Raw genomic sequence first — 57,671 nt, 5'->3', positions numbered from 1 at the left:
ATGCGATCCCAACGACAATCTTCGGACCGCGTTTTGATTTGTGTTCCTGTTTATGCGGTGCAGTATCGGCAGAATATTTAGGTGTATTTTTTCTATTAGAACCTTCTGGGTCCAACGTCGGAACGTCATTTGGATCAAATGTTGGCATGGACCCGATGATCTCATCATCATCGTATGCGGATGGTTCCGGTGTTTTGATTGTTTCATTCGTATGCTCCTGATCTGACAAGATGTTTTTATACTTCTTGAAATCATCGCTTGTCAAGGCTTTACTGTCTACAAGGACCTTTCTGTGTTTTCTGTGTTCATTTTCTGACATGATTGGCTTCTTCCTTTATTTATGTATTATTTTATTTATACGCAATATTTCGGCATTTGTATTATATCAATAACCCCTTATATTTCAAAATTTGAGCAGTTATCGATATTATGTGAAATGAATTTTTTCATTTGAATTCTTTCGCCCACAAAAAAAGCCTCCTACAGGAGGCTTTTGATCAGAACAAGCCGACGATCTTGCCGTTTTCATCAATATCCATATCCAAAGCGGATGGATGCTTCGGCAGACCTGGCATCGTCAGCACCTTGCCGGTCAGCGCCACGATAAAGCCGGCACCCAGGCTCGGACGCAGTTCACGCACCGTGATGCGGAAGCCCTGCGGCCGTCCCATGATCTTTCCGTTGTCGGTCAACGACATCTGTGTCTTCGCCATGCAGATCGGCAGTTTATCCCAGCCCATCTGATTGAACGTCTCGATCTGTGCCTTAGCCTCATCGGTAAAATCAACGCCGTCGGCACCATATACCTTGGAAGCGATGGTTTCGATCTTTTGTTCGATGGGTTCATTCACATCGTACAACGGCGCATAATGATTTTCCTGATCGCACAGGGCCATGACCTGATCGGCCAGATCCAGGGCACCTTCGCCGCCTTTGGCCCAGACTTGCGACAGCGACATCGGATGACCGTTTTCCTTGCACCAGTTTTCTAATGCTGCAATTTCTTTCTCGGTATCGGTTGCGAACTGGTTGATCGCGATCACATACGGCAGACCAAACTGCTGGATGGTGTCGATATGCTTCGCTAAATTGCCGCAGCCCGCTAACATCGCATCGACGTTTTCTTCCTTCAGATCCTCAAACGCTACACCGCCGTGCTGTTTCAACGCCCGGATCGTCGCCACGATGACGACCGCGTTCGGATGCAGACCGGCCAGCCGGCATTTGATATCGAGGAACTTCTCGGCACCCAGATCGGCACCGAAGCCTGCCTCTGTGACCGTATAATCTGCCAGTTTCAGACAAGCACGCGTCGCAATGACCGAGTTGCAGCCATGCGCGATATTCGCAAATGGACCGCCGTGGATCAGCACTGGATTATGTTCCAGTGTCTGCACGATATTCGGCAGGATGGCATCTTTCATGACCATGGCCATGGCACCCTGAATGCCCAGATCACGGACATAGACCGGATCGCCGTCGTAGGTATATGCCACCAACATATTTGCGAAACGTTCTTTAAGATCCATCAGATCATCGGCCAGACATAAAGCGGCCATGATCTCGCTGGCCACGGTGATGTTGAAGCCGTCTTTGCGCTCTACACCGTTGACTTTCGCACCCTGGCCGATGGTAATGTTCCGTAAGGTGCGGTCATTCATATCCATGCAGCGTTTGAATGTGACATTTTCCGGATCGATATGCAGCGGATTTCCCTGATAAATGGAATTGTCCAGGGCAGCACACACTAAGTTGTTCGTCGTCGTGATCGCATGCATGTCACCGGTAAAATGCAGGTTGATGTCTTCCATCGGCACCACCTGGGCATAACCGCCTCCGGTGGCTCCGCCCTTCAGACCGAATACCGGTCCTAAGCTCGGTTCCCGCAGTGCCATCATGGTCTTCTGACCGCGCAGATTCAGCGCATCCCCTAAGCCAACGGTCGTTGTACTTTTCCCTTCGCCGGCTTTGGTCGGGTTGATCGCGGTAACCAGGATCAATTTGCCGTCCGGGCGGTCCTGCAGCTGTTTCAAATAATCAAAAGAAAGCTTTGCTTTATATTTTCCATAAGGCTCCAGGCAATCGGCCGGAATACCGACTTTTGCGGCTACATCCGCAATCGGTTCCATGGGTGTTTCCTGAGCGATCTCTATATCTTTTTTTACTGTCATTTGTCCATGTCCTTTCTGCCGATATCATGACGATAGAATAAATCCGAACATTTTACTTTGGCGACTTCCTGATATGTTTTTTTGAACGCTTCCTCCAACGTATCGGCTAAGGTCGTGATCATCAGCACACGGCCGCCGTTGGTCACCAGCTGACCCTGTTCATTTGTTTTGGTGCCCATATGAAAGACCAGTCCGTCTACCTGATCCAGATTTTCGATCACAGCGCCTTTTGTAGAAGATGCCGGATAATTGGTGCTGGCCAGGACCACACCGTGGCTGACCTGATTGGTCCATTCCAGTTCAACCGGGCGATCTTCCATCACATCCAGCATCGCCTGAACGAAATCGCTCTTTAAGCGCGGCAGGATCACTTCGGCTTCCGGATCACCGAAACGGGCATTGAATTCGATGGTCTTTACACCGTCTTTGGTTTCCATCAAACCGCCATACAGAAAGCCGGTAAATGGAATGCCTTCATCGACCAGTGCCTGTGCCATCGGCAGAATGATGCGGTCCAGCGCTTCCTGACGCAGAGCCGGGGTGATCTTTTTGACCGGACTGTATGAACCCATACCGCCGGTGTTCGCACCGGTATCTCCGTCTCCCACCGGTTTGTGATCCTGTGCCACTTCCAGCGGAATGACCCGATCGCCATGGACCAGACTGATCAAAGAAAATTCAAATCCAACCAGGCACTCTTCGATGACCACCCGGTTGTTATCGATCGCAAATGCGATATCCAGTGCCTTTTTGGCTTCATCCAGCGTCTGTGCAACAGTTACACCTTTGCCAGCTTTCAGACCGTCTTCTTTGATGACGATCGGTGCCCCTTGTTTCTGTACATACGCCCAGGCATCTGCCTCATTATCAAAGGTCTGATACGCTGCCGTCGGGATGTTATATTTTTTCATGATCCGTTTCGCAAAGTCTTTACTGGATTCGACCTGCGTCGCTGCCTTGGTCGGGCCGAAAATCTTCAGTCCGGCCGCCTGGAACGCATCCACGATGCCCAGTGCGAGCGTCGCTTCCGGACCGACCACGGTTAAATCGACCTGACGCTCCTTTGCCAATTTGACCAGTCCGTCAATATCATCATCGGCTACATCGACACATTCCCCGAGCGCCGCCATGCCCGGATTGCCCGGGGCCATCAATAATTCCGTACACAATGGAGAACGGTGGCAAGCCCAAGCCAGGGCATGTTCCCGTCCGCCTTTTCCGACAACTAAGATCTTCATATCGTTCTCCTTTATAATTTATAGAATTGATCTACGCTCAACACAAAAATGGTTGCGCCGCCGACGGTAATTTCCATCGGAAAAGATGTGAAGACGCCCATATCGTACCCAGCCGTGCTTTGCACAACTTCCTTGCGGCGCGAAGAATGTGCACCTAAGATCTTGATGACCGGTCCGACTTCATCTTCTTCACAGCCAATGATCAACGTTGTATTGCCGGCGCGCAGAAAGCCGCCGCTGCTGGAAAGCTTGGTTACATAGAAATGTTTCTTGACCAGTGCCTTGACACAAGCCGAGGCATCATCATTGGAAACAATAGCGAGTACGAGTTTCATGTTCATTCACCTCTTGTGTAAATATTATAACAAAAAGTGGTTGAGTTTCTGCAAATATTGTATAATTTGCCTAAGAGACTATGCGTATGAAAAGAAAAGCGAAAAGAAAGAGGAAACTAGCCAGCAAGAGATTTCGCCACCGTTTGATTGCAGCAGCCATTGCGCTGCTCCTTTTATGCGGGATCGTCCGGCTTATTTATTTGATCGTACAGCCGATCGTGCTGAACGATACGACCGTTGAAGTAGAGGTCGATCAAAATTATGATCCCAAAAGCAATCTGAAATATGTCTTTCTCGGCGATGAAAGTCAGGTGACCGTCGCCGGTCAGGTCAACACGAAAAAAGCCGGTGATTATACGATCACCTATCAATATCATGATAAAGAAAAAACGGCCACAGTTCATGTTTATGATGACGTCAAGCCAAAATTGACCGTTCAGAACTATACGACCGATACAGTAGAAGAGGTCAAAGCCAAACGTTTTGTTCAGTCGGTAAAAGACAATTCGAAAGTGACAACGACTGCCGATATCGAAAATGATGCGAATCAAACCGGCACTTACAAAGTGACCGTCACAGCAAAGGATGCCTATGGCAATCAGACCACGAAAACATGCAAACTGATCCGGAAAAAAGACAAGAAAGCACCGACCATCAGCAATGTGCGGACCACGACGCTGTTATCCGGCGAAAAGCTGGATACTTCAGATGTAAAGGTCAAAGACAACTACGACGATGATCCGGATCTCAAGCTCGATGATTCGGATGTCAATTATAAAAAGGCCGGCAAATATACCGCGGTATATACGGCGACCGACCGTTCCGGAAACACATCCAAAAAGAAACAGAAAGTCCGGATCGTCACCGATGATACAGAGAAATATGATAAGATCGTCTATCTGACCTTTGATGACGGCCCGTCTGCCAATACCAGCAAGATCTTGAAGATCCTGAAAAAATACGATGCCAAAGCAACGTTCTTTGTCACCGGCACCGGTGAAGAATATAACGATGAGATCCGCAAGGCATATGAACAGGGCAACAGCATTGGCCTGCATACGTACAGCCATGATTATTCCATCTACAGCACCGAGAAAACCTATTTGGCCGATTTAAAAAAGATTTCTAAACTGGTGGAGGAAGAGACAGGAGAAAAATCGACCATCATGCGTTTCCCGGGCGGCTCCAGCAATACGATCAATGAAAACTATACGTCCGACGGCCAAAATATCATGCCGACATTGATCGAGGATGTCGAAAATATGGGCTATGAATACTACGACTGGAACGTCGATTCACAGGATGCCAGCGGCAACAATGTCTCCGTCAGCGTGATCGTCTCCAACGCGACCAGCAGCGATGAAAGCTATGTTAATATTCTGATGCATGATTCGGGGTCGAAAAGCACGACGGTAGAAGCCCTGCCGAAGATCATTAAATATTATAAAAAGAAAGGTTATGTTTTTTTACCGATCACTAAAGGCAGTTATGTGGTCCATCATCAAGGCGTCGTCGATGAGGCATCCGATGATACCGGGACCACCGATACAAGTACGGATACAGGCACTGATGAAGAGACAGCGGCTGCACAATAACAGGAGCATGCTCCTGTTTTTTTTGCATGAAAAAAGGCAGATGTTTCCACCTGCCGTCATGATCTATTCTTCGACATATTTTGCGTAGAAATCCAACAGTTTCTGCAAAACTTCGATGCTGGCCTGTGCCTGATCTTCGTTCATGACTTTGATCTTATCGTAGTTTTCCAGCAGGATGGAGCGCGAAACATTAAAATCTTCTGACAATTTTGCGACCCACTCTTCACTGTTTTCGATCTGTGTTCCGGTAATGACGCCTTCACTGATGATCGCGCCTTTCACATTGCCGATATGAACCGGTACGGTCCATTTTACCACACCTGCATGGCACGCAAAGGTCTGCACTTCATTGGATTCAACGGCGCTCTTGACATATTCTGCCTCAACCTCATCGCATAGTGCGACCGCCTTGGTGCTGGTCTTAAAACATTTACAAAAATAGTTTCGTTCCTGCGCGCCGTCATAAGTCGCATTATCCGCATTCACAAAGTAGCTGCGCAGACCGCTGACCTGCTCATAAGCATTCATCGCTTTCTGGATGGCTTCCATCGCTTTCATAGTTATCACCTCAAAAAATTCTTCCTGATATTATTGAAACACTAAATGTAAGCCTTTACAACCTTTTTTGACGGATTTTTTTACTGGCATCCTGTGCCGCAACGGCGCCGTCACTGACCGCTGTCGCAATTTGCCGCAGATCCTTGGCTACGATATCCCCGGCGGCGTAAATGCCCGGCACACTGGTCATCCGCTGCTCATTGACACGCACAAAGCCATTCGTATCCAGAATACCTAAATTGACCAAGGCGCTGCTCATCGGATTTTGGCCTTCGTATGGGAAAATGCCTTTGACATCCAGCGTATGCAGATCTCCGGTTTCTGTATCCTCGATCACCAGACCGGCCACTTTATGATCCGCGCTCAGAACTTCCTTCGGCCGATGGTGCAGGATCAATTTGACTTTCTCATCGTGCAGGACGCCCTGCAGACCTTCATCCGCTGTAACTTCCTTCTCCTGCGTCACGATATAAATATGATCGGCAAACTGTGTCAGGAACTCGGTTTCCTCCAGCGCGGTATTGCCGCTGCCGATCACGGCTACGTCTTTGCCGCGGAAGAAAGCCCCATCGCAGACAGCACAGAAGCTGACGCCATGGCCGACATTCTGCGCCTCACCTGGAATGCCCATCATTTTTTCCCGTGTTCCGGTCGCTACGATGATCGCTTTCGCCTGGATCACCGTGCCGTCTGCCAAGGTCACGGTCCGGTCTTTGGAGATGTCGGTCACTTCACCGTATTCATAGGCAGCGCCGAAAGCAGTCGCCTGTTCAAGCATCTTGGCCGCCAGATCTGCCCCGTTGACTTCGCCGGTCCCCGGATAATTCGCAATTTTATGTGTCTTCAGCAGCTTGCCGCCGGGCGCGCCGCTTTCGATCATTACGGTTTTCAAGCCGGCTCTGGAACCGTACAAGGCGGCACTCATGCCTGCCGGTCCGGCGCCGATAATTACCAAATCGTATTGTCGCTCCATGTTCGGTCCTCCTTTATCAAATCAACCAACTGGCTTAAATCAGAGATCTGCGCACACGGATGCAAAGCAGCCATCTGTGTATCCTGGCCGTAGGCAACAGAGAAAGCCGCCATGTTTTTGGCGGTTTCGATATCGCCTGCCGTATCTCCGATATAAACACAATCGTCATGATTAGTATGCAGAAGATCGCACGCTTTTATCAAGCCGGATGCACTCGGTTTGGGAGCCGGGAGATCCTGAACGCCTAAAACGACCTCAAAATACTCATTCAGTCCGGTCACTTCCAGACCGCGGCATACAGCATCGTGCCGCTTATTGGATACCACCGCCATCGGAATGTGCATATCTTTCAAAGCCTTAACCGTTTCCGAAGCATGCGGCATTGGTTTGACTTGATCATAATGCGCAAACATGATCGATTCATACTCTTCTACCAATTGATCCGGATCTTCATCCGACAGAAACCGGCGGAAAGATTCTTCCAGCGTCGGACCTAAAACTGTTTCCAGTTCTGCTTCCGTCAGCTGCCGGTCCGGCTGGTGATCACGCATCACTTTGGTGAAGGTATCAAAGATCAACGGTTTCGAATCGATCAGGACCCCGTCCAGATCAAAGATCACGGTCGGTTTCTGGCGGCGATGGAAAAGGCCGGCCAAACCGCAGATCCCCACGATCACAAAAACGACCGAGATGACCTGCGCCATGCGCAGACTGCCCGCCATCAATGAATCCGTACGCATGCCTTCGACAATAAACCGGCTGATGCCGTACCAGATCAGATACATCCAGCCGGCATCGCCGCGCCGGCGGTACAGATGTCTGCGGAAGATAAAATAAATAAACAAAAAGCCGCACAGATCCAATACACTTTCATATAAGAACGTCGGCTGCCGATAGGCACCGTCGATGTACATCCGCTCTTTGATGAACTGCGGAAAATGTGCATAATAACTTTCCGGCACGATCCCGCCGTAGGCTTCCTGGTTCATAAAGTTTCCCCAGCGTCCGAAGGCCTGGGCCAGAAGGACATTGGGCATGATCGCATCGAACATACGCAGACAGGAAATTTTGCGTTTCTTAAAATAAACGATGCTGAAGAGCAGGCCGGCGATCAGGCCGCCGTGAATGGCCAGCCCGCCATGCCAGATCGCAACAATTTCATTGGGATTCTGGGAATAATACGGCCATTGAAAAATGACATAGTAGATCCGTGCGCCGATGATGCCTGTCAAAAGCATCGGCAGCAGGTAGTCTTCCAGGATACTATGTTCATATCCCCATTTTTTCATCGTTCGCTGGGCCAGCGCATACGCACAGAGGGCACCGGTCAGGATCAGCACCGCATACCATGCGATATGAAAAGAGCCGAGCGAGAGAATGTATCTCGAGTCAGGACTCATCGTTTTCATCTCCTTCTTCGGCTTCTTTGTTTTTGGCGATCTGATTCAGGACCCGGTCTTCGAATTCCTTGGCTGAATCACTTCCCGCCAACATCAACATATAGTTTGAAACAGCGCTTTCGATGATCACGCCCATCGGACGGCCGGCACTGACCGGGATCCGCATTTTCAGGATCCGTTCACCGAACATCTCTGTATATTCTTTTTCTTCAATGCCCACACGGTCATATTCCATCGAATCATTGAATGGCTCCAGCACAATATGCAGCTGAATTTCTACTTCGCTGGCGTAGGCGCCGACACCGAACATCTTACTAATATTAATGACACCGACACCGCGCAGTTCCATAAAACCTTCAAGCAGTTTGGTCGTACGGCCGACCAGCGAGTTATGAATGTGGTAGCAGTCGACCCGGTCATCGGCAACCAATTGGTGGCCGCGTTTGATCAGTTCCAAAGCGATCTCGCTTTTTCCCATACCGGACCGGCCGGTGATCAACACACCGATGCCAAAAATACGCATCAATTCGCCATGGATAATGATGGATTCTGCCAGCTCTTCATCAAGAAAGTTCGTGACATTGACGATGACCCTCGCCGTGTTGACATTCGACTTGAATACCGGGAAGTTTTTCCGCTGGGCGATGTCGATCAAAGTGGACGGGCACTGGCAGCCATGACAAATGACGATGGCCGGGGTTTCTTTGGCCGTCAAAAACTCAAATGAACGCCGCTGACTGACTTCGTCCATTTCTTTTTCAATATAGCCGATTTCTTTCTCACCGAGGATCACCAGACGTTCTGTCTGAGTATCCGGAAAATACCCTGCCAATTCCAGGCCCGGACGATTCGTGTCGGGCATGACCAGCGGCCGTTCCAGACTAGATGCATCGCCCGCAACTTGTTCCCATTTAAATTTTTCTGCCAGATCTTTTACGCAAACTTTTGACATTTTATTTACCCCGTTCCAATAAAGGCTTTAAATACTGCCCTGTATAACTGTTTTCACATTGACTGACGGTCTCCGGCGTTCCTGTGACGACCACCGTTCCGCCTTCATCGCCGCCTTCCGGTCCTAAATCGATCAGCCAGTCGGCACATTTGATCACGTCCAGATTGTGTTCAATGACGATCACGGTATCGCCGTGGTCCACCAGACGCTGCAGGACGCTGATCAGCTTGTTGACATCATCGCTGTGCAGACCGGTGGTCGGTTCATCCAAAACGAACAATGTTTTGCCGGTCGGCTTTTTCTGCAGCTGGCTGGCCAGCTTGATCCGCTGGGCTTCGCCGCCGGACAAGGTCGTGGCCGGCTGTCCCAATTTAATATACGACAGTCCGACATCATTCAGCGTTTGTAACTTATGCCGGATCTTGGAGATGTTCGAAAAGAAGTCCAGTGCTTCTTCCACGGTCATATCCAGCACTTCGGCAATGTTTTTGCCTTTGTAGCGGACTTGCAGCGTTTCTTCGTTGTAACGCGTACCGCCGCATTGGTCGCAGGTCACATAGACATCCGGCAAGAACTGCATGGATATACGCAGGATGCCGTCGCCCTGGCAGGCTTCGCAGCGTCCGCCTTTGACATTGAACGAGAACCGTCCTTTGTCATACCCTAACATCCGCGCTTCTTTGGTCTGGGCATACAACGCCCGGATGTCATCGAAGACGCCGGTGTAGGTCGCCGGGTTGGAGCGCGGGGTGCGGCCGATCGGATCCTGGCTGATCTCGACGATCTTGTCGATGTTTTCCATGCCTTTGATGGCTTTGCATCGGCCTGGTGTTACATGGGCCCGGCCCAGTTTGTGCTGGATGCCGCGGGTCAAAACTTCCGTGACCAATGAGGATTTACCGGAACCGGATACACCGGTGACGACGGTAAAGGTGCCGAGCTTGAAGTCGACCGTGACTTTTTTCAAGTTATTCTGCGTAGCCTGGACAACACGTAATTTCTTGCCGTTGCCGCGGCGCCGTTTTGTCGGTACTTCGATGCGTTTTCGGCCGCTTAAATAAGCACCCGTCAACGAATTTGGATTGGCCATGATCTCTTCCGGTGTGCCAACAGCAACGATCTCGCCGCCGTGAATACCGGCACCCGGTCCGACATCAACGATATAATCGCTGGCGCGCATGGTATCTTCATCGTGTTCCACGACGATCAAGGTATTGCCCAGATCACGCATTTCTTTTAAAGCATCGATCAGGCGGTCATTGTCCCGCTGATGCAGACCGATGCTCGGTTCATCTAGGACATACATGACGCCGGTCAGTTTGGAACCGATCTGTGTCGCCAAACGGATGCGCTGGGCTTCGCCGCCGGACAGCGTTCCGGCCAGACGGTCCAGCGATAAATAGCCCAGACCGACATGATCCAGAAATTCCAGGCGATTGCTGATTTCGCGGACGATCAGGTTGGCAATCTTCGCATCGGTTGGATCAAGATCCAAGTTTTTCATGAATGCGCGGGCTTCTTTGATGCTCATCTGTGTCCATTCATAGATGTTCTTGCCGCCGACCTGCACGCTTAAAACTTGTTCGTTCAGACGGGCCCCATGGCAGGTCGGACATTCCTGATCCGAGATGAACGAGCCGTACCATTCACGGGAAAAGGCGGAGCCGGTTTCCTGATAACGGCGTTCGATCATCGGGCAGACCCCTTCGATGTATTCGTTTTTCTGCTGGACGATGCCGGAACGTGAATGCAAGGTATACGCGATCGGTACATCGGAGCCATATAATATTTTATCCAATTGATCGGCCGGCAGATCCTCGATCGGCGTATCCATATCAATATGATAGAAATCAATCAGATTTTTCATCCGCTGCCATTCGAGGTTTTCCGTATTGACAATGTTCTTATAATAACGGATCCCGCCCTGGTTGATAGAAAGACTGCGGTCCGGCATGAGTAAATTCAAGTCCACTTTCTGGGTGATGCCCAAGCCTTTGCAGGTCGGGCAGGCGCCGTAGGGCGCGTTGAATGAAAATAGTTTCGGTTCCAGTTTCGGGACCGAGAAGCCGCAGATCTTGCAGGCATAGTTGCTGGAAAACAGCGTTTCCTGCTCTTTGGTCAGCAGCACGGCCAGTCCGTCGCTCAAATTTAAAGCCGTTTCCAGAGAATCATGGAAACGCGAGCGGTTATCCTTCTTGACGATGCGGTCGACGACCACATCGATGTTGTGTTTTTTGTTTTTTTCCAAAGGGCCGACTTCTTCCAAATATTGGATCTCTCCGTCAATGCGGGCACGCACATACCCTTCTTTGATCAATTTTTCGATCAAGTCTTTGTGCATGCCTTTTTTGCCGCTGACGATCGGGCTTAGGATCGTGCACCGGGTCCCGTCGGGCAGTTCCATGATCTTATCGATCATTTCTTTAATGGTGCTGCCGGTGATCGGAATATGATGATGCGGGCAGTACGGCACGCCGATGCGGGCATACAAAAGCCGCAGATAATCGTAGATCTCCGTTGCGGTCCCTACCGTACTGCGGGGATTGTTTGATGTGGTTTTCTGATCGATCGCAATGGCTGGTGATAAACCATCGATCTGGTCGACATCCGGTTTTTCGCTGTTGCCAAGAAACTGACGGGCGTAAGCGGATAAAGATTCCATGTAGCGGCGCTGTCCTTCGGCGTAAATCGTATCAAATGCCAGTGAAGATTTTCCCGAACCGGAGGCTCCGGTCATAATGACAAACTTGTCCTTCGGGATCTTTACGTTGACATTTTTCAGATTGTTTTCGCGGGCACCTTTGATGACAATATATTTTTGACTCAATTCTGACCTCTCCTATATATAGACAAAAAGGGGACTGAGCGTCCCTTACTTCTTTGTATCGAATACATTTTATCATGATTTCTGCAGATAGAAAATATATTGCCTAAAAACATGTGAAATTTTGAATAAATCCATATTTTTTTGATCCACTTGTTTTTTATTTCAAATTCTTTAACAAAAAATTTACAAATACGATAATTTTAATGGTTTTAAATGTTGATGTGCTACATTTTGTTGAATTTATTTTAGCCTTCCTTTATTATTAACTTAAAGGCAGGTATTGAATATGAGTGAAGACAAATTCAGCGATTCCGGTTTCGACGAAACAAACGCCGAAAATACACAACCGGAAAACACGGCAGCGGATGCCGCTTCAGAAGCGGTGAACACGCAGCCGGAACAAGAAACAACAACTGCACCGGAAACTGAAACTGGATCCGCCCCGCAGACAGAAGAACATCATGGTCCGCAGCTGGAATTCAATACGGAAACTCCGCAAGAATCTCAGCCGGCTGCACCAGAACCGCAGCCGGAACAGCACACCGGTCCGCAGACAGAATTTAATTCTGGGACCCCGGTGCCGCCAGGCCCGGTACCGCCGCAGCCATCCGGACAGCCGCAGCCGCCGCAGAACAACCAGCCGCAGAAGAAGGCCTATTATAAAAAGACTTGGTTCAAGGTCCTAGCAATTATATTAATTGTTGTCTTTGGTTTTGCGGCAGGTACCGGAAGTGATTCGGCAGCCGAAGATTATAATGATGAATACAGTGATGAAGACAGCTCTTATGATGATGAGAATATCGATGATATTTCATCGATCTCGGCGGTCTACAATGGTTCTAGGAAAGCTGGCACGGTCATCAATAATAAATCTGACATCATTGTCACGGCCCATTACAACGATGGATCCGTGGCTTCGGTAAAAGGCTGGAAAGTACGCAAGAAACAAAAACTGGAAAAAGGCAAAACCAGCTATGTCATTATTGAATATGCCAATCAGACAACGACCTTATCGATCAAGTGTTCCGATTCCAATACTTCCAGTTCATCCAACGATGCGGCCAAAGACGCATATGCAACAGTGAATTACGATGATCTGATCAACGACGAATCCGGTCATATGAGCGATAAGATCACATTCCGCGGACAGATCGTCACGTGTGAAGATTCTGATGATGGTATCAATATGATCATTGCGACGCAGCAGGATTCTGCCGGCAACTGGAACCAGCATCTGATTTATTGCTACTATGCTTACGATGATGACGATTCACACTTTGCGCAAGGCGACATTATAACGATTTACGGTACATACTATGGCAATGAGACCGCGACAAGCGGTGACGGTCAATCATTGACAGTGCCTACTATCCTCTGCAGAATTGTTGAAAAATCTTAGTTCTTATGCGGATGCAAATGCATCCGCTTTTTTCTTGCCTGCTTCCCATAAAAAAGGAGCATTATTGATGCTCCTGAATTTGTATCAATCGATCAACAACAGCGCGGGCGCTGGCTTTGAGAATGATCTCGCCCTTTTCTTTTGTCGCGCCTTTGGGATCCCCGCCGATTCCGATAGGGGTGCCGTCCTCCGTGACCCAGTCTTCGGCGATCCAGCCGATGCCATCCTGCAGTGCATGGTTGGCAGCATGACCGGCCTGCGCTCGTTCTAATTTCACAGAAGACGCATCAATAGCCATTGCCATGGATGTTTCCATCTCACCGCCATGGAAATCAAATGTATTGTCCGGAGAAATGGTTGCCTGCACTTCGGGATCATCAAACGCACCGGCATTCCAAACATAAAGGTTTGTGCCGTATTCACTGCGGATCTGGCGTGAAACGACCTGCGCCATTGCGGTGTTGCCGCCATGGCAGACCAGCAGAACGACATTTTGAAAACCGTGGTGAGCCAGGCTTTCGCACATATCATACAACACATGGTAATAAGTCTCTGCCCGGAAAGTGACCGTACCGCAAAAATTTTTATGTTCCGTGCTCAGTCCGATCGGCATCGCCGGCATGACGAGCAGCGGATAATCCGATGCCCGCTGTGCAAGCTCTTTTTCAATATAATCGGGCAAAGCATTCGCGATCATCCAATCTGTTCCCAAGGGGGCCTGGTTTCCATGTTGCTCCAAGGCGCCCAAGGGTAACAGAACAACAACATGTTCTCGGTCGGCTTCACGCATTTCCTGCGTGGTCAGCCGATGATAGCGCATCATTTAGCACGCACTCTCCGGTTTATAAAAATTTACATCTGTACGAGCCGATGCCAGGCGTACTAAGATGAAGTATCCAATACCGTAGTTGGCAGCGATCTTGATCAGGTTGAACGGAATCGTCGCAAACAAGATAAAGCTGCGCAGATCGGTAATGCTTGGGTTGACCGAAGCGACCATCTTCACGATCGAATCAACCGGCATGCCCATTGCTCGTGCATACAGCGGCAACGTGATATATGCGTTGACGAAGCAGGCAAATCCTGTACGGATCAGCATACCGAAGAACAAGGAAGCCACCACGGCTTTTTTGGTTTTGCCCATGGCTTTGTAGATCAGCCAGGTCGGAATGATGAACAGCGCGATCGCAATTAAGTTTGCCAGTTCACCGATGCCGAAGCTGTAAGAACCGACGGTAGCGATCTTAACGACAATTTTGATCACTTCAACACATGCTGCGGACAGCGGCCCCATCGTAAATAATGCGATGATGCTCGGTACATCACTGAAGTCAATTTTGTAGAAAGTCGGCATGAACGGCAGTGAGAATCCCAATGACATCAGCACACCGGCCAGTCCGCCTAAGATCGCGGTCAATACAAGTTTTTTTACGCTCCATTTTTTCATAATAAGCACTCTCCTCTTTTCTTCCTCAAGAGTAAGTTCTTTAGAAACGAAAAAACTCAGGCATCGAGGCCTGAGTTTGATTCCAAAAATACGAAAAAATCTCGTTTTTTGTCTTCTACCATCCAGACTATACTGTCGGTATCGGAATTTCACCGATTCAGTCGCCTTAGCGAGTCGCGGACTGTCACCGCCGGTAGGGAATTTCACCCTGCCCCGAAGAACTTATTCATTGATCACTCGTATACTAGCACATATTTCCAGCCCATGCAACAAATATGACTCTATTTGTGAAAAAAATCCCAAGTATTTTTACGATACCGCTTACATCTTTTCTGTTTGTATATTGTATTGATCGCTGATCAATATTTCTTATAACGATCGTAACGATTCTCACAAACAGATCACAAATAGGAATCACTCGGAAATTCATCAATTATCGTTCATGTTTTCATATACAATGCGTAAAATGTCGTTAATCTAATGTTAATGTGACATTATTTATGTTATTTACATTATATTTTTTGAACAATACAATACATTTTGTTATATAATGTTGTCTGCAGCATAATAGCACTTTTAAAACAAACCGCAGGAACGACGAGGGATATAAATGAAGGGAGCAAGCGATTTGTCTATCTGCCTTTGGCAATAGTTTCAATGTCGTTCTGAATAGTAATATGAAAACCACGATGCAAAAAGATTTCACAACCTTAGCGGCTGCTATTACAGTTATTGGTGCAGCTCCGGCGATCAAAGCAATGGCCGCTCCGGTCTTGGCTGAAGAGTCCGCTGCTCCGAAAGCCATACAAACGACCGTAACGGAACAGAACACTTCGACAACACTGGAAAACGATCTGGAAACTGCTTCAGTCAATGAAGCGGCTGCTCAGTCCAACATGAATACCGCAGCTGCCGATTTAACGACCGCTGAAAACACGGAAGCCTCCGTAAATCAAGCGTACAAAGACACAGCCGCTGAAAAAGAAGATCTGAAGAATTCTATCGACAACGATCTGGAAAACTTGAAAGAGCAAAAAGATGCCAAATCAGACGAACTTCAGGAACAGATCACAGAGACAACCAAAGAAAAAGACCAGCTGAACAGCGAACTGGAAACGAAACAATCTGATCTGGGAACAAAGAATCAGGCTGTTCAAGGCGCGGAAGATGCATTGACAGAGGCAATAAATACAAAAGATGCAAATGAGAAAAAAGTATCCGAAGCAAAAGACGCTGTAACCAAAGCACAGGAAGTTTTGAAAAATGCACAAACTGCTTACGATGAAGCAAACGAAAAAGTGAAGAAACTGACTGATGATTACAATACGAAAACTTCTTCTCTGGAACAAGCAAAAAATGACTTGGCTGCAAAGCAGTCTCAATTAGAAACACTGAAGAATGAATTGAGCAAGGCGCAGGCTGATCTGCAGGAAAAAGAAGCAAACTTAGCAGCGATGACAAATCAAGATGCTATTAATCAGGCTAATTCGGATTTGGAAGCAGCTAAAGCAAAAGTCAACGACCTGCAAAGTCAAATTAATACACTAAATACGAATATCAACAACCAGAAGACAACTGTTGATCAGCTGCAGGCTCAGGCAGACGCCTATGACACCACTGCACTGGATCAGGCACAAGCTGATTTACAGGAAGCGCAGGCAAAGTACGATGACGTAGCGGCCGCTTACGATCAGGCACAATATGATTACAATCAGGCGCAGGCAAAATTTGAGATTGCTAGCGCAAATTTCTATGCGCTGATGTCTGGGTATAAGCCTGGTATGGATCTTCCCGACGGTGCAGAAGAAGCGCTTGATAAACTTGAAGCCTGCGGCATGGATATGACCTTGAAAGAAACAACTCTTACGGGTACTGAAAGCAAAAAGAAAAGCGCGGAAGAGAATTTGAATACAGCGAAAGCAAATTACGAGACAGTTTGGGATGAACACAAACCTTATAGGAATCTTCTGTATAAACTACAGACAGAAAAGGGCTTCTTAGCGAATTTGAAAAAGCAGTTGTCAGATCTGAACGCGAAGCTGCCGGCTGCTCAAGCTGATGAGAAGGCAAAACAGGAAATTGTGGATGCCTACAACAACTTTGATGCTGAAGCAGCTCAAGCTGAAATCGATGCTCTGAAAAAAACAATTTCTCACAAGCAAAATGCGATCAGCACGCTGAACAATGAAATCAATCAAAAACAATCTGAAATTGCTACATTAACTTCTGCTATCGAATCAGTAAATGCGGATCTTGAGACCGCAAAAGCAGATGCCGCATCTTCAAAGAACAATTTATCCGCAAAACAAACTGCATTAAATCAGGCTCAGACATCATTAACTGAAAATGAGAACGCTTATAAGAAAGCGAGTGAAGATTTCCAAAAAGCGCAGGAAGCACTGACCAGCGCTCAAGATGCTGCTGATGCCGTGAATGCGGAAGTTTCCCGTTTGCAGGAACAACTTCAGAACACGGAACAGAAACTGACAAAATTGACAAATGCGAAGAATACAGTCGATTTTGAAAAGACCGCTGTTGCCAATGCGATTGCCGCATGGACATCCGTCAAAGCTGGATCGGATGATTCGATCGTCGCTTCGATCGATGAATTAAATCCGATTTCTGTTAATGTTGAAAAATATAAAGCTCTGCGTGCAAAAGAAAATGACCTGAAGGCCGCTTATGAAGCTGCAAAGGAAAACACCAATAAGAAGCGCAAGACCTTGATCGCCGCAAAAGCCGCATATGAAAATGCTGTAGCTGCACGGATCAAAGCCGAAAAGGCAATCGAAGATTACATTGCGGGTCTGACAAAGAATAGCGACAAAGCGATCGTTATCAAAATGAACAACAATGCCAACAGCGTACAAACCGGCACTGAGACCAACTACATCGTATATGTAGCAGGCATGGTTCTGACCGGCGCCCTGGCAGTTGCTTTCTTAAATAAACATCGTAAAGAATCCGAAGAATAATTTTCTACAAAAGAGGGCCTTCCCTCTTTTTTTTTTGATTCTAATCAATAATGTTCTTTGAAACGCTATATAGAACGATTATAAATCAAACGATATCAACATAGTTATTTTATTTTGATCATATTAACGAAAATTCATCCACGCTTTATTATTATTCAGACGAAAAGCAGTTGAAATGAAAGAAAAATTGAAATCTTCCGGCACCACACTTATCACCGATTTTGTATGGTATGTCATATTAATTTCATTAATTGTATTATTTTTAATATATTTTTTAATGCAATATGACACAATTTGTTATATAATATTGTTCGCAGCTTAATAGCACATTTAAAACAAACCGCAGGAACGACGAGGGATATAAATGAGGAAGAAGGGAGCAGGCGGTTTGTCTATCGCCTTTGGCAATAGTTTCAATGTCGTTCTGAATAGTAAATATGAAAATCACTGTACAAAAAGATGTCGCAACTTTAGCTGCTGCCGCTCTTACGGTCACAAGTACGGCGCCAGCTATGGCGGCCATGGCCGCTCCGGTCATGGCGGAGGAAGCCTCTGCCCCGAAAGCCAATCAAACAACAGTAACGGAACAGAGCACTTCTTCAAAATTAGAAAACGACCTGGAAACAGCTTCGGTCAATGAAGCGGCTGCTCAGTCCAACATGAATACCGCAGCCGCCGATTTAACAACTGCTGAAAACACGGAAGCTACCGCAAATCAAGCGTACACAGACGCTGCTAATGATAGAACAACTCTTGAAAATTCTATCAATACTGATCTAGAAGATTTGAAAGCACAAAAAGATGCAAAAGTAAATGAACTTCAAACACAGATCAACCAGGCGACAACAGAAAAAGACCAGCTGGACAGCGATCTAAAAACGAAGAAGGCAGATCTGGAAACCAAGAAGCAGGCCGTCAAGGATGCTGAAAAGGCTCTAGATGATGCAAAAGCGAAAAAAGAAGAAGCAACACCGGAAAAGATTGCCGAAGCACAGGATGCAGTCACAAAGGCAAAAGCAGATCTTGATAAAGCGCAGACCGCTTACGATGAAGCGAACGCAAAAGTAGAGAAACTATCTGCCGACTACAACACAAAGACTTCTTCTCTGACACAGGCTCAGAATGATCTGGCATCGAAGCAGTCTCAGTTGTCAACGCTGAACAGTGAATTAAGCACAGCTCAAGCTGATCTGCAGACCAAGCAATCGACTTTATCGACGATGACGGATGAAGACGCAATCGCAAAAGCAAATTCTGATTTAACTGCAGCACAAAATAAAGTTACCAGCCTGCAAAATCAGATCTCTACATTAAATACCGATATTGCCAGCCAACAGGCAACTGTCGATCAGCTGCAGGCACAGGCAGACGCTTATGATACCAGTGCACTGGATCAGGCGAAAACCGATTTGCAGAACGCACAAACGCAGTATGATAACGCATCCGCTGCTTACAATCAGGCACAGACAGATCTGACCAACGCTCAGGCTGAATACGACAGCTATACTGCACAGCTGAACGAAGCTCAGACAAATCTGGATAACGCTAAATCAGAAGAACAGGCTGCTGAAACCGCTTTGAATGACGCTCAAGCCAAGAAAGAGGATCTGGAAAACCAGATCAGTTCATTGAAAGCGGAACTGGATTCTCTGCAGACAGTGGGAACCGTTGATGAAGAAGCTGTTAAACAGGGTTCGTTAGGATTCTTCAAATCTGTCAATGACCAGAAAGCCATCGAGATCATTCAGAAAGGTATCGATGACGGATACATCGTATTGGGCGATGAAAAAGACACATCGACTTTGGAACATATGAAGGATTCGATTGCACTGATCAAACGCTGCAATGCTTTGCGTGAAGCTAATGGTTTAAATGCATTAAATATTTCAAATGCAATGATGGCAATTTCTGAAGTACAGGCTTCTGCAAGCAAGGATATTATTGATCATTCTGCACTGTATGGTGTCGCTGAAAACCTTGCATGGGGTTATGAAAATACCGATGTTATGGGCGACGGCGGACCGTTTGACGGCTGGTATACCATTGAAAAAGAAAACGCTGAAACACAAAACGGCGAAGAAACAGGTCATTACCGTAATATTATGGACGGTTACGAAACAACAACAGGATTTGCTGTTGGTGAAAACTCTTCAGAGTACGACACGGTTTTTAGCCAGACGTTTGATTACGATAGTGAATACACAGCTGGTGACATGAGTGTTGCTGATTATGAATCGCAATTCATGGATTACTATAACAAGGTTATGGGATTGACCAGTCCGGATCAGGATAAGATCGATGCGATCAATGAGAAACTGGCTGAACTGAACGAACAGCTGACAACAGCTGACAGCGATGTAACAGATGCTCAGGATGTTTACAACAGCAAGCATTCAGCTGTAGAAGAAATGACCAAAAAAGTCAATGAACTGCAGAAAACAGTCGATGAAAGTAACACCAATGTCAAAGAAAAACAGGAAGCTCTAAATTTAGCTGAAACTAAAAAGAATAATGCGCAAGAAGCCTTGAACGCTGCCCAGACCGCTTATGATCAAGCAGTCAAAGAAAACAAAGACTATACGGATCTGCTGAATCAGCTGGAAACAGAAAAAGCATCTTTGGATGAAATGAATCAAAAGATGTCCGCTTTGAATGAGCAGCTGACCGCAGCTCAGGCGGACGAAAAAGCAAAGCAGGAAGTTGTGGATGCCTACAACAACTTTGATGCCGAAGCAGCTCAGAAAGAAATTGATGCTCTGAAGAAAACAATTTCTGACAAGCAAAATGCAATCAGCACGCTGAACAATGAAATCAATCAGAAACAGTCGGATATCGATACACTGACTTCCGATGTTACAGCCACAAAAACTGCTTTGGATGAAGCAAGTACTAATGCTGAAGCTTTGAAGAACGATTTAAATTCGAAGAAAGCCGCTTTGACAAAAGCTCAGACACAATTAGCTGCTTATGAGAACGCGGATGAAAATGTTGAATCGGCTCAGGAAGCACTGACAAACGCTCAATCTGCTGTTGATGCCGTGAATACAGAAATTTCCAGTTTGCAGGAAAAACTGCAGACTGCTGAGAATAATTTGGCAAGCCTGAAAGCCGCAAAGAGCACAGCCGATTCTGAACTGGCCGCTGTTGTCAATGCCATCACCACATGGACATCAATCAAGTCTGGATCGAATGATTCGATCGTCGCTTCGATCGATGAATTGAATCCGATTTCTGTTAATGTTGAAAAATATAAAGCTCTGCGTGCAAAAGAAAATGACCTGAAGGCCGCTTATGAAGCTGCAAAGGAAAACACCAATAAGAAGCGCAAGACCTTGATTGCCGCAAAAGCCGCATACGAAAATGCCGTAGCTGCACGGATCAAAGCCGAAAAGGCAATTGAAGATTACATTGCCGGCCTGACGAAGAATACCGACAAAGCAATCGTTATCAAAGTGAAAGACACGAAAGCTGCACAAGCAGAAAACAGTAAAGAAAGCGCTAAGAGCGTTCAAACCGGCACCGAAACCGACTACATCGTTTATGTGGCAGGTACGATGCTGACAGGAGCCCTGGCAGCCGCTTTCTTAAACAAACATCGTAAAGAAGCAAATAAATAATTCTTCTATAAGAAGAGGGCAGCCGCCCTCTTTTTTCATGCTTTAAAAGTTTATGGATCTATCATTCTCTTCTATAAATCGTATGTTTCATCACCATTCAAATCATTTTTTATTTCGATAAAAAAAAGACTCATGAGCTATACGCTCATAGGTCATTTTTATTGAAAATAATACCAATTCTTCTCTGTAACGACCGCATCCATGTATACGTCGTGCGCATCCATTTCGATCTCATCACAGATCCGCTTTTCGTAACACAGGCAGAGCTTTTTCATGTGTTTTCCCTGCAGAAAGCGGTCATAATACCCGGCTCCGTGTCCCAGACGCTGACCATGTGTACCTGCCGCCACGCACGGAATCAAACCAAGATCGAAATCGACGTCGCTCGGTTCATCATGAATCGGTTCGAGGATATGCATGGTGCCTTCCTGCAGATCGTTCCAAGAACGAATCTGCACCGCGATCATTTCATTTTTGGAGATGCATTTGGGCACAAAGACTTTTTTATTCTGCCAAGCCGTTTCGATGATCGTTCTCGTTGAAGGTTCCAGATCCATATTGACATAGACAAAAATCGAACGAGCTTCCTGAAACCAATCCGAAGCCAGAATTTGTGCCGTCATCCGACGGTCGGCTTCCAGGCAATACGTTTCATTCAATATTGGCAGCTGCCGGCGCAGTGTACGTTTCTCTATCAAAACAGATTCTTCTGATACGGAACCTTCAAATGATCATATGCTTTGGCCGTAACGATCCGGCCGCGCGGGGTGCGGTTGATAAAGCCGATCTGCAGCAGATAGGGCTCGTAGACATCCTCGATCGTGCCTGGTTCCTCGCCGATGCTTGAAGCAATGGCTTCCAGGCCGACCGGTCCGCCCTTGAATCGTTCAATGATACCGCGCAGATATTTGTGATCGACATGATCCAGTCCAAGTGAATCCACTTGCAGGCGGTCCAAAGCGTCCTTGGCAACATCCTGAGAAATCAGCCCTTCGTTGTACACGTCCGCAAAATCACGCACACGCCGGAACAAGCGATTCGCAATACGCGGCGTGCCGCGGGAACGGCGGGCGATCTCTGCGATCGCATCCGGTTCGATATCCGTATCCATGACGCGCGCAGTACGGGCAACGATTTGTTCCAGTTCAGGCAGCTGATAATATTCCAGCTGCGAAACGATGCCGAAACGATCGCGCAGCGGCGCGCTTAGATCTCCTGCCCGGGTCGTCGCTCCCACCAAGGTAAATGGCGGCAGGTCCAGGCGGATACTATGGGTCGTAGCACGGTCTTTGCCGACAACGATATCCAAACAATAATCTTCCATCGCCGGATAGAGCACTTCCTCTACTTGTTTCGGCAGACGGTGGATCTCATCGATAAAGAGCACATCGCCCGGCTCCAAGGTCGAAAGGATCGAAGCCAGATCGCCGCTCTTCTCAATAGAAGGGCCGCTCGTCGTTTTCAGATTACCGCCCATTTCATGCGCCAAAATATACGCCAATGTCGTTTTTCCTAAGCCCGGCGGGCCATACAGCAGGACATGGTCCAAAGCTTCACTGCGCTGCTTGGCTGCGTTGATAAAAACGCGCAGATTCTCCTTCAGCGTTTCCTGACCGATGTATTCATCCAATGTATATGGGCGCAGGGTCATTTCCAAACGATCATTTTCCTGCGCATTTGCGTCCATTGTTCTGTCGTCCAATGTATTCCCTCATTTCTATTTTGCCAGCTGGCGCAAAGCCATCTGTACCATTTCCGGCGTGCTTAGATCCGTACGCGGTGCCAGTTCCTTACGGATAGCGCCAAGCTGGGAAGATTTATAGCCCAAAGAAAGCAATGCCTCCTCAGTTTCATCCCAGACCGGATTATCGATTTTCTTCTCCTGTGCATCAACGGAAACAAATTTACCTTTCAGATCCAATACGATCTGGCCGGCTGTTTTCGCGCCGATACCAGGCAATGATTTTAACCGCTTGATATCATCGTTCTCGATCGCTTCGATCAGCTGTCGGCCTGGACAGACAGCCAGAATATTCTGTGCCGAACGCGGGCCGATGCCTTTGACATCGATCAAGCGCATAAAGACTTCGTAGTCCTCTTCTTTTGTAAATCCATATAAAAGAATCGCATCTTCCCGAACGTGCTCATAAGTATACACAAATAGTTCATCGCCTTGTTTCCGGGTCTGCGCATCGCTCATGTAAATTTCATAACCGACCCCATTGACATCCAACACAATGGATTTCTCCCGGATCAGACGAACGATTCCTTCTAAAAACGCAATCATGATCTCACTCCTATATACGTACGAACCAATTATAGCACATAAAAACGCATCGGCTTTCTGCCGATGCGCAAAGGTTTTTATCTTTCTTTTTTCATACATACGATACCGCCGAAGGCTGCCAGTGCGATGATCATCCAAAAAGCCGTAAATCCATTTACGGAAGTCTGTACACCGCTTTTCTGCTGAGAAACGGCTGCTGCCGTCTGCACAGCTTTTTCAGCCGGCTGTGATTCTGATTCATCGTTCAATGGTGTTGTTTCTTCTTCCTGCGGTACTTCTTTTTCGTAGTGTACGTATGGTACTTCAAAATATTCACGGAATGATTCGTTCCATTCTGTCGTATATTTCAATGAAGCTAATTTATTGGTCGGATAGTCTCCGGTCTCGTCTGCCGTCAGCAGCAGCCGATAGGACAGGCGCAGCGGATCCGACACTTTTACTGGGACATTGATCTGCAGCACGAACATTTCTTCTGAACGGTCATAGGTCAGTACGTATTGATACATCTGTTCGCCGTCTTTTTCGATCAGACTGCCGAATGCCCAGACATCGCTGCCAAGTGATATTGGTGTCAGCGTCTGACTGCCGATCTTCAGCGTGAACGGGCAGGTACCAGCTGTTTCGACCAAATCAAAGTCGTCTCCGATATAGTCGGTCAGTTCTGCTTCTTCGAATAAATATTCGATATTGTAGTTGATGTCGTCGAAACTTTCACCTATGGTCGTTCCCCAGTTGTCGATATCCGAATCGGTCGAAGTACGGCCGTAAATATGTGCGTTAAAATCGTTCTGGATCTGTTCAAGGAAATCCATCGGCTTATTCCTAAGATATTGATTCCAGTTGTAATTCTCGCCGTCCGTTCCGTCATGACTTGTCGAGAACGCCATAATTTTATATCCGCGTTCATAGCTTTCTTTCAATGCTTCATAGGTCATGAGCAGCGAAATGTCGTTGCCGTTCACATAGTTGTCCCCGGCGGTCTGTGTAATGGCCCATTCAGTATCCATCAAATACTGAAAATAACTTTCGGTAATACCCGCCAGCTCTGCCGGCATACCGCCTGGATAAATATTGTTCCAAAAATTGCTCCACGACGCTCCTTCATTTCCCCAACGCATAAAACAGTTGGTGTTGAAATCATCACGGCTCTGGATCGCTCCGGACTGCCAATCACTAAGCAGATCGGCCCAGCTGCTGTAACTTGAACCAAACTCCAAACTGGCCAAAGTATAGTGGCCATTGTTCTTGCTGACAGGTGCCATCTCATAAGTTTGGCCGTTGATCGTGATCGGTCCGGAATAAATATATGATTCAAAATCGGACAGCAAAATCAGATTTTTATTTTGGTCCGGTGTCTGGGTATCGGCCGCCAGCATACGGTTGGCCAGACGGACGGCTGTCTCGGTATTGCTTCCGCCTATGTAATACTCTGAGTCGCTATTAAATTTATACATGATCGCTTCCAGTAAACTGTCGTATGTGTCTGCATTTACATTGACCAGACCAGTAACGACATCACCCAGGCCCTGTGACAGAGAATACGCATCGTGTGCCCAGCCGTCAAATACCACAACGCCTAAATTGATCGAATAATTGCCCGTTTCGACTTTCGCCATAAAACTATCAAGCAAAGCTTTGGATTGGGCTTCGATGTTATCGACATCAGAATATGCGCTTTTATCCATGACCAGTACGACATCGGCACGATACGTTTCGCCAGAAGGTATTTCCAAGGTCACTTCGGTTTCTTTGTTTTCATCAAGATCCGTTGCTGTCTTGGATTTATCGGTATTATTTTCATCGATGACCAGTGTACCGTCTTCTTCCACGGTCCCTGCTTCTTCCTGGACCGGATCGGTTTCTTCTGTTTGCGAGGAAGTCTCTGTAGTACTCGTTTCTTCCTGAACAGTATCCGTTTCTGTTGATTGCACAGATGTTTCCACAGTGCTCGTCACTTCCTGAACGCTATCTGTTTCTTCTGCCTGTATGGATGTCTGCGCAAGCCACAAACAAAAAAATACGCCCAAGAAAACAGCTAATATAGTAAACGGTTTCTTATAGTATTGTTGCATTTCTTCACCTCCCCTCTTTCTTTGCATTTATCATAATATATTATTACATTTTTTGACACCTATATGACTTATATTTTATTTTTATAACAAATATATTTTATTTTTTATATTTATATGTTTTTAATAAACATATAAAAGCTCCTTTTCGGAGCTTTCGTTTCTACAACGCTTGTTCCATGAGGAAATCCATCGCATTGACGATCTGTATGCCGCTCTTGGTCATCTGCGGTTTGCATTTCCAGGCAATGATGACCTTTCGGTCATCCCGGTCCAGACGGCGCAGCACGGCGGTCTTCTTCTGGATATTACGCTCATTGATCTCATCTTCGACCATGACATACAATGTCTCGTTGTTCTTCTTAGCAATAAAATGAATATTCTGCATGCCGTTCTTGCCGACGCAGACATCATACTGCCGACGAATGAATTCAAAATAGATCTTATTGATCAAAACAGTCTGACGATTGACATCGTTTGACATGCCGAACAGATAATTCCGGAAGCAGACATCGATCAGGAAGTATTTATCCAACGTCTGCAGGAATGTTTCATTTTTCATATCATAGCGCGGGACCTGATAGAAGAAGAACGCATCACACAAAGCCAGGATATAAGCTTCGATCGTCCGCGGTGCCGGTGCGCTTTTGCGCTTGCCCGCGTTCAGGAATCCTTCGCGGATCAGCTGTTTGCCGACCGATGTATAGGAAACCACCTGACCAATATCCTCCGTCAATACCGCAATGATCTCACGAAGCAAGATCGGATCCGTGATCAGGCGCTGTCCGCTGGATTTCTGCACTTCCAAAATATCGTGATAAACGATCGAGCAGTATGCACCGTCGACAGCGATCCGCGCACGGTCCATTTCCAATCCCACATAGAACAAGATCGGCAGCCCGCCGTATTTGATGTAAAGATCGTATACTTCTTCCAGTGTATAGATCCGGTCGTTGATCGATGAACGATACATCGGGTGTTGCTGCTTGTCCAATAATGACTGTGTTACTTCGACTTTCATAAAACCGTTGAATTCTATAAATTCCGGCAAAGAAAGCGGAAGCATGACAATCTGTGCATAGTTATCTTCCTTGATCGCGTCCAGTTCTTCGGATAAGATACTGCGGTTCGATCCGCAGATGTACATATCCACATCCTGTGTCTTCATCCATTCATTCACAACGTCCTGCCAACCGTTCATGATCTGAATTTCATCAAGAAACATGTAATAATGACCCTCTTTCGGCGCCAATTCCGAAAGTTTCTCCTTTAATTTTTCCGGAGTTTTAAGGATCCGCTGAAGCGGCTGAAAATTGATATAAACAATTTGATCAACCGATTTTCCGCGGGCGCGCAGATGTTTTTCCATCAAAAACAATAAACTTGATTTTCCGACGCCACGCAGACCGGTAATTATCTTTAATTTACCGTTATCTTGTTGATCGATCAGCCGATTCAAATACAAATCGCGCTTTTTCAACTCTAAGCTCTGCATAAGCCCTCCCTATTTTATGACATACCAGTCATAAATTATAAATATTTTATCACATGAAAGCCATAAACGTTATACAAATTAAAGAAAATTTGTCACTTTTTATGCTATTTTTTTCATTTCAAGGACCTATAGCGTCTAAGTTTCACCCTGACTTAACTTTTAATCCTGCTTCCTGTTTTCTATTTTCTGCGATATCAAGTACAATAAGCTCAAAGGAAGTGAAAAGATGATTCATAGAAATGAACAAAACATAGCAGATACTTGGAAGCTGGAAGACATTTTTCCGGATCATGAAGCCTGGGAAACAGCCCTGCACCAAGAAATTGAATTATCCGCCCGCATGAAGACCTATTCCGGCCGGCTGTCGGACGGGAACGCCTTACGGGAATATTTAGAAATGGCAGAACAACTGAGCGATCTCATCAACGACACCTACGACTATGCCAATTTATATGCCGATCAAGATGCGGCAAATCCCGAAGGACAAAAGATGGTCGGCAAAGCAATGGCGGCTGCCGTACAGGTTTCCACGGAACAATCATTTTTCGATGTACAGATCATGGAAATTGCGGAAAAAGATTTTTCAGATCTGCTGAAAAAACGTTCCTTGCGGCCATATCACCGTTATCTGACAGAGATCCGTCGTCTGAAACCGCACACGTTAAGTGAAAAAGAAGAAGCCTTGCTTTCTGCCGGTCAGGAAGCCATGAACGCCTCAGCACAGACCTTCAATATTTTAAACAATACCAATATGTATTTCCCGGATGCCGCAGACAAGGAAGGCGAGGCCCATGCGGTCAACAGCGCATCGTATATCCAGTTATTGGAGCAGCAGGATGAAACACTGCGCAAGAATGCGTTTAACAGCTTATACGGAACGTATCGGAAGCTGGGCAATACCTATGCCTCCCTGCTGGACGGACAGATGAAACAGCTGAAATACAATGCCCAGGTCCGTCACTACAACACCGCGTTGGCTGCTTCGCTGGATCAGGTCAATGTTCCGGTTTCCGTCTATATGAACTTGATCGAAGCCGTCCATGAAGACATCGGCATCCTTCATAAGTACATGAAAGTACGCAAAAAGGAATTAGGGAAAGAACAGCTGCATATGTGGGATCTCTATGTGCCGATGGTCGATGAAGTGGATATCCAAGTTCCGTTTGAGAAAGCCAAGGAAGACTGCCTCGCTTCGGTACAGGTCTATGGCAGCGACTATGCATCCATTTATGGATCCGGACTGAACAGCCGCTGGATCGATATCTATCCCAATGAAGGCAAGCAATCCGGTGCGTATTCATCGGGCATGCGGGTACATCCATACGTGCTCTTGAACCACACGGGAACACTGGACAGTGAATTCACACTGGCCCATGAGATGGGCCATGCCATGCATTCGTATTTATCCAACAAGAACCAAAGACCGCTGGATCGGGAGTATCCGATCTTTGTGGCAGAGGTCGCCTCCACCTGCAACGAAGCATTACTGATGTCCTACCTGCGTCAACATACCGATGATCCGAAACTGCAGGCATACTATATTAATTATTTCCTGGAACAATACCGGACGACCTTATACCGGCAGACGATGTTTGCGGAATTCGAACTGCACTGTGCGAAATTGTGCGCGAACCATGAAACGCTGACCGTCGAACGGCTGAATCAAATTTATCACGATCTGAATGTATTCTATTACGGCGAAGATATGATCGTTGATCCGGGCATCGACTATGAATGGGCACGGATCCCGCACTTCTACTACGATTTCTATGTCTATCAATATGCGACCGGTTTCAGTGCGGCCATGGCATTGTCCGATAAGATCCTGCACGGTACACAGGAAGATGTCGACCACTATCTGCAGTTTTTATCTGCCGGCTGTACGCAAAGTCCGATCGATCTGCTGAAACTAGCCGGTGTGGATATGTCAGACCCGGGACCGATCCATGCGGCATTAAAACAATTTGATCAGCTCATCGATGCCTTTGTCGAAGTACGGAAGCAATAAAAAATGCGGCAATATTTGCCGCATTTTCTTTTTATTCGCTGACCCGATAATAAGGGGCCATGCCCGGCGAGAAATCCTGCCCGACAAACATGACGTCTTCCGTATACGTCGTACCAGCCGGATCCGGCGTTCCGGCCGGGATCATCATCAGTCCCGCCCCGCCGATGCCGTTCTTGACCGTCAGATTGAAGGTTCCGTCCGGCCCGGTATATGTCATATCATAAGTATCTGAGACCAAGCCAGTATTATTGAATGTCAGTGTATCCCCGTCTGCGTTCTGCCAGGTACCGGCAACGCTGGAAAAATCTCCGGCAATACAAGCATTCAGATCCATGGCAGCAGACGTTTCGGTCGTTTGACTGTCCGATGTTGGAGCCGCTGTCTCTGTCGACTGTGTTTCCGATGATGTATCTTCGGATTTTGTTTCCGAGGTCGAATCTGTCTTCTTTTCAGACTTTGTTTCCGAAGATGATCCGCTATCCTTGGCAGTATCCGTTTCCGTGCTCGTATTCGATGCTGTACCGCAGCCAGCCAGTCCCAAACACAGACTGAAAATCAACACCCATTGTTTCCATTTCATGTTTTTCCCTCGTTCCTTCTTTTTCGATCAGGATCTCTCTTCTCTTTTATTATAGGATGAGCACAGAAGAAATACGAGTCATCGCGACAGAAAAAAAGCGATGCAGATGCATCGCTTATGTATGTGGTCCAATTAGTTGTTGATCAGCTTGTCGCCTTCATTGTTCCAGCTGTACAAACTGCGGATCTGTTCTCCGACTTTTTCACTCGGATGTTCAGCAGCCTTCTTGCGCATTGCCTTGAAATGAACCTGACGTCCGGCCGGGCTCATATCCAGCAGGAAGTCCTTCGCAAATGTACCATCCTGGATATCGCTCAGGATCTGACGCATTGCTTTCTTCGTATCTTCGGTAATGATCTTCGGTCCAGTAATGTAATCGCCGTATTCAGCGGTATTGGAAATCGAATAACGCATGCCGGCAAATCCGGATTGATAAATCAGATCAACGATCAGCTTCATTTCGTGAATGCATTCGAAATAAGCGTTACGCGGATCATATCCTGCTTCGCACAAAGTTTCGAAACCAGCCTGCATCAATGCGCAGACACCGCCGCACAATACAGCTTGCTCACCGAACAAATCGGTTTCTGTTTCTGTCTTATATGTCGTTTCCAGCAATCCGGCACGAGCTCCGCCGATGGCAGCTCCATAAGCCAGGGCAATATCCCATGCATGTCCAGTTGCATCCTGCTCAACGGCGATCAGGCATGGTGTACCTTTGCCTTCCAAGTACTCAGAACGAACGGTATGTCCTGGTGCTTTCGGGGCGATCATCGTGACATCGACATCCTTCGGCGGTACGATGCATCCGTAATGGATATTGAAGCCGTGCGCAAACATCAACATGTTGCCCGGTTCCAAGTTCGGTTCGATATCTTTCTTATACATATCTGCCTGTTTTTCATCGTTGATCAGGATCATGATGATATCCGCCATCTTTGCGGCTTCTGCCGACGTATAGACTTTTAATCCTTGATCTTCGGCTTTCTTCCAGGATTTCGATCCTTTATACAATCCGACAACTACATTTACACCGGATTCTTTCAAGTTCAGGGCATGTGCATGTCCCTGGGATCCATAACCAATTACGGCAACGGTTTTTCCATCCAGATAAGAAAGGTTACAATCTTTTTCATAGAAAATTCTTGCTTGTTCAGCCATTTTTCAGTTCCTCCTTATTTAGTTGTCATACAACTAACTGACCTGTTGTATGACAATTGTAAAATCAAATCCTCTGATTGTCAATACTTTATTCATGGAAATTCAGATTTTCGTTCCATACCGCGTGATGCAGATGAATGGTCACGGCACTTTTGAGCGCTTCTGCATCCCGCTGTTTTAAAAATTCCATGATCATGATATGGTCCTTATACGCATCTTCGGCAATGATTTCCAAATTGATCTTTAATGCGAATGTTTTTTCGATGGTTTCCGTAATGATCGGCATGAACTGACTTAAAAATTCATTGTGGCTTGCCTTGATGATAGCAGAATGGAACGCGCTCTCCGATGCGATCCGGTGATTTCCTGCCGGCTCATCAATGATCCAGCGCTGTACTTCATTGCCCAATCGCAGGATCTCCTGAATTTCTTCATCGGTTGCCCGCCGGCAGGCCAGTGCGGCCGCTTCCGGTTCAAAGATCATCCGTGTCTCATATAAATCGCGCAGGGTCACTTTCATATCGGCAGTCGGGATCGAGGTCTTCGCTTTCGTATCCAGCTGATCGGCCACATAGGTGCCGCTGCCCCGGCGGGCTTCCAGGCGCTGTTCAGAAACCAGCTCACGGATCGCTTCCCGCAAGGTCGTCCGGCTGATACCCAGCTGGTCGGACAATTCATTTTCATTCGGCAGTTTATCGCCCGGCTTGTAGCGTCCTTCATCGATCCAGGACCGCAGTGTTTGTGCGGTACGCTGTGATAAATTTTCTTTTTTCATGCCTTTACTATACTACAAATAGTTGTCTGTTAAAAGTTTGTTTGATGTCTGACATCTATTTTTTGATCTCTTTGCCTACATGCGGCTCGATAAAATGATGATAAGAATATTCCCAAAGCGTCTTCGATCCGGCCGCCGTATTATGATTGCGTTCCAGGATCTGATCCAGATGCGCACCTGCTTCCTGCCACAGCTTGCCGCCTGTCGCATCATTCAGCATCACGGGCTGGAAGTTATCCAGTGTGTGGGCAAAGCGGGCTTCCGGTGTCTGCTCATTTTCAAATTCGTCCCACAGACCGCGGAAATATTGTTCCTGATCGTCCGGCAGCATCGCATACAGACGGTCAGCCGCTTGGGTCTCCCGTTCCTTCTGCGTCTTTTTGCCCTCTTCATCATACGCAAACGTATCCCCGGCATAAATTTCCACCAGATCATGCACCAAAAGCAGTTCGATCACCCGCAGCAGATCAACGTCTTCATTGGCATACTCATGCAGGACCATAGCCATGACGGCCATATGCCAGGCATGTTCCGCATCGTTTTCCCGGCGGTATTCTGTCGTATAGGTATGGCGGTCAATGTTCTTTTCCTGATCGATTTCCAGGCAGAAGCGCATCTGCTGCGCAAGACGGTCCGTCATCTATGCCACCTCGATGTCCAGCTCGACCGGACAATGATCGCTGCCGTAAATATCGGTCAGGATCTTCGAATCCTGTACTTTTTCCATCAGTTCCGGGCTGACCAGCCAATAGTCGATCCGCCATCCGGCATTGCGTTCTCTGGCCTTAAAACGATACGACCACCAGGAATATTCCACCTTCTCCGGATACAACGTCCGATAGGTATCCGAGAGCTGGCTGAGCAGGTTTTCTTTAAAGCTGTTTCGTTCCTCATCGGTAAAGCCGGCATTGTGATGGTTGCTTTGGGGATTTTTGATATCGATTTCTTCATTGGCCACATTGAAATCACCGCAGATCATGACGGGTTTGTTTAAAGACCGGATATAGTCCGCAAACGCTTTATCCCAATCCATCCGGTAATCCAGACGCTTCAGGCCGTCGCCGGCATTCGGGGTGTACACCGTCACTAAATAACAGTTTTCGTATTCAATCGTGATCACGCGTCCTTCGGTATCATGCTCCGGTCGATCGATGCCGTAATGCACGGAGAGCGGTTCTTTTTTACAGAAGATCATCGTACCGCTGTAGCCTTTGCGCTGCGCACTGTTGATGTACCGATATGGATACAGTTCACAATCAACTTCGATCTGATCCGGCTGGGCCTTGGTTTCCTGCACGCAGAACACATCAGCGTCCAGCGCATATAGGATTTCTACAAAATCCTTCTTTAAAACGGCACGAATGCCGTTCACATTCCATGATATACATTTCATTTTTTTTCACCTCGTTTTCATTCTACCATGAATCGTGCTTATGAGTTATCATGGTACTAGGAGGATCAACGATGAACATACTTCGTAGGATTGCTTCGCTGTTTATCATGCTGCGGGGCTGTTTACTGTTTTTGGCTGTCTATTTGATGGTCACACGGCTAGGATCGAACTGGGGCCAGGAACTATTGGCCGCCGTCCAGGGATTCTTCTTTATGGTTCTCGGCGTTTGGGGCGTTCAACTGAAAGATCCTGATCGTACATTCAAGTGGGCAGCTGCAACATTAGCGGTCGGCCTGATCTGCATGATGATCGGTCTGATCAACTATGGTACAGAAGGCCTGGCAGAATATCTGGTGTTTAATATCGCGCTGCCGCTGGTCGTCATGTACTGTATAAAAAACCAGAAGGAACCGGCGTAGTTCCTTCTGGTTGATTTTATTTTCGGAGTCCTATATATTTCTTATGGGAAGGACTTAGTTATTTTACCAATTGCTCCTGGCGAGTTGCAAAGAGGTATTCGTCGATCGTGTATTTGATTTTGTCCTTAATCAGTGCTTCAGGATCGTTAGCTAATGTTCCTTCTCTTACTTTCGTATATTGCAGCGGCATGAACTGAGACAACGTCGATAAGTTGATGCCGTATTTTCTTAAGTTCTCCAACATTTTATTCTTTGCGGCATCGACTGCTTCATTCGGCATGTAGTAGCGGCTGCGGTCAGAGAATGAGAATTTCCGTTTGAAGGCGATCTCATCATCCGTTCCATGATAGTATTTTTTCCAATACTTCGGATCCGCCAACATCGCTTTGTCCAGCACGTCGATGAAATGCGATTTCTCCGCTTCATGCGCGCCATTCAGCTGCTGGTCTTCCATATAAGCCAGTGCGAACAAGGCTTCCCGCATCGCGAAGGTCATGCCCGGACCGACTTTCAGGATGCCGACACCGTCTTCCACCAACTCACGCAGCTTGTATTTGGTCTGGTAATCCGTTGAGTGTCCTTCGAAGACCAAGTTCGGGAAATCCTTGATCGATGCCATCAATTCTGCTGCCCGTTTGCGATCGTATTCTTCACAGCCGGCATCCTTCTCTTCTACGCCTGGCTGAACGACGATGGCCATGACATCCTTCCATGTCTCGGTCAGTCCTTGATCGGCAAACGCTTTTTCAAATGCTTTGTATGTCGCTTTGAAATCCTCGACCCGCGTGACCTGCATGCCGGCTTTCGGATCCTGCGCACCGCCTGGGATCGGTACCTCGCTGCCGACAATGTAGACCGGCCTTACCGCATCCGGACGGGTCTTTTTCAATTCCTGATAAGCTTCTTCACAGACCTTTGCGAGCTCGGCGCCGCGGCGGGAAATGGTTTCATCGCTCAATCGGGTATCCGGATCATCATCGGCCACTTTCATGCTTGTGTCGATATGGATCTTCGTATAGCCTGCTGCTACATAATCATGTACCAGCCGGCGGGCATAGGCCATTGCTTCTTTTTCCGGCAGATCTGTAACGGTCAGCGGTCCAAGATGATCACCGCCTAAGAAGACGCGGCTGCGGTCCAGACCGATCGCATCGGCTTTGTCATAGACCATTTGGTAGAAATCCGCAGGTTTCATTCCCGTATAACCGCCGTTTTGATCCACCTGATTGGCAGTTGATTCGATCAGGACGACACTGTCGGTTTCCTTCGCTCGTTCCAATGCTGCTTCAATGACATAGGCATTGCCGGTGCAGACCGAACAGATGCCGACCGGGTTGCCTGCTTTCTGCAGCTTAACGATATTTTTTAATGCGTTTTCCATTGTTCCTCCTTACTCTTCTGAATTGATCAGGATCTTGCCTTTGACTGCGCCTGGTGTCTTGTACATTTCAAACGCATCGGCGATCTTGCTTAACGGCATTTTCTTAAAGATCAGCTCATCGCTGTATTTCAGCTGTCCGGTCTGGAAGAAATGTGCCACATTGGTCCATTCATGGCCTGGGAACGGCGCACTGTAGGACATCCAGGAACCCGTCATGGTAAATTCTTTGCGGTTCATCATTTCCCATTCTTTGACAGTAAAAGTGATTTCTTTCTTCGGTGTTCCGATAAAGGTCACGTAGGCTTTATTGGCTGCCAGAGCATAGGCCATCTTCATGGTGATCGTGTTGCCGGCTGTTTCATAGACATAGTCATATCCATGTCCGTCCGTCAGAGCCATTGCCTGATCCATGAAATCCTCATCCAAAGTATTCACACCTGCGTCAGCACCGAAGCGTTTTGCCAGTTCCAGACGTTCATTCTGGATATCGAAGACAACAACTTTGGCAGCACCGTAGATCTTTGCCCACTGCATCGTGAACAATCCGATCGTTCCGCCGCCCAGGATGGCGACCGTCTTGCCGCCTTTGAACGGTACGCGCTCCAAACCGTGCAGTGCCACGGTAGCCGGTTCAAACAAAGCACCTTGTTCAAAGGATACCGAGTCATCGAACGGTACAGCATTCGCTGCCGGTACGCAGACGTATTCAGCGAAGCTGCCGAACTGACGGGAGCCGATAAAGCTGTAATGCTTGCACAATGAATAGTTGCCGCTCAGGCAGTCTTCACATTCCATGCATGGCACCAGCGGAACGCCGGCCACACGCTGTCCGACCTGCAGGTTCTTGACGCCTTCGCCTACTTCATCTACGACACCGGAGAATTCATGTCCTAAAATATTCGGATAGAAATGGGAAGCATCGCCGTTGACACGCGGGATATCCGATCCGCAGATGCCGGTATATTTAACTTTGATCCGTACCTCGCCTTTCTTCGGGTTTGGTTTTTCGATCTCTTCATAACGAAGATCTTCTTTTCCGTGTAATACTCCTGCTTTCATTTGGGTTGGTTCCTTCTTTCTTTTTATTCTTCTTCTGCTTCAGCAGCTGCCAATTCAGCCGCACGTTTTTTCGATGTCTTCACTGCGAAGATCATACAGATGACGTAGATGATGCCGATGATCAGCAAGCCGGAGACATTCTGCATCGTGCACAACTGTACATAGATGTAAGTGATCGGTGATCCGCCCTGGTCCAGTGCAGCAATAGCCGAAGCCGAGCTCGTACCTGTCTGGTGTGCCAATGCGGTCAGCCAAGGGATGGTCTGGTTTGCGATCCAGATCGTGACATACATGATGACCGAGCCGGAGATCAACGTACGGAACAGGTTTCCTTTGTGTACGGCAACTGCGATGGCGATGAAGAATCCGATCGTCGCCAAGTCACCGAACGGCAGGATCCGGTTGCCCGGTACCAAAACCGCGATCAGCAGCGTCAATGGGATGAAGATCAAACCAGCCGTTACAACTTCCGGGTCGCCCAGCAGGATCGCCGGATCCAGACCGATGTAGAATTCCTGACCGCTGAATCGCGTATTCATGATTTCTTTTGCGCGGTCCGATAACGGCAGCAGGCCATCCATGATACATTTAACGATTTTCGGCATCAAGACCATGACAGCCGACATATTGACGCCCAGCGGCAATGCGCCCTGTGCATCGTATCCAGCCATGAAACCAATGGCAGCACCTAAGATGAAACCAATGACAACTGGTTCAGCCAGCACGCCGACACGTTCCTGCAGCGAATCGATTGAGAAGTTGACATTGCGCAGGCCTGGGATCTTTTCAATGATCCAGTCAACGACGCAGGCAAACGGTGCCATGTAAGCGGAAGTACCATGCGGGATGGTCAGACCGTCCAGCTCGAAGTAGTCCTGCATCAACGGTGCCCAGATATCACCAAGCTTGTATGCGATGACTGCGTGAACGATGACACCCAGGATACCTAAACCAAAATTTCCGGTCACGGCGTAGCAGATCGCGCCGGTGAATGTCATATGCCAAACGTTCCAGATATCGACGTTGACCGTGCGGGTCATTTTCAGCACCAGCATCAGGATGTTGACGCCGACGGCGATCGGGATCGCTACTGTAGCGATCTCAGAAGCCCAGGTCATCGGAGAAGCGCCCGGCCATCCGATATCGACAACGGACAGCGACAGGCCGAAGTTTTCCGACATCGCCTGCGCTGCAGGTCCTAACTGTTCATTCATCATGTCGACGATCAAGCCCAGGCCGACAAAGCCGACACCGATCATCAAACCAGAACGGATCGCTTTGCCCGGCTTGACGCCGACGATGATGCTCAGGATGGCGATCACGATCGGGATCATGACCGACGCACCCATGTCTACGATGTAATTAATCACAAATGCACAAGCATCTAACATAACTTCATTTCTCTCCTTAATTTTTCTTAATCATCTTTCAGAACTTTTAAAATCTTTTCTTTGGTCTTTTCGACACCGACACCGGATACAAATGGCATGCCTGTGATCAGCGGAACGCCATAGTCGCGTTTTACGCGGGAAGTCGGCACGATCAAGTCAGCCGGCAGGTTGGAAGCAATTTCCGAAATACGGCATTGTGCGATCTCAACATCGATTCCGTTTTCCTTGCATAACTGAACGACGGCATTGGCTGCTACAGTACTGGTTGCGACGGCTCCGCCGCAGGCTACGATTACTTTTTTCTTACTCATAATGTGTTCTCCTTTTCTTTGATCAGTTCAATGACTGTTTTTTCATCTTTTGCATTTTTAATATTCTTTACAAGCTCCGGGTCCTGGATGATGGCAATGACGCGCTGCAGCATATCAATGTGTCCGTGTGCTTCCGCGATCGTCAGCATAATGACGACTTCGACGTTTACTTTGTCATCGTCCGTTCCCATTTCCGTGAATTCGACCGGGTGATCCAGCACCGCGATACTGAAGGTGGTTTTATTTACATAATCAGCTGCGGTATGCGGGATCGCGACACCGATCGGTGTGGCCAATCCGGTACAGAATTCCTTTTCTCGTTCGATCAATCCTTCTACATAGTTCTCTTTGGCAAAGCCTTGTTCAATGAGGGGTCTCCCCATTTTTTCGAAGATTTCGTCTGTGTTGTCTGCCTTCAGTCCTAAGTAGATTCGTTGCTCGTCTAACTTCTCCCAGATCATCAGCATTCCTCCTTTCGCTTGTCTGTTTTCTGTTTACACCCATATGTTATCGTGTAAACGTTTTCAAAAACAGTCAAAGGTATTACTTTTTACGGGAAAAGAATCATACCGGTATGTTTCTTTTCCCAAATTTGGAAACCAATTTACAAATTAAAAAATCTCCTTTATATAAAGGAGATTTTGAATCACTATTTTTCTTTTTCCGTAAACAAGAAATATTTTCTCTTGCTTTTCTTGATTTTTTCTCAATTTCCGGAAACAACTTTGACTTTTTCCTATCCTAAGCTGAGTTCATATTGCTCAATAATTTTTTCAACGGCTTCCGGTGTATCCGCTTCATCCAGCTTATGTTTGAAGGCCGGATTTTTTAACATGTTCACCAGATTGAAAAAAGCTTTCAGGTGCGTCTTATGATCGACCGCACTGAGGCAGCAGACATAGCGGATCGGATCGTCTTCATCTGCCCCAAATTCAACCGGCGTCTTCAGCCGGATCAGGTTCATGCCGACTTTGATGCTGCCCATGTCCAAGCCTTCATGCGGAATGGCAAAGCCTTTGGAAATCACGACATACGGACCATTTTCTTCAATATTGCGGATCATCGCATCGATATACCGCTCTTCAATATAGCCCCATTTTAACAGCGGCAGAGCAGATTGATAGACTGCATCTTTCCAGTCTTTGCATTCGACATCCAGCTGAATGTGGGACGGCGGCAGCAAATGGTGCAGATACGGGGAGAAGATATCTTCTTCCGGATCGATGGTTTGATTAAAGTATTCACGGACAACTTTGCGGATGCCGCGGGTCAGCTCGGCTTCTTGTTCCGGTGCCAGTTCATGGATGACCGGATTCAGTTTTTCCATGAGACCTTTGGCGGTCAGCTTCGTGGTCTCGATGCGGGACGGCAGATGGCGGCTGTTGCGCAGCATATCGACTTTATTGCCCACACGGATATAGTCCTCATCCCCGAGCAGCGGTGAAACGACGATGGTCTCGATCGGGCAGTCTTTCAGCTCCACGGTAGAAATGACCAGATCCGCCTGGTCTGGTTTCAAACGTCCGACCTCATGACTGGACATGATGTCTACGACCTGGAAATTAAAGTGCTGTTTCAATCGTTCCAGCAGCAAGCGTGATGTACCGACGCCGGCATGGCAGACGACGATGACATGAAAAGCAACTTCTTTGTTTTTCTTCCGTTCGATCGCCGCGCAGACATGAACGACCAGGTAGCCGATTTCGATCTGACGTAATTCCCGATTCAGATGATTGGTAATGGTATACAAACTGTTGTTTACCGCTGAAACCACTTCGGGGTTGTCTTCCAGCACTTGCTGGATCACGGCCGTTTCCGGGAACGCAGAAGCATCGGATTTAAACACGGATTCTAAGTGGTTGGATAAGTTTTCATAGAATTCATAGTCGTTGCTTAGATCCATTTCCAGTTCCTGTGAGATGGCGTCAATAAAACGACGGGTCATCATTTGGATCTTAATGGCATCATTGTTGCCGTAGGCTTGTTTCACATAGCGCAGGCCGCCTAATATATGGCTTAAAAACAGGACTTCGTCCTGTGTGGTGTTGATCGCACAATATTGTGTGATGTATTTCAGAATATCCTGGGCCATCAAGTATTTATCATTGTCTCCATGCTTCTGCACTTCGATGTATTCGCCCTGCATATTGCGGTTGATCATGATGCCTAAATAAAGAAGCAGGCTTTCAAACGAATAATCGCTCTGGTAGTTGTTATGGTTGGCTTCCTGCTCCAATAAGATCTTACGGATCACGACTTGATTGCCGGCTTGGATCGGTAAGTATTTTGACAGCACATCATTTTCTTTATTGCCGTTGCTTAATTTCATTAAGAATAAGCGCTTAGCGCTTTCTTTTCCCTCTACGCGAAGGCCGCGGTTGGGCTGCGAGATCACTTCCAGATGTCCGTTATGGATAAATTTTTTGATGCCGTCCAGATCATTGATGATCGTCACCCGGCTGACCATCAAGTAATCGGCGATCTGTGAAAGTGTAATATAACCCGGGGTCGTGATCAATAAGGCCGATGCCAGGCGTTTGCGCTCCTGTTTGGACATATGATAGGTCATCAGATTCATCTCACCGAGAATGTCGGTCACGGCCATAAAATTTTCGGATTTATTAATGATCCCGCCGCGTTTGATCTCCAGCGGTTCCAGCCCTTTTTCCAAAAGCCAGTCGTTGATCGTATGTAAATCGTTGCGAATGGTTCGCGAAGAAACATGAAAATGTTCGGCCAGTTCAGCAACGTTCATGTCTTTCTCTGCTAATAATTTAATAATCTCGATCATCCGTTCATTCATTTCCGAAACATCCTTTTCTAACTGCGTATGCCTTCGAAAATACCTTATCATGTCAGCGGGTTCGGGAACAGTCAAAATCATTTCCCATCGTTCGGAAAAATTTTAATGTGTGCCTTTGACCATTTTAAATAATTCCAGCCGGCTGTTGATATGCATCTTACGATAGATGTTCAGAAAATGTTTTTTTAACGTGTTATTACTGATGGACAGACGATCGCAGATTTCCGGATTGCTCATGCGCTTCATCGTCAGACAAAGAATACGATGTTCCTGTTTTGTTAAGTGGTACTGTGCTGTGATTTCCTCGATCGTATGTTGTTCGCGGTTTTCCCGGTCAAAGCGTTCCTGTTCGTGCAGACGTAAAGCCATGTGTTCTTTCATCATGTCGGCCAGAAAGACGTCTTCATAGGCGAAATCGGCCTTGCCGATATTGCGGTAGAACGTTACCAATCCGAGGAATTTGCCTTCAAAGGCAAGGATCATTTTCATGGCATGATGCCAGTTGTTTTTGGTTAGAATGTTCTGATAATAGGATGTCTGTTCCAGTTGTTCGTCACTCATCAAGTCACTATCCCGGCAGACCAGGCATTTGCCGGCATGCACGAGACCGAAGGTATCGCCGTTTTGTCGGTCGAGGGTCTCTCTGCGGGCTGATGTGTGATGGAGCGAGAGTCCTTCGATAATCTGATCGGGGTGCTGCGGATCGGCAAGATAAAAGTCAGCATCGTCAAAGTCGATGACCATTTTCATTTTCTTCAGAAAGTTCAGCCGCATTTCATTGAAATCTTCGATCGAGTAGATTTCATAGATCAAAGTGTTTAAAATGATCCAGTCGGCTGCCTGAATTTGTTTCATCGTACGGCCCCCTTAAAAAGAAAAAAAGAAGACACATCGGTGTGGTGATGTGTCCTCTTTGACAATATTAATTATAAGAATTTTACAAAATTATGCAAGCGTCTGTCTTTTTTGAACTAATGTTTAAAGTGACGGACACCGGTATAAACCATCGCAATGCCGGCTTCGTTGCAGGCATCGATCGACTCCTGGTCACGGATGGAGCCGCCCGGCTGGATCACGGCTGTTACACCGGCTTTGATGGCTGCATCGACCGTATCCCGATACGGGAAGAATGCATCGCTGGCCAGAACGGATCCTTTGGCTTTTTCACCAGCTTCTTTGATCGCGATCTCAGCAGCACCGACACGGTTCATCTGTCCGGCGCCGACACCGACGGTCATATTGTCTTTGACCAGCACGATCGCATTGGATTTGACGTGTTTGACCACTTTCCATGCGAACAGCAGCTGATCGATTTCTTCCTCGGTCGGCTTGCGGTCCGTAACGCATTTCAGATCGTCTTTGGTGATCTTCTTCGTATCCAGTTCCTGCACGAGCAGACCGTCGTTGACATTGGTATATTTGAACTTATTGTTGACTTCCTGCGTGACATCCAGCTTCAGTAAACGGATGTTCTTTTTCTTGGTCAGGATCTTAAATGCTTCCGGTTCAAAGTCCGGCGCAATGACGATTTCCAGGAAGATCTTGGACAGCTTCTCAGCGACTGCGACATTGACGACGTCGTTGAATGCGACGATGCCGCCGAAGATCGAAACGGAATCCGCTTCAAAGCACTTGTCCCATGCTTCTTCGATCGAAGAACCAATGCCGATACCGCATGGATTCATATGTTTCAGGCCGATGGCAGCGTGCTGTCCTTCAAAGTCTTTCAGGATCTCGATGGCCGCATTGCCGTCCTGGATGTTGTTATAGGAAAGCTCCTTACCATGCAGCTGCTGGGCATTGGCCAGTGAGTACTGCGGCTTCATGCCTTTGTAGAATGCGGCTTTCTGGTGCGGATTTTCGCCGTAGCGCAGATCCTGCACCTTGTCGAACGTGATCGTCAGTTTTTCCGGGAATTCGTTGCCTTCCTTCTTGGTCAAATAATCAGCGATCATCGCATCGTACTGGGCCGTTGTACGGAAGACTTTTGCGGCCAACGCTTCCCGCGTTGCCAATGTCGTATCGCCGTTGGTCTGGATCTCATTGAGCACTTTATCATAATCCGCCGGATCCGTTACGACCGTGACCGACTGATAGTTCTTTGATGCGCTGCGCAGCATGCTTGGACCGCCGATATCAATGTTTTCGATGATCTCTTCATGCGAAACGTCTTCTTTCTGCACCGTCTGCTTGAACGGATACAAGTTGACACAAACCAAATCGATACATTCAATGTTCAGTTCTTTCAGCTGTGCCATATGATCCGGATTGGAACGCACGGCCAGCAGACCGCCGTGTACTTTCGGATGCAGCGTCTTTACCCGGCCGTCCAGAATTTCCGGAAAGCCTGTCACTTCACTGATGCCGATCGGCGCCAAACCGGCCTCATCCAACGCTTTCTTCGTGCCGCCGGTCGAAATAATTTCATAACCGGCTGCTTTCAGCCCTTTCACAAAATCCACAATTCCGGTTTTATCCGAAACACTGACTAAAGCTCGTTTCATTGTTCTTTCTCCTTTTCTATTTTGGCAGCGACATCACGAATGACCTGCCAGAAAATTTCATATTCCTTCGCGTGTACGTGTGTTTCCAGTTCGGCTAAATTCCAATCCGGATCGATCGGTACACGTTCCTGGCGAATGATCGGTCCTGTGTCGATGCCTTCATCGACATAATGGACCGTGACCCCGGTCTGCGAAACACCGGCCTGGAACGCATCAAGGATCGCATGCGCGCCCGGGAATTCAGGCAGGTACGCCGGATGCAGGTTGATGATCCGATTCGGATAAGCATCCAGAAGCGTCTTGCCGATAAATCGCATATAACCGCTTAAGACAATCAAATCGACCTCGTGTTCTTTGAGGATCTTTAAAATATATGTTTCGTATTCCGCCTTGTCTGCATATCGTTTCGGATTCACAAAGAAAGAACGGATATGATGCTTTTCAGCCCGTTTGATCACAAAGGCATCGGAATGATCCACGATCAGACAGGCACAATTCACCGGCAGTGAACCGTCTTCGATATGTTTCATGATTTCTTCGAAGTTGGTTCCGGATCCGCTCGCAAATACCGCAATGTTTACCATTGGACATCCACCTCACCTGTATCCGTCACCGCACCGACCACATACGATTCCTGGCCGGCTGCTTTCAGCAGGCTCTGCGTCTTTTCAACATCAGCCGGATCAACGGCCATCACAAAGCCTAATCCCATATTAAAGACATTGTACATTTCTTTGGTTTCGATCTTGCCGTAGGACTGAATAAAATCAAAGATCTTCGGTCTTGGGAATGCCTTCGTATCAATGGTGACACCCATGCCGTCCTTGAGCATCCGCGGCACATTTTCATAGAAACCGCCGCCGGTGATATGGCTCATCGCATGGATATCCACTTTATCAAACAGTGATTTGACCGGTTTGACATAGATCTTCGTCGGCGTCAGCAGCACATCGCCCAGCACTTGATCATCCAGCTCGGCATAGCGCGCATGCGGATCCAGATGGTTGTCTTTGAACAGGACCTTGCGCACTAAACTGAAGCCGTTGGAATGCACTCCGGTGCTCGGCAGGCCGATCAGCACATCACCGACCTTCAAATGACGTGAATCTTTTAATTTTGATTTCTCGACCGCACCGACACAGAAGCCGGCCACATCGTAGTGATTGACATCGTACATGTCCGGCATCTCGGCCGTTTCGCCGCCGATCAAAGCTGCTTCCGACTGCACGCAGCCGTCTGCTACGCCTTTGACGATCTGTTCGATGACTTCCGGATGATTCTCGCCGACTGCGATGTAATCCAGAAAATAAATCGGCTGTGCACCTTGAACCAAAACATCATTGACACACATGGCGACCGCATCGATGCCGATGGTATCGTGTTTGTTCATCTCAAAAGCGATCATCAGCTTCGTGCCGACACCGTCCGTGCCTGAAACCAGGACCGGCTCTTTGAAATGATAAGCGCTTAAATCAAACATCCCGCCGAACGCGCCGATGGAATCCATCGCTCCTTTGACCTTGGTCCGGCCCACATGGGACTGGATACGCCGTACGGATTCGTATCCGGCTTCCAAATTCACGCCGGCTTGCTTGTATTGCTCTGCCATATTACTCCTCTACCTTTCTTTCGTAGTCCGCCAGCTGTGACGGATACACACCGTTGAAACAAGCCAGACAGCTTGTTTCCGGGATACATTTTTTAAAATCTTCCAATGACATAAAACGCAGCGTATCGACGTTGAAATACTGCCGCATTTCTTCTTCTGTATAATTGAAGCCGGCCAAACGTTTTTGTTCCGTCTTCTCGTATCCATAGAAGCATGGATACTTGATGATCGGTGAAGCAATGCGCAGATGCACTTCCTTGGCTCCCGCTTCATGCAGAAGCTGTGAGACCCGCCGTGCCGTCAGTCCATAGACCACGCTGTCATCCACCAGCAGGATCTTCTTGCCGCGCACGACCGAACTGATCGCATTCAAACGTACGCGCATGCCCTGCTCCCGCTGTTCCTGGGTCGGGTGGATAAAGGTCGAACCGATGTAACGGTTTTTGATCAAGCCGATCTCATAAGGCTTGCCCAAATTGCGCGCAAAGCTTGCCGCTGCGGAGGAAGCCGAATCCGGGGTACCGATCACAAAATCTGCATCGACATCTTCCTGCTTGGCCAAGTAATAGCCGCACAGCTTACGGACCTGGTGCACGTTGACGCCGTTGATGATGGAATCCGGCCGCGCAAAGTAAACATATTCCATCGCGCAGGTCGCTTGTTTCTTCGTATCATCGAGCTGGATCGAACGGACGCCGTTTTCATCCAAAACGATCAATTCGCCCGGTTTGACATCGCGGATATATTCGGCCTGCAGGATCGTGAATGAACTTGTTTCGCTGCTGAAGACATAACCGTCCTTCAGCTTGCCCATGCTTATGGAATGTACACCGTAACGATCGCGGTACACGTATAAGTGGTCTTTGGTCGCGATCACAAAGTTGCATGCGCCGGTGCCCATTTTACATGCCTGACGGATCTTATCGACAAACTTACCGTCGGTCCACTGGATCAAATGAGCGATCAGTTCACCGTCGCCGGTTCCCTGAAAGATCAAGCCGTCATCCTCCAGCTCTTCCCGCAGGCTGACCGCATCGGTGATCATGCCGGTGGTCGCGATCGCAAAACTGCCCTGATGAGCACGGACCACGGTCGGCTGTACATTCTCTAACGCTGAATCGCCGTCGGTTGCCATGCGAACCTGTCCGACCGCGATATAGCCTGTCATTTGTTCCAAGATCGGGCCGCTCATGTTTTCGTTGACTAAGCCAAGGCCTTTTTGAATTTTTACATTCTTCCCATCGCTGACGGCAAGTCCGACACCGTCCTGCCCGCGGTGCTGGATGGCATGCAGCGCCAGATAGCCATACTGCGATGCCTGCTCCACCCCGTATATCGCGATGATCCCGGAAGAATCCTGGACTACTTGTGTTTGGTCCATGACATTTCCTTTCTATTTATGCGTAAAATACTTCACGCCGTTTGCGAAAATATTCTGATCTTTATTGCCGGAAATATTCTGGAACAAGCCCGGTTCATACCGTTCGCTATGTCCCATCTTTCCGAAGATCTTGCCGTCTTCGCTGAGAATTCCTTCAATGGCCCAATAGGAACCGTTGATATTGTCTTTGCCGTTCATCGTCGGCACACCGAATTCATTGACATACTGCGTGGCGATCTGCCCGTTTTCTGCCAGTTTCTGCAGCACCGATTCTTCGGCGACAAATTTGCCTTCGCCATGGCTCACAGCGACCGAATACATCGTTCCTGGGCTCATACCGGTCAGCCACGGCGATTTATTCGACGTGATGCGCGTATTCGCGATATGACTGACGTGACGGTTGATGTTGTTGCGGAACAACGTCGGATTGTGTTCGTCGAGCTTTTCGATATCGCCGTACGGCAGCAGGCCGGATTTGATCAAGGCCTGGAAACCGTTGCAGATGCCGAGGATCAGACCGTCGTTGCCCCGCATCGTATCGATGGCTTCGGCAATGGTCTTGTTGCGAAGCACATTGGCAATAAACTTACCGGATCCATCCGGTTCATCGCCGCTGCTGAAACCGCCCACTAACATCAGGATCTGTGCCTGACGGATCTCGGCTGCCAGCGTATCGATGCTCTTTTGAATATCTTCGACCGTGAGGTTATTGAAGACGATCTGGTGCACTTCAGCACCGGCACGTTCAAATTTCTGTGTTGTATCGTATTCGCAGTTCTGACCTGGGAAGATCGGGATCACGACGATTGGTTTCTCGATCAGCAGTTCGGACTGCGGCACTTCCGCATTGTACAGTTCTGTCTTGACGGCTTTGCCTTTGCGGTCGGTCACTGCCGGATAGATCTTATCATAGCGTTTCTGCCATACTTCAATGGCATCATGGAGCTTGATCGGATCATTATCGTTGATCGTAATTTCGGATTCGTTGTTGGTCATGCCCAACATCGTAAAGTGCTCATCCTGGATCGTTTCTGTCGTTTCTACGATCATCGAACCGATATTGAAGCCGAACAGATCTTCATCGGTCTTGATGGCTGCGCCGATCTTATTTCCAAAGGCCATACGGCATAAGGTATAGGCCAGGCCGCCGAACTTGATCGTTCCGGCCGAAATGATCTTGCCGTTCTTCATATATTTATGGACCGCATCGAAGTTGCTCTTCAGCTGTTCATAATTCGGCGCATGATTCTTGCCTGGTTCATGTTTCACAAGATAAATATAGTTGCCGGCTTTCTTGAACGAAGCGGAAACAATATCATCGGTCTTTGCGGTGGTCACCGCAAAAGTGATGACCGTCGGGGGAACGTGAATGTCGTTATAGGTACCGGACATGGAGTCCTTGCCGCCGATGGCCGGCGTCTCAAAAGCCAGCTGGGCTTCGATCAGTCCAAGCAGGGCCTGGAACGGATTGCCCCATTTTTTCTCATCTTTGCCTAAGTGCTCGAAATATTCCTGATTGCTTAAGCGCGCGGTCTTATAATCGGCGCCCAAAGCGGTCAGACGGGCCAGCGCTTCCACCACGCTGTAGGATGCACCTAAATATGGTGAATACTTGCTGAGCTGCGGATCGTATCCATAGGTCATCAGTGAGCAGGTGTTGGTAAAACCGTGGACCGGCAGCTTCTGTACGCTGCCTTCTTCCTGGGTCAGCTGATATTTTCCGCCCCAAGGCATTAAGACCGTGCTTTTGCCGATGGAAGCATCAAACATTTCGCTCAAACCGATCTGTGAAGCCACATTCGGCTGCTGAAGCATTTCGGTCATATTTGTATTTGACGGCGCAAATGGATCGACGTTGTATTCACTTTCGGTCACATCAACGTCCTGGATCTGACGGACACCGTTGGTGTTCAGGAAATCACGGGACATGTCGACAATGGTCTTGCCGCGCCATTTCATCACTAGTCGGTTCGTATCAGTGACATCGGCCACCTTCACGGCGTTCAGGTTCTCATCGTGGGCGAGCTGCAGGAAGTGATCGAAATCTTTGGCTTCGATACAGACAGCCATGCGCTCCTGCGATTCAGAGATCGCCAGCTCCGTGCCGTCTAAACCGAGATATTTCACCGGAACCACGTCTAGATCGATATCCAGGCCGTCGGCCAGTTCACCGACTGCGACCGAGACACCGCCGGCGCCAAAGTCGTTGCAGATCTTGATCAGACGGGTGCATTCCGGATTACGGAATAAACGCTGCAGCTTGCGCTCGATCAAAGCGTTTCCTTTTTGGACCTCACTGGAACACTTTTCCAGAGAGGATTCATTGTGTTCTTTACTGGAGCCGGTCGCACCGCCGATACCGTCACGGCCGGTCGCTCCCCCTAACAAGACGATGATATCGCCTGGTTCCGCGTGTTCACGAATGACATTGGCTTTTGGTGCCGCACCGACCACGCCGCCGACTTCCAAACGTTTTGCGACATAACCTTCGTCGTAGATTTCTTCGACATACGTCGTGGCCAGACCGATCTGGTTGCCGTAACTGGAATAACCATGCGCGGCTTCCTGTGAGATCTTGGACTGCGGCAGTTTGTGTTCCATCGTTTCACTGACCGGCTTGGTGATATCGCCGGCACCGGTGATACGCATGGCTTGATACACATAGCTGCGGCCGGATAACGGGTCACGGATGGCGCCGCCGATACAAGTGGCAGCCCCGCCGAACGGTTCAATTTCAGTCGGATGGTTGTGGGTCTCATTTTTAAACATGAGCAGCCAGTCCTGATCTTCACCGTCGACATCGACCTTGATTTCGATCGAGCAGGCGTTGATCTCGTCGCTCTTTTCCAAATTTTCCAGCTTGCCTTTGGCTTTCAGGTATTTCCCGCCGATGGTCGCCATGTCCATCAGCGTTTGTTCCTTTTCTTCCCGGCCCAGTTCTTTGCGCATGTTCAGATAGGTTTCATATGCTTTCTGAAGCTGTTCATTGAATTGGCCGTCGTGGAATTTGATGTTTTTCAAAATGGTTTCAAATGTGGTATGCCGGCAGTGATCGGACCAATAGGTATCCAGTACACGGATCTCGGTCATGGTCGGATCACGATGTTCGGTATTTTTGAAATAGTCTTGTACGAACTCTATATCTTCCTGGCTCATGGCCAGACCCAGTTCTTCACGATAATCGGACAAGGCTTTTTTGTCCATCTCATTAAAACCGGTCAATACCGGGACATCCTCGACATTGATATCAATATCATCCTCCAGCACAGACAGGTCTTTAACACGGGATTCAACCGGGTTGATCAGATAGTGTTCGATGGCGCCGATCTGTTCATCCGTCACATTCTCAAATAGCAGCAGCGTTCCGGAATGAATACGGACAGACTGTTTATTGTTGAGAAGCATCAAACATTGCATCGCACTGTCGGCGCGCTGATCATACTGGCCCGGCAGATATTCGTAAGCCAAGTATTTCTTGCCGGTCAGATCGATATCATCATAGACTTTATCGGTCACAACTTCGGAGCAGACATTTTCTTTCAGCAGACGGATATCGTTTTCGTCTGCGTTGAAAATATCGTAAATGTTGTAGCGTTTCAGACTGAATTCTTCATCAAGGCCCAGAGATTCTTTCAATTCCTGGCAAAGCAGGATGCCCTCGGTGCGGAATGCTTCTTTCTTTTGTACAAAGATTCGGGTGTTCATAGTTTCTCCTATTCTACGACAGAATCGGCCAGGACTTTATCTGCCTGTGCCTTTTTAAAGTCGATGATTTTCTGCTGAACGGATGCATCCGCCAAGCCGATCATCTGAACTGCCAGGATGGCCGCATTTTTTGGTCCTGCTTTACCGATCGCAACTGTGGCAACCGGGACGCCGGACGGCATCTGTACCGTTGAAAGCAGGGAATCCATACCGCCTAGTGCAGAGGTCTGGATCGGAATGCCGATGACCGGCAGCGGGGTGCTGCTGGCAATGACACCGGCTAAGTGAGCGGCGCCGCCGGCAGCGGCAATGATCACTTTTATACCGCGGTCCTTGGCTTCGCTTGACAGCTTCAGCACGGCCTGCGGCGTACGGTGTGCGCTTAATACGCGTACTTCATATCCAATTTCAAATTCATCCAGCTGTTTCATGCAGCTTTCCATAGCTGGCAGATCACTACGTGATCCCATCACGATCAATACTTGTTTGTTTGACATTTGTGCTCTTCCTTTCCGCAAAAAAACGCACCTAACCTCACAGGCGCGTTCTCATCCATTTTTTATTTGTTTTGTGAATCTTCTTAATATACATAAGCAGACCTCCAAAATCCTTTAATGTATAACTATTTTACCGTAATTTAAGGGGGATGACAATATTTTCTCAATTGCCGGAATAAGAAAAAGGTCTGCCTTTCTTTTCGAAAGACAGACTTATATCTTATGCGATATCGTGGATCTTACGAATTCCGGCTGCTGCCGCTGCCGCAAGCATCATCCACATCAATGAGTTAGTAAACGTACCGGTTTGTACACCATGCGCTGTCGCTGTTTCCACCGTCTTCGTATCTTGCTTGGTTTCTTGTTTCTTTTCTTCTTTTTTCTCTTCCGGCTTTTCCGGGATCTTCTCATCCGTGATGGCCGCCGATGCGATGGTCATGACAGTCTTTCCAGCCGGTTCTATACCAACATAGACCGAACCGTCCTCGGCATAATAGAGATACAACTCACCGGCATTCTCATTGGCTTTCAGTAATTCTGCATATGGATCATCCGAATCACAAATCGCATCGAAATCATTAACAATCGTACTAAATTCTTGATGAAATTTTTCCACGTCTTCATCAGAATATTGCTCGATCATCTGCATCAATTGATCCATATCAACAACTTCTACATAATCATTGTTTGCCCTGAATACTTCATGAACATACACTTGTGAAATCAAGTAGACCAACTGCGGATCGATGCTTTGAGAATCTGTATACGGATATACACGTGACAGCCAGTAGCGCACACTTTCATAATACAGTTTCGGATCTTTCTGATCATTGAACATATTCTCGTTTGCTTTTACTTTGATGAGCGGATTTATATTCTGATCCGTGCGATCATAATTTTCTGAAGGTTTGAACACAAAAAGTACATTGCCATTTTCATCGTAAATGACCGTATCTTTTCTCTGGACCGCAGTTAATAAATTGATTTCCGTACTGTTGACTGTGAATGTCACATCTGAATTCACGTTGTATCCCTGCGGCGCACTGACTTCATGCAGCGTATATGTTCCGAACGGCAGTTCAATGGTCTGCTCCTGACCGTTGGTGACAAACGTTCTGACAACATTGCAGGTCTGATCGATGATCTGCATCGTTGCGCCTGCTAAATACTGATGGGTATCCGATGCATATTTATGGATCTTCACATAACCGGTATTTCGACGATTCGTAATTTTTTTAATTAAAAGATCTTCTTGCATTGGCGCACTGACCATGATACGTTTTCTGCTTGAATCAAAATAGTAATAAAAATAATACGAATTGAGCTCTGTGTTGATATATTCGTCGTTCAGCTTACCAGTCCCCAGATCATTCATAATGATATTTGCATAGTTATCGATATATTGAAATATCGCATCACGCATTTGACTATCTCTGATTTCTTGATCATAAATTTTAAAGTTAAACATCGTCGGGTTCTCATCAAGTCCTGAACCGAAGTAACGATAGCTGATCCTAGAGAGGATTGATTGTTTGATGTAGTACTCTTGAAAACCATTTAATCCTTCAAACTTATAGTTATATGTCAGTATGTAAATGATGGCTTTATAAAAGTCTGCTGAATTATAAATAATATGTTGCGGGGCGTTTCTATAATCATTGTCATAAAACATCTGAACAGAATCCGCATTCGCAATCGTACGATCGAATGTAATAGATTTGGAGCGCGGATCATATGCGAACTGAAGCGCATACAATTCCCGTCCGGTATTTGGATCACGGTAGATTGCTTGATACCAATCTAAATTAGTTCTGTCACTGTAAGCGTTTTTTACTTTAACTTTCTTGGATGTTCCATACAACTTTGTGATCTTGTCTTCCACAACTTCAAACATCTGATCCGGACCTGTCTGATATCCGTTCGGGGCACTGACTTCGTGAAGTGTATAGGTTCCAATCGGCAAAACAATTTTCATTTCTTCATTACCGGTCACAAATTCTTTGACAATTTTACCATCTGCATCAATGATCTGAAACTTTGCGCCCGACAGATATTTTCCATTTGTATCCGAACCGTATTTTCGGATCCGAACCACCCCATGATCGTCCTTTACCCGATCAGTCAAGCAGAATGTCGGAACTTGTTCCAATGCAACCCAGTGATAGAATCGGATATATCCTGGATCCCATTTCTCAAATTCATAATCTTCCTCCGTAAAAACATTGCTTAACGAGATGATCTGGAAAGATCGATCGGATGTGGTGGAATTTGCGAGTTCCTCAACGATCGCAAAGATTTCCTCTTTGGTCATATTTGGAAAAATACCATATTGTCTTTCTTGATCGACATCTATGATCGACTGGATTTCATTCAAGATCATTTCGTCGCTGATCGTTCCCAACTTATGGTAGATCGCAAACTGTGTGATCAAAAAATATGCAAAATCCGAATCTTGGGATGTTTTTAAATACTTTGCGGCAATAGCCGAATTATGACCGCCGTATCCGTTTACTAGAATCGGATACAATAATGCTTCATCAGTTGCAGCGTTATAAATATGACCGCCAGTATATGTGTTTCCGTTTTCATCAATCCAGTCTGTTAAATAAATTTTAAACCTTCCACTATCCACATGTTCTCTATGTTCTAAGTATTCACGCATCACATAATGGATACCTTCACGATCATCATAATGATTCATACCTTTGAGCTCAGAAAAATTCAATTCAAAATCTAAAGGTTCTGCTTTTTCATATCCATCCGGCGCTTCCAGTTCCGAAAGGCGAAAATGACGGATTACTCTGAAATCCGTACTAAAATCAAAGTTATTATCATCTAGGTCTGGGCGTTTGAAATAAATCGTGATCGGATCCTCGTTGACGACAAATGTACCGTTTGGAACCAAGACCATTTTGCCCTGAACATTCATCCAGAATTCCGCTGGCTGTCCGTTATTATCAAGATCCGTAATCTGCAAAGTTGCGCCTTTTAACGCATTTCCTTTGTCATCCGTTTTCCGGATGTGCACTTCTAAATAACCGGATAGATTTTCCTTGTGAAAGTAATAATGCCAACTGCCACGAGTGCTTGGCCCTACTTTCGCCGGTGTTTTGGTTTCTTTCGTTGCTTGTTTGGTTAATTTGGATTCACTGGCTGTTCCTGTCTGTGCGTTTTCTTTTGATTGCTCAGTCGTCTCAGGATCCGTTGCCGCATCCGTCTGCGTTTCTTCCGTTGTCTCAGATTCCGCAGTCGTATCCGTTTGTGTCTCGTCTGCAGTTGCACGAACATCAGAAGTTTGATCTGCCACCGATTCCTCCGATACGGTCTCTGTCTGTGTTTGTTCAGAAGACGGATCCGCCTGGACTTCTTCTGCTAAGACCGGTCCATGAACCAACAATAAAAATGCCATAAAAACAAAACAGGCAAAAAAACCGAGTTTCCTGCCTTTTGCCATAAAGCAAGCCTCCCTTCAGACACCCTCTCTAAAGTGTTTTATTTGTATTAAATTAAATATTCTTTATTTATCATATCACTATTCATATTTTTAATAAACATTTTCTTCATAACTTTGAAAATTTCGTTGCCTAATAATCAAATAAATTAATTGCTTTGTTTTTTATTATGGACTTTATTGATATTATTATCTTGTTTTTCAGAATATTGATTTGCACACAAAAAGTGCGGAATTTCCGCACAATAATAATTCTTCTATATTCAATACGGTCCACATTCCTTTTCATCATTAAACAAAAAAGATCTGTCTTCCTATTGGAAGGCAGATTATAAATTTATGCGATATCGTGGATCTTATGGATTCCGGCTGCTGCCGCTGCCGCAAGCATCATCCACATCAATGAGTTAGTAAACGTACCGGTTTGTACACCATGCGCTGTCGCTGTTTCCACCGTCTTCGTTTCTTTCTTTGTTTCTTTTTTCTTCTCCTCTTTTTTCTCTTCCGGCTTTTCCGGGATCTTCTCATCCGTGATGGCCGCCGATGCGAGGGTCATGACAGTCTTTCCAGCCGGTTCTATACCAACATAGACCGAACCGTCCTCGGCATAGTAGAGATACAACTCACCGGCATTCTCATTGGCTTTCAGGAATCCTGCATATAGATCATCTGAATTATAAATCGCGTAAAACGCGTAAAAATTATTAAGTTTTGTGGAAAAATCCTGACTGATCTTTTTTGCATCCTCTTCAGAATATTGATTTACTGTTTCTCGAATATCATCCAGCATTGCAAAATATAAATAGATCCAGTCATCCTCGCTATAATTATCAACAGTAAATACATTCATCATTAAATAATACAGTTGTGCAACACGATAAATGCCTTGAGAATGAATATCTTGTGAATCTTCATATGTATAAAAATGAGACAGTAAGTAACGTTCAATTTCATAGTATAATTTCGGATCTTTTTGATCGCTGAACGTATTCTCATCTGCTTTTACTTTGATGACCGACTGATTGTTCTTATCTTTTAAAGGATCAAACACTAAGTGCATATAACCACTTTCATCAAAAATAAGATTTTCATCCGTTCCAAAAGGTTTATGCCAAAAGACTACATTGCCATTTTCATCGTAAATGACCTGATCTTTTTTCTGAATTTCAGTTAAAAGATTGATTCCCGTGTTATTGACTGTAAACGTCACATCCGAATTCACGTTGTATCCCTGCGGGGCACTGACTTCATGCAATGTATATGTTCCAAACGGCAGTTCAATGGTCTGCTCCTGTCCGTTCGTAACAAATGTTTTGACAACGTTGCCGGCCTGATCGATGATCTGCATCGTTGCGCCTGCTAAATACTGATGGGTGTCCGATGCATATTTGTGGATCTTTACATAACCCGTACTGCGAAGATCGACAATCTTTTCAATCAACGGATCAATATCTTTTATTGGCTCACTGACCATTATTATACTTTCTTTATCCCCTCCATAATTGTAAATATCACGATATACGTAATAATAATACGGATCGGTCACACCAGTATTTAAGACACCGGCATTCAGATCATCAATAATGGCACTGGTGTAATTTCTTATATAAAGATTAATATCATTATATTTTTCGTTATTCGTAATTTCATTTTCTATTACATCTTTAGCGAACATGAAATGCCAGCTATTAGTATAGATTCCATTTCCAAAATACTGCTTACTAATATTATTAAGGATAGATTGTTTAATATAGTATTTCTGAAAAACATTCAACCCTTTAAATTTGTAATTATATGTCAAAATGTAAATAATTGCTTTATAAAAGTCTGCTGAATTATAAGTTATGCGCTGCGGCGTATGCGACTGTCCATCTTCATAGTATGAATACCCAAGGTCGTAGATCAACTTAAAACTATCTGCCTGCGCAACTGATCGATTCATATCAAAATATGAAAAATCATGATAGTTACTGTTAAATTGAATTACATATAAATTATTCCCCAAGTCTGAATCACGATACATACTTTGCCATAAATCAGCATTTTTGTCTCGATAATGATTGGTGAGACGAACTTTATCAGATTCTTCGTAGTATAAATCTGTGATTTTGTTCTCGACAATTTCAAATGTTTGATCCGATGCTGTCTGGTATCCCTTCGGGGCACTGACTTCATGCAGCGTATATGTTCCGATCGGAAGGATGAACTTCGTTTCTTCTTTTCCGGTCACAAATTCTTTGACAACTTTACCGTCTGCATCAATGATCTGAAACTTTGCCCCCGGCAGGTATTTCCCATTCGTATCCGTACCGTATTTTCGAATCGTAACAGCACCATGATCTTTTTTAATGTGATCGGTCAGGCAGAAAGTTGGAATCGGCTCCAGCCCGACCCAATTGAACAAATTCTTTTTATCCTTTTCTTTTTCATTATATTGCGTATAAGAAACAATTTGGTAAGACTGATCAGATGTGTTGGAATCTGCAAGTTCTTTGATAATCGCAAAGACTTCTTCTTTGGTCAAATTTGAGAAAATATCTTGATCGTAATCTTTGATATTTTGAATTTCCTCCAATATCATTTCATCGCTGATCGTTCCCAGTTTATGGTAGATTGCCAGCTGCGTGATCAAGAAAGATGCAAAATCCGGATCCTTGGATGCACTTAAATATTTATTGGCAATGGTTGAATCACGGCCTTTGTAGCCATTCATTAAAATTGGATACAGTAATGCCTCATCAGCTGCAGCATCATAAATATGACCGCCCGTATATTTGACAAAATGATTATCAATCAAGTAAACCCAGTCCGTTCGGTAGAGACGATAAGAGCCTGTTTTCAATTTTTCTCTTACTTCTTCATAGAAAAATTCAGCATAACTTGTATTCTCATCTCTAAGAGGCATACCAGTTCGATAAAATATATTAAATTCAGCAAAATTCAAATCAAAATCCAAAGGTTCTGCCTCTTCATATCCATCCGGTGCTTTCAATTCTAAAAGTCGGAAATGTCGAATTTTCGTTAAATCAACATCATCATCGTCCAGATCCGGCCGTTTAAAATAAATCGTGACTGGATCTTCATTAACGACAAATGTGCCGTTTGGAACCAGGACCATTTTCCCCTGAACGTTCATCCAGAATTCTGCTGGCTGTCCGTTATTATCAAGATCCGTAATCTGCAAGGTTGCGCCTTTTAATGCATTGCCTTTGTCATCTGTTTTCCTAATGTGCACTTCTAAATAGCCGGAAAGATTTTCCTTATGAATAAAATTAGGAAACCCTGGCGCACGTAAAACAGGTTTTTCTTGTGCCTGTATTTTCGATTCGTTCGTTGTTTGTTTGATTGGTTTGGATTCATCGGTTTTATCCGTTTGTGTGTTTTCTTTTGATTGCTCAGTCGTCTCAGGATCCGTTGCCGTATCCGTCTGCGTTTCTTCCGTAGTCTCAGATTCCGCAGTCGTATCCGTTTGTGTCTCGTCTGCAGCGGCTTGAACATCAGAAGTTTGATCCGTCACTGTTTCCTCCGATACGGTCTCTGTCTGTGTTTCTGCAGAAGGATCCGCCTGGACCTCTTCTGCTAAGACCGATCCATGAACCAACAATAAAAATGCCATAAAAACAAAACAGGCAAAAAAACCGAGTTTCCTGCCTTTTGCCATAAAGCAAGCCTCCCTTCAGGCACCCTCTCTAAAGTGCTTTATTTGTATTAAATTAAATATCTTTTATTTATCATATCACTATTCATATTTTTAATAAATATTTTCTTCATAACTTTGAAAATTTCGTTGCCTAATAATTAAATAAATTAGATGAATCCCTTTTTTCATCGCTTTTTCCTCCTTCCGCCTTAAACTTCAGTCGAGTTTAAAGTAAGTGCGCAAACATTATACCAATCCTTTTGGT

The 57,671-nt window shown here is 46.6% G+C and carries 42 protein-coding genes and 1 riboswitch (1 of these 43 running past the window's edge); of the genes, 6 read left to right on the top strand and 36 right to left on the bottom strand.

The features are described from left to right. The 4 genes from HNQ47_RS02425 to HNQ47_RS02410 form a co-directional block, all read right to left on the bottom strand. Positions 1 to 319: the 5' end (the start) of a hypothetical protein gene (locus HNQ47_RS02425; protein WP_183327199.1), read on the bottom strand. Its footprint begins 1,214 nt before the window's first position; 319 of the gene's 1,533 nt are visible here — the first part of the coding sequence; the start codon lies at positions 317 to 319; its stop codon lies off the left edge, out of view. A gap of 178 nt (positions 320 to 497) precedes the next feature. Continuing rightward, complete coding sequence (locus HNQ47_RS02420; RefSeq protein ID WP_183327197.1) at positions 498 to 2,171, bottom strand: formate--tetrahydrofolate ligase; 1,674 nt, start codon at positions 2,169 to 2,171, stop codon at positions 498 to 500. Further along, entirely contained in the window at positions 2,168 to 3,409 is a 1,242-nt protein-coding gene (gene purD, locus HNQ47_RS02415) for a phosphoribosylamine--glycine ligase (RefSeq protein ID WP_183327195.1), read from the bottom strand. Before purD ends, HNQ47_RS02420 begins: the two co-directional genes overlap by 4 nt. Positions 3,410 to 3,420: 11 nt before the next feature. Beyond that, positions 3,421 to 3,744 carry a cyclic-di-AMP receptor gene (locus tag HNQ47_RS02410; RefSeq protein ID WP_183327193.1) on the bottom strand — a complete coding sequence of 108 codons (324 nt, stop codon included), beginning with the start codon at positions 3,742 to 3,744 and terminating at the stop codon, positions 3,421 to 3,423. Between the two features lie 86 nt (positions 3,745 to 3,830). On the opposite strand from HNQ47_RS02410, the gene HNQ47_RS02405 reads away from it, so the two are divergent. After that, positions 3,831 to 5,339 carry a polysaccharide deacetylase gene (locus tag HNQ47_RS02405; RefSeq protein ID WP_183327191.1) on the top strand — a complete coding sequence of 503 codons (1,509 nt, stop codon included), beginning with the start codon at positions 3,831 to 3,833 and terminating at the stop codon, positions 5,337 to 5,339. 63 nt (positions 5,340 to 5,402) lie between these two features. Here HNQ47_RS02405 and HNQ47_RS02400 read toward each other — a convergent pair whose 3' ends face one another. The 5 genes from HNQ47_RS02400 to uvrA are packed head-to-tail and all read right to left on the bottom strand — an operon-like array spanning position 5,403 to position 12,049. Beyond that, the gene (locus tag HNQ47_RS02400) at positions 5,403 to 5,897 is read right to left on the bottom strand and encodes a PocR ligand-binding domain-containing protein (RefSeq protein WP_183327189.1); all 495 of its coding nucleotides are present in this window, start codon (positions 5,895 to 5,897) and stop codon (positions 5,403 to 5,405) included. A gap of 55 nt (positions 5,898 to 5,952) precedes the next feature. Further along, positions 5,953 to 6,870 carry an NAD(P)/FAD-dependent oxidoreductase gene (locus HNQ47_RS02395; protein ID WP_183327187.1) on the bottom strand — a complete coding sequence of 306 codons (918 nt, stop codon included), beginning with the start codon at positions 6,868 to 6,870 and terminating at the stop codon, positions 5,953 to 5,955. Beyond that, complete coding sequence (gene lgt / locus HNQ47_RS02390; RefSeq protein WP_246346017.1) at positions 6,846 to 8,270, bottom strand: prolipoprotein diacylglyceryl transferase; 1,425 nt, start codon at positions 8,268 to 8,270, stop codon at positions 6,846 to 6,848. The genes HNQ47_RS02395 and lgt overlap by 25 nt, the downstream gene beginning before the upstream one ends. Further along, positions 8,260 to 9,222: an HPr(Ser) kinase/phosphatase gene (gene hprK / locus HNQ47_RS02385; RefSeq protein WP_183327183.1), complete on the bottom strand. Its 963-nt coding sequence runs from the start codon at positions 9,220 to 9,222 to the stop codon at positions 8,260 to 8,262. Before hprK ends, lgt begins: the two co-directional genes overlap by 11 nt. Position 9,223: 1 nt before the next feature. After that, entirely contained in the window at positions 9,224 to 12,049 is a 2,826-nt protein-coding gene (uvrA, locus tag HNQ47_RS02380) for an excinuclease ABC subunit UvrA (RefSeq protein WP_183327181.1), read from the bottom strand. A gap of 286 nt (positions 12,050 to 12,335) precedes the next feature. Here uvrA and HNQ47_RS02375 point away from each other — a divergent pair, with 286 nt between their 5' ends. After that, the gene (locus HNQ47_RS02375) at positions 12,336 to 13,448 is read left to right on the top strand and encodes a hypothetical protein (protein WP_183327179.1); all 1,113 of its coding nucleotides are present in this window, start codon (positions 12,336 to 12,338) and stop codon (positions 13,446 to 13,448) included. 61 nt (positions 13,449 to 13,509) lie between these two features. On the opposite strand, the gene HNQ47_RS02370 is transcribed toward HNQ47_RS02375, so the two are convergent. Together HNQ47_RS02370 and HNQ47_RS02365 are read right to left on the bottom strand one after the other, a co-directional pair. Further along, on the bottom strand, positions 13,510 to 14,271 hold the full coding sequence (locus HNQ47_RS02370; protein WP_183327177.1) for a creatininase family protein: 762 nt from the start codon (positions 14,269 to 14,271) through the stop codon (positions 13,510 to 13,512). Further along, positions 14,272 to 14,895: an ECF transporter S component gene (locus tag HNQ47_RS02365; RefSeq protein WP_221247940.1), complete on the bottom strand. Its 624-nt coding sequence runs from the start codon at positions 14,893 to 14,895 to the stop codon at positions 14,272 to 14,274. Between the two features lie 106 nt (positions 14,896 to 15,001). After that, a riboswitch (FMN riboswitch) is annotated at positions 15,002 to 15,120 on the bottom strand. Positions 15,121 to 15,572: 452 nt separating this feature from the next. Between HNQ47_RS02365 and HNQ47_RS02360 the strand changes: the two genes are divergently transcribed. Both HNQ47_RS02360 and HNQ47_RS02355 read left to right on the top strand, forming a co-directional pair. After that, positions 15,573 to 17,870, top strand: a complete 2,298-nt coding sequence (locus HNQ47_RS02360) for a coiled-coil domain-containing protein (protein WP_183327175.1) — start codon at positions 15,573 to 15,575, stop codon at positions 17,868 to 17,870. A 437-nt stretch (positions 17,871 to 18,307) separates the two neighbouring features. Continuing rightward, the gene (locus HNQ47_RS02355) at positions 18,308 to 21,487 is read left to right on the top strand and encodes a CAP domain-containing protein (RefSeq protein WP_183327173.1); all 3,180 of its coding nucleotides are present in this window, start codon (positions 18,308 to 18,310) and stop codon (positions 21,485 to 21,487) included. 158 nt (positions 21,488 to 21,645) lie between these two features. Here HNQ47_RS02355 and HNQ47_RS02350 read toward each other — a convergent pair whose 3' ends face one another. From HNQ47_RS02350 to HNQ47_RS02330, 5 genes are all read right to left on the bottom strand, one after another. Further along, the gene (locus HNQ47_RS02350; protein ID WP_183327171.1) at positions 21,646 to 22,185 is read right to left on the bottom strand and encodes a 5-formyltetrahydrofolate cyclo-ligase; all 540 of its coding nucleotides are present in this window, start codon (positions 22,183 to 22,185) and stop codon (positions 21,646 to 21,648) included. Next, positions 22,182 to 23,174 (bottom strand): Holliday junction branch migration DNA helicase RuvB, encoded by a 993-nt coding sequence (gene ruvB / locus HNQ47_RS02345; protein ID WP_183327752.1) that lies wholly within the window; start codon positions 23,172 to 23,174, stop codon positions 22,182 to 22,184. Before ruvB ends, HNQ47_RS02350 begins: the two co-directional genes overlap by 4 nt. A gap of 30 nt (positions 23,175 to 23,204) precedes the next feature. Beyond that, complete coding sequence (gene ruvA / locus HNQ47_RS02340; protein WP_183327169.1) at positions 23,205 to 23,774, bottom strand: Holliday junction branch migration protein RuvA; 570 nt, start codon at positions 23,772 to 23,774, stop codon at positions 23,205 to 23,207. 77 nt (positions 23,775 to 23,851) lie between these two features. Further along, positions 23,852 to 25,846 carry a vWA domain-containing protein gene (locus tag HNQ47_RS02335; protein ID WP_183327167.1) on the bottom strand — a complete coding sequence of 665 codons (1,995 nt, stop codon included), beginning with the start codon at positions 25,844 to 25,846 and terminating at the stop codon, positions 23,852 to 23,854. 160 nt (positions 25,847 to 26,006) lie between these two features. Continuing rightward, positions 26,007 to 27,338, bottom strand: coding sequence for an ATP-binding protein (locus HNQ47_RS02330; protein ID WP_183327165.1), 1,332 nt, complete (start codon positions 27,336 to 27,338; stop codon positions 26,007 to 26,009). 226 nt (positions 27,339 to 27,564) lie between these two features. Between HNQ47_RS02330 and pepF the strand changes: the two genes are divergently transcribed. Next, positions 27,565 to 29,346, top strand: a complete 1,782-nt coding sequence (gene pepF, locus HNQ47_RS02325; RefSeq protein ID WP_183327163.1) for an oligoendopeptidase F — start codon at positions 27,565 to 27,567, stop codon at positions 29,344 to 29,346. Positions 29,347 to 29,377: 31 nt separating this feature from the next. Here pepF and HNQ47_RS02320 read toward each other — a convergent pair whose 3' ends face one another. The 5 genes from HNQ47_RS02320 to HNQ47_RS02300 all read right to left on the bottom strand — a co-directional run bounded on the left by HNQ47_RS02320 (position 29,378) and on the right by HNQ47_RS02300 (position 33,255). Continuing rightward, entirely contained in the window at positions 29,378 to 29,926 is a 549-nt protein-coding gene (locus HNQ47_RS02320) for a DUF6287 domain-containing protein (protein ID WP_183327161.1), read from the bottom strand. Positions 29,927 to 30,058: 132 nt separating this feature from the next. Beyond that, entirely contained in the window at positions 30,059 to 31,087 is a 1,029-nt protein-coding gene (gene ilvC / locus HNQ47_RS02315; RefSeq protein WP_183327159.1) for a ketol-acid reductoisomerase, read from the bottom strand. Between the two features lie 88 nt (positions 31,088 to 31,175). After that, positions 31,176 to 31,862, bottom strand: a complete 687-nt coding sequence (locus tag HNQ47_RS02310) for a FadR/GntR family transcriptional regulator (RefSeq protein ID WP_183327157.1) — start codon at positions 31,860 to 31,862, stop codon at positions 31,176 to 31,178. Positions 31,863 to 31,917: 55 nt separating this feature from the next. Beyond that, the gene (locus HNQ47_RS02305) at positions 31,918 to 32,502 is read right to left on the bottom strand and encodes an HD domain-containing protein (RefSeq protein WP_183327155.1); all 585 of its coding nucleotides are present in this window, start codon (positions 32,500 to 32,502) and stop codon (positions 31,918 to 31,920) included. Next, positions 32,503 to 33,255: an exodeoxyribonuclease III gene (locus HNQ47_RS02300; protein ID WP_183327153.1), complete on the bottom strand. Its 753-nt coding sequence runs from the start codon at positions 33,253 to 33,255 to the stop codon at positions 32,503 to 32,505. A gap of 71 nt (positions 33,256 to 33,326) precedes the next feature. Here HNQ47_RS02300 and HNQ47_RS02295 point away from each other — a divergent pair, with 71 nt between their 5' ends. Beyond that, entirely contained in the window at positions 33,327 to 33,674 is a 348-nt protein-coding gene (locus tag HNQ47_RS02295; RefSeq protein ID WP_183327151.1) for a hypothetical protein, read from the top strand. Positions 33,675 to 33,732: 58 nt separating this feature from the next. Here HNQ47_RS02295 and HNQ47_RS02290 read toward each other — a convergent pair whose 3' ends face one another. The 15 genes from HNQ47_RS02290 to HNQ47_RS02220 form a co-directional block, all read right to left on the bottom strand. Further along, positions 33,733 to 35,055, bottom strand: a complete 1,323-nt coding sequence (locus tag HNQ47_RS02290) for a class II D-tagatose-bisphosphate aldolase, non-catalytic subunit (RefSeq protein ID WP_183327149.1) — start codon at positions 35,053 to 35,055, stop codon at positions 33,733 to 33,735. Between the two features lie 9 nt (positions 35,056 to 35,064). Continuing rightward, entirely contained in the window at positions 35,065 to 36,114 is a 1,050-nt protein-coding gene (locus tag HNQ47_RS02285) for a galactitol-1-phosphate 5-dehydrogenase (protein ID WP_183327146.1), read from the bottom strand. A 23-nt stretch (positions 36,115 to 36,137) separates the two neighbouring features. After that, positions 36,138 to 37,505 carry a PTS galactitol transporter subunit IIC gene (locus tag HNQ47_RS02280; RefSeq protein ID WP_183327144.1) on the bottom strand — a complete coding sequence of 456 codons (1,368 nt, stop codon included), beginning with the start codon at positions 37,503 to 37,505 and terminating at the stop codon, positions 36,138 to 36,140. 26 nt (positions 37,506 to 37,531) lie between these two features. Then, a complete protein-coding gene (gatB, locus tag HNQ47_RS02275; protein ID WP_183327142.1) occupies positions 37,532 to 37,816 on the bottom strand; it encodes a PTS galactitol transporter subunit IIB in 285 nt (94 codons plus the stop codon). Then, a complete protein-coding gene (locus HNQ47_RS02270) occupies positions 37,813 to 38,277 on the bottom strand; it encodes a PTS sugar transporter subunit IIA (protein ID WP_183327140.1) in 465 nt (154 codons plus the stop codon). The genes gatB and HNQ47_RS02270 overlap by 4 nt, the downstream gene beginning before the upstream one ends. A gap of 275 nt (positions 38,278 to 38,552) precedes the next feature. Further along, positions 38,553 to 40,619: a BglG family transcription antiterminator gene (locus HNQ47_RS02265; protein ID WP_183327138.1), complete on the bottom strand. Its 2,067-nt coding sequence runs from the start codon at positions 40,617 to 40,619 to the stop codon at positions 38,553 to 38,555. Positions 40,620 to 40,721: 102 nt separating this feature from the next. After that, positions 40,722 to 41,474: a helix-turn-helix domain-containing protein gene (locus HNQ47_RS02260; RefSeq protein WP_183327136.1), complete on the bottom strand. Its 753-nt coding sequence runs from the start codon at positions 41,472 to 41,474 to the stop codon at positions 40,722 to 40,724. Positions 41,475 to 41,590: 116 nt separating this feature from the next. Next, positions 41,591 to 43,123 (bottom strand): bifunctional phosphoribosylaminoimidazolecarboxamide formyltransferase/IMP cyclohydrolase, encoded by a 1,533-nt coding sequence (gene purH / locus HNQ47_RS02255; protein ID WP_183327134.1) that lies wholly within the window; start codon positions 43,121 to 43,123, stop codon positions 41,591 to 41,593. Further along, positions 43,120 to 43,707: a phosphoribosylglycinamide formyltransferase gene (gene purN / locus HNQ47_RS02250; RefSeq protein WP_183327132.1), complete on the bottom strand. Its 588-nt coding sequence runs from the start codon at positions 43,705 to 43,707 to the stop codon at positions 43,120 to 43,122. Before purN ends, purH begins: the two co-directional genes overlap by 4 nt. Then, positions 43,701 to 44,732, bottom strand: coding sequence for a phosphoribosylformylglycinamidine cyclo-ligase (gene purM / locus HNQ47_RS02245; RefSeq protein WP_183327130.1), 1,032 nt, complete (start codon positions 44,730 to 44,732; stop codon positions 43,701 to 43,703). The genes purN and purM overlap by 7 nt, the downstream gene beginning before the upstream one ends. A 1-nt stretch (position 44,733) precedes the next feature. Further along, positions 44,734 to 46,113: an amidophosphoribosyltransferase gene (gene purF, locus HNQ47_RS02240; protein ID WP_183327128.1), complete on the bottom strand. Its 1,380-nt coding sequence runs from the start codon at positions 46,111 to 46,113 to the stop codon at positions 44,734 to 44,736. 12 nt (positions 46,114 to 46,125) lie between these two features. Further along, entirely contained in the window at positions 46,126 to 49,818 is a 3,693-nt protein-coding gene (locus tag HNQ47_RS02235) for a phosphoribosylformylglycinamidine synthase (RefSeq protein WP_183327126.1), read from the bottom strand. 8 nt (positions 49,819 to 49,826) lie between these two features. Beyond that, on the bottom strand, positions 49,827 to 50,315 hold the full coding sequence (purE, locus tag HNQ47_RS02230; RefSeq protein ID WP_183327125.1) for a 5-(carboxyamino)imidazole ribonucleotide mutase: 489 nt from the start codon (positions 50,313 to 50,315) through the stop codon (positions 49,827 to 49,829). Between the two features lie 220 nt (positions 50,316 to 50,535). Then, positions 50,536 to 53,769 (bottom strand): MSCRAMM family protein, encoded by a 3,234-nt coding sequence (locus HNQ47_RS02225; protein ID WP_183327123.1) that lies wholly within the window; start codon positions 53,767 to 53,769, stop codon positions 50,536 to 50,538. 334 nt (positions 53,770 to 54,103) lie between these two features. Next, positions 54,104 to 57,427 carry an MSCRAMM family protein gene (locus tag HNQ47_RS02220; protein ID WP_183327121.1) on the bottom strand — a complete coding sequence of 1,108 codons (3,324 nt, stop codon included), beginning with the start codon at positions 57,425 to 57,427 and terminating at the stop codon, positions 54,104 to 54,106. Between the last annotated feature and the right edge of the window lie 244 nt (positions 57,428 to 57,671).

Source organism: Catenisphaera adipataccumulans, assembly GCF_014202755.1.
In the GTDB taxonomy this organism is placed as follows: Bacteria; Bacillota_I; Bacilli_A; order Erysipelotrichales; family Erysipelotrichaceae; genus Catenisphaera; species Catenisphaera adipataccumulans.
The sequence above is the reverse complement of the archived record's forward strand: the minus strand, read 5'-3'. Positions and strand labels throughout refer to the sequence as shown.

Coding starts and splice junctions, on each gene's coding strand:
- HNQ47_RS02400 (WP_183327189.1), bottom strand. CDS start 5,897: ATGAAAGCGATGGAAGCCATCCAGAAAGCGATGAATGCTTATGAGCAG.
- HNQ47_RS02295 (WP_183327151.1), top strand. CDS start 33,327: ATGAACATACTTCGTAGGATTGCTTCGCTGTTTATCATGCTGCGGGGC.
- HNQ47_RS02410 (WP_183327193.1), bottom strand. CDS start 3,744: ATGAAACTCGTACTCGCTATTGTTTCCAATGATGATGCCTCGGCTTGT.
- HNQ47_RS02225 (WP_183327123.1), bottom strand. CDS start 53,769: ATGGCAAAAGGCAGGAAACTCGGTTTTTTTGCCTGTTTTGTTTTTATG.
- lgt (WP_246346017.1), bottom strand. CDS start 8,270: ATGAGTCCTGACTCGAGATACATTCTCTCGCTCGGCTCTTTTCATATC.
- HNQ47_RS02220 (WP_183327121.1), bottom strand. CDS start 57,427: ATGGCAAAAGGCAGGAAACTCGGTTTTTTTGCCTGTTTTGTTTTTATG.
- HNQ47_RS02310 (WP_183327157.1), bottom strand. CDS start 31,862: ATGAAAAAAGAAAATTTATCACAGCGTACCGCACAAACACTGCGGTCC.
- HNQ47_RS02420 (WP_183327197.1), bottom strand. CDS start 2,171: ATGACAGTAAAAAAAGATATAGAGATCGCTCAGGAAACACCCATGGAA.
- ilvC (WP_183327159.1), bottom strand. CDS start 31,087: ATGGCTGAACAAGCAAGAATTTTCTATGAAAAAGATTGTAACCTTTCT.
- HNQ47_RS02305 (WP_183327155.1), bottom strand. CDS start 32,502: ATGACGGACCGTCTTGCGCAGCAGATGCGCTTCTGCCTGGAAATCGAT.
- HNQ47_RS02330 (WP_183327165.1), bottom strand. CDS start 27,338: ATGCAGAGCTTAGAGTTGAAAAAGCGCGATTTGTATTTGAATCGGCTG.
- purH (WP_183327134.1), bottom strand. CDS start 43,123: ATGAAACGAGCTTTAGTCAGTGTTTCGGATAAAACCGGAATTGTGGAT.
- purM (WP_183327130.1), bottom strand. CDS start 44,732: ATGGCAGAGCAATACAAGCAAGCCGGCGTGAATTTGGAAGCCGGATAC.
- hprK (WP_183327183.1), bottom strand. CDS start 9,222: ATGTCAAAAGTTTGCGTAAAAGATCTGGCAGAAAAATTTAAATGGGAA.
- HNQ47_RS02285 (WP_183327146.1), bottom strand. CDS start 36,114: ATGAAAGCAGGAGTATTACACGGAAAAGAAGATCTTCGTTATGAAGAG.
- HNQ47_RS02375 (WP_183327179.1), top strand. CDS start 12,336: ATGAGTGAAGACAAATTCAGCGATTCCGGTTTCGACGAAACAAACGCC.
- HNQ47_RS02395 (WP_183327187.1), bottom strand. CDS start 6,870: ATGGAGCGACAATACGATTTGGTAATTATCGGCGCCGGACCGGCAGGC.
- HNQ47_RS02355 (WP_183327173.1), top strand. CDS start 18,308: ATGAAAATCACTGTACAAAAAGATGTCGCAACTTTAGCTGCTGCCGCT.
- HNQ47_RS02300 (WP_183327153.1), bottom strand. CDS start 33,255: ATGAAATGTATATCATGGAATGTGAACGGCATTCGTGCCGTTTTAAAG.
- HNQ47_RS02270 (WP_183327140.1), bottom strand. CDS start 38,277: ATGATCTGGGAGAAGTTAGACGAGCAACGAATCTACTTAGGACTGAAG.
- HNQ47_RS02360 (WP_183327175.1), top strand. CDS start 15,573: ATGAAAACCACGATGCAAAAAGATTTCACAACCTTAGCGGCTGCTATT.
- HNQ47_RS02260 (WP_183327136.1), bottom strand. CDS start 41,474: ATGAAACAAATTCAGGCAGCCGACTGGATCATTTTAAACACTTTGATC.
- HNQ47_RS02335 (WP_183327167.1), bottom strand. CDS start 25,846: ATGCAACAATACTATAAGAAACCGTTTACTATATTAGCTGTTTTCTTG.
- HNQ47_RS02265 (WP_183327138.1), bottom strand. CDS start 40,619: ATGAATGAACGGATGATCGAGATTATTAAATTATTAGCAGAGAAAGAC.
- HNQ47_RS02320 (WP_183327161.1), bottom strand. CDS start 29,926: ATGAAATGGAAACAATGGGTGTTGATTTTCAGTCTGTGTTTGGGACTG.
- pepF (WP_183327163.1), top strand. CDS start 27,565: ATGATTCATAGAAATGAACAAAACATAGCAGATACTTGGAAGCTGGAA.
- ruvA (WP_183327169.1), bottom strand. CDS start 23,774: ATGATTGCGTTTTTAGAAGGAATCGTTCGTCTGATCCGGGAGAAATCC.
- purE (WP_183327125.1), bottom strand. CDS start 50,315: ATGTCAAACAAACAAGTATTGATCGTGATGGGATCACGTAGTGATCTG.
- purN (WP_183327132.1), bottom strand. CDS start 43,707: ATGGTAAACATTGCGGTATTTGCGAGCGGATCCGGAACCAACTTCGAA.
- HNQ47_RS02370 (WP_183327177.1), bottom strand. CDS start 14,271: ATGATGCGCTATCATCGGCTGACCACGCAGGAAATGCGTGAAGCCGAC.
- ruvB (WP_183327752.1), bottom strand. CDS start 23,174: ATGGACGCAAATGCGCAGGAAAATGATCGTTTGGAAATGACCCTGCGC.
- HNQ47_RS02365 (WP_221247940.1), bottom strand. CDS start 14,895: ATGAAAAAATGGAGCGTAAAAAAACTTGTATTGACCGCGATCTTAGGC.
- purD (WP_183327195.1), bottom strand. CDS start 3,409: ATGAAGATCTTAGTTGTCGGAAAAGGCGGACGGGAACATGCCCTGGCT.
- HNQ47_RS02290 (WP_183327149.1), bottom strand. CDS start 35,055: ATGGAAAACGCATTAAAAAATATCGTTAAGCTGCAGAAAGCAGGCAAC.
- HNQ47_RS02405 (WP_183327191.1), top strand. CDS start 3,831: ATGAAAAGAAAAGCGAAAAGAAAGAGGAAACTAGCCAGCAAGAGATTT.
- gatB (WP_183327142.1), bottom strand. CDS start 37,816: ATGAGTAAGAAAAAAGTAATCGTAGCCTGCGGCGGAGCCGTCGCAACC.
- HNQ47_RS02235 (WP_183327126.1), bottom strand. CDS start 49,818: ATGAACACCCGAATCTTTGTACAAAAGAAAGAAGCATTCCGCACCGAG.
- purF (WP_183327128.1), bottom strand. CDS start 46,113: ATGGACCAAACACAAGTAGTCCAGGATTCTTCCGGGATCATCGCGATA.
- HNQ47_RS02280 (WP_183327144.1), bottom strand. CDS start 37,505: ATGTTAGATGCTTGTGCATTTGTGATTAATTACATCGTAGACATGGGT.